54 protein-coding genes, 2 tRNA genes and 4 pseudogenes (1 of these 60 running past the window's edge) are annotated in these 57,671 nt (G+C 34.7%); 25 read left to right on the top strand and 35 right to left on the bottom strand.

The features are described from left to right. Nucleotides 1-574: pseudogene (locus NAAC61_RS06370) on the top strand (hypothetical protein); the annotation flags it as partial. Nucleotides 575-736: 162 nt separating this feature from the next. Here NAAC61_RS06370 and NAAC61_RS06375 read toward each other — a convergent pair. The 11 genes from NAAC61_RS06375 to NAAC61_RS06425 all read right to left on the bottom strand — a co-directional run bounded on the left by NAAC61_RS06375 (nucleotide 737) and on the right by NAAC61_RS06425 (nucleotide 12,855). Further along, a complete protein-coding gene (locus tag NAAC61_RS06375) occupies nucleotides 737-2,056 on the bottom strand; it encodes an MFS transporter (protein WP_202695534.1) in 1,320 nt (439 codons plus the stop codon). Nucleotides 2,057-2,104: 48 nt separating this feature from the next. Continuing rightward, nucleotides 2,105-3,334, bottom strand: a complete 1,230-nt coding sequence (locus NAAC61_RS06380; protein ID WP_202695535.1) for an MFS transporter — start codon at nucleotides 3,332-3,334, stop codon at nucleotides 2,105-2,107. A 66-nt stretch (nucleotides 3,335-3,400) separates the two neighbouring features. Beyond that, nucleotides 3,401-5,119, bottom strand: a complete 1,719-nt coding sequence (locus NAAC61_RS06385) for an ABC transporter ATP-binding protein (protein WP_202695536.1) — start codon at nucleotides 5,117-5,119, stop codon at nucleotides 3,401-3,403. A 190-nt stretch (nucleotides 5,120-5,309) separates the two neighbouring features. Continuing rightward, a complete protein-coding gene (locus tag NAAC61_RS06390) occupies nucleotides 5,310-5,894 on the bottom strand; it encodes a hypothetical protein (protein ID WP_202695537.1) in 585 nt (194 codons plus the stop codon). An 11-nt stretch (nucleotides 5,895-5,905) separates the two neighbouring features. Further along, nucleotides 5,906-7,885 (bottom strand): methyl-accepting chemotaxis protein, encoded by a 1,980-nt coding sequence (locus NAAC61_RS06395; protein ID WP_202695538.1) that lies wholly within the window; start codon nucleotides 7,883-7,885, stop codon nucleotides 5,906-5,908. 45 nt (nucleotides 7,886-7,930) lie between these two features. Next, nucleotides 7,931-9,274 (bottom strand): glycosyltransferase family 4 protein, encoded by a 1,344-nt coding sequence (locus NAAC61_RS06400; protein WP_202695539.1) that lies wholly within the window; start codon nucleotides 9,272-9,274, stop codon nucleotides 7,931-7,933. A gap of 27 nt (nucleotides 9,275-9,301) precedes the next feature. Then, on the bottom strand, nucleotides 9,302-9,592 hold the full coding sequence (locus NAAC61_RS06405; protein ID WP_202695540.1) for an NAD(P)/FAD-dependent oxidoreductase: 291 nt from the start codon (nucleotides 9,590-9,592) through the stop codon (nucleotides 9,302-9,304). 20 nt (nucleotides 9,593-9,612) lie between these two features. After that, nucleotides 9,613-10,002 (bottom strand): NAD(P)/FAD-dependent oxidoreductase, encoded by a 390-nt coding sequence (locus NAAC61_RS06410; protein WP_202695541.1) that lies wholly within the window; start codon nucleotides 10,000-10,002, stop codon nucleotides 9,613-9,615. A 36-nt stretch (nucleotides 10,003-10,038) separates the two neighbouring features. After that, nucleotides 10,039-10,887, bottom strand: coding sequence for a methyl-accepting chemotaxis protein (locus NAAC61_RS06415; protein ID WP_121514825.1), 849 nt, complete (start codon nucleotides 10,885-10,887; stop codon nucleotides 10,039-10,041). Continuing rightward, entirely contained in the window at nucleotides 10,884-11,657 is a 774-nt protein-coding gene (locus NAAC61_RS06420; RefSeq protein ID WP_012208528.1) for an MBL fold metallo-hydrolase, read from the bottom strand. The genes NAAC61_RS06415 and NAAC61_RS06420 overlap by 4 nt, the downstream gene beginning before the upstream one ends. A gap of 103 nt (nucleotides 11,658-11,760) precedes the next feature. Further along, nucleotides 11,761-12,855: a BMP family lipoprotein gene (locus NAAC61_RS06425; RefSeq protein ID WP_012208529.1), complete on the bottom strand. Its 1,095-nt coding sequence runs from the start codon at nucleotides 12,853-12,855 to the stop codon at nucleotides 11,761-11,763. A 145-nt stretch (nucleotides 12,856-13,000) separates the two neighbouring features. Between NAAC61_RS06425 and NAAC61_RS06430 the strand changes: the two genes are divergently transcribed. Next, nucleotides 13,001-13,072 (top strand) — tRNA-Arg (locus tag NAAC61_RS06430). 5 nt (nucleotides 13,073-13,077) lie between these two features. On the opposite strand, the gene NAAC61_RS06435 is transcribed toward NAAC61_RS06430, so the two are convergent. Genes NAAC61_RS06435 through NAAC61_RS06450 form a run of 4 tightly spaced genes read right to left on the bottom strand, consistent with a single transcriptional unit; the run spans nucleotide 13,078 to nucleotide 14,590 of the window. Further along, on the bottom strand, nucleotides 13,078-13,416 hold the full coding sequence (locus NAAC61_RS06435; protein ID WP_158245201.1) for a YraN family protein: 339 nt from the start codon (nucleotides 13,414-13,416) through the stop codon (nucleotides 13,078-13,080). A gap of 1 nt (nucleotide 13,417) precedes the next feature. Then, nucleotides 13,418-13,720: an Asp-tRNA(Asn)/Glu-tRNA(Gln) amidotransferase subunit GatC gene (gatC, locus tag NAAC61_RS06440; protein WP_103065277.1), complete on the bottom strand. Its 303-nt coding sequence runs from the start codon at nucleotides 13,718-13,720 to the stop codon at nucleotides 13,418-13,420. Between the two features lie 17 nt (nucleotides 13,721-13,737). After that, nucleotides 13,738-14,127 (bottom strand): hypothetical protein, encoded by a 390-nt coding sequence (locus NAAC61_RS06445; RefSeq protein ID WP_012208532.1) that lies wholly within the window; start codon nucleotides 14,125-14,127, stop codon nucleotides 13,738-13,740. 10 nt (nucleotides 14,128-14,137) lie between these two features. Further along, a complete protein-coding gene (locus NAAC61_RS06450; protein ID WP_012208533.1) occupies nucleotides 14,138-14,590 on the bottom strand; it encodes a hypothetical protein in 453 nt (150 codons plus the stop codon). A 194-nt stretch (nucleotides 14,591-14,784) separates the two neighbouring features. Here NAAC61_RS06450 and NAAC61_RS06455 point away from each other — a divergent pair, with 194 nt between their 5' ends. From NAAC61_RS06455 to NAAC61_RS06510, 12 genes and pseudogenes are all read left to right on the top strand, one after another. Next, the gene (locus tag NAAC61_RS06455) at nucleotides 14,785-15,492 is read left to right on the top strand and encodes a hypothetical protein (RefSeq protein WP_202695542.1); all 708 of its coding nucleotides are present in this window, start codon (nucleotides 14,785-14,787) and stop codon (nucleotides 15,490-15,492) included. A gap of 20 nt (nucleotides 15,493-15,512) precedes the next feature. Further along, nucleotides 15,513-16,169, top strand: coding sequence for an N-glycosylase/DNA lyase (locus tag NAAC61_RS06460; RefSeq protein WP_202695543.1), 657 nt, complete (start codon nucleotides 15,513-15,515; stop codon nucleotides 16,167-16,169). Between the two features lie 108 nt (nucleotides 16,170-16,277). After that, nucleotides 16,278-16,514 (top strand): FmdB family zinc ribbon protein, encoded by a 237-nt coding sequence (locus NAAC61_RS06465; RefSeq protein WP_041534044.1) that lies wholly within the window; start codon nucleotides 16,278-16,280, stop codon nucleotides 16,512-16,514. A gap of 39 nt (nucleotides 16,515-16,553) precedes the next feature. Further along, nucleotides 16,554-16,629, top strand: a tRNA-Lys gene (locus tag NAAC61_RS06470). 197 nt (nucleotides 16,630-16,826) lie between these two features. Continuing rightward, nucleotides 16,827-17,354 (top strand): translation initiation factor IF-3, encoded by a 528-nt coding sequence (gene infC / locus NAAC61_RS06475; protein ID WP_012208537.1) that lies wholly within the window; start codon nucleotides 16,827-16,829, stop codon nucleotides 17,352-17,354. 38 nt (nucleotides 17,355-17,392) lie between these two features. Beyond that, nucleotides 17,393-17,590 (top strand): 50S ribosomal protein L35, encoded by a 198-nt coding sequence (gene rpmI / locus NAAC61_RS06480; protein WP_041534045.1) that lies wholly within the window; start codon nucleotides 17,393-17,395, stop codon nucleotides 17,588-17,590. 45 nt (nucleotides 17,591-17,635) lie between these two features. Next, nucleotides 17,636-18,001 carry a 50S ribosomal protein L20 gene (gene rplT, locus NAAC61_RS06485; RefSeq protein ID WP_012208539.1) on the top strand — a complete coding sequence of 122 codons (366 nt, stop codon included), beginning with the start codon at nucleotides 17,636-17,638 and terminating at the stop codon, nucleotides 17,999-18,001. A gap of 190 nt (nucleotides 18,002-18,191) precedes the next feature. Continuing rightward, nucleotides 18,192-18,795, top strand: a pseudogene (gene cysC / locus NAAC61_RS06490) (adenylyl-sulfate kinase). A 108-nt stretch (nucleotides 18,796-18,903) separates the two neighbouring features. After that, nucleotides 18,904-20,057 (top strand): annotated as a pseudogene (gene sat / locus NAAC61_RS06495) (sulfate adenylyltransferase). A gap of 282 nt (nucleotides 20,058-20,339) precedes the next feature. Continuing rightward, nucleotides 20,340-20,609: a metal-sensing transcriptional repressor gene (locus NAAC61_RS06500; protein WP_012208542.1), complete on the top strand. Its 270-nt coding sequence runs from the start codon at nucleotides 20,340-20,342 to the stop codon at nucleotides 20,607-20,609. A gap of 17 nt (nucleotides 20,610-20,626) precedes the next feature. Next, nucleotides 20,627-22,846, top strand: coding sequence for a heavy metal translocating P-type ATPase (locus tag NAAC61_RS06505; RefSeq protein WP_202695544.1), 2,220 nt, complete (start codon nucleotides 20,627-20,629; stop codon nucleotides 22,844-22,846). 11 nt (nucleotides 22,847-22,857) lie between these two features. Next, entirely contained in the window at nucleotides 22,858-23,067 is a 210-nt protein-coding gene (locus NAAC61_RS06510) for a heavy-metal-associated domain-containing protein (protein ID WP_012208544.1), read from the top strand. A 99-nt stretch (nucleotides 23,068-23,166) separates the two neighbouring features. Here NAAC61_RS06510 and NAAC61_RS06515 read toward each other — a convergent pair whose 3' ends face one another. From NAAC61_RS06515 to NAAC61_RS06545, 7 genes are all read right to left on the bottom strand, one after another. Continuing rightward, nucleotides 23,167-23,646 (bottom strand): diacylglycerol/lipid kinase family protein, encoded by a 480-nt coding sequence (locus tag NAAC61_RS06515; RefSeq protein ID WP_237729805.1) that lies wholly within the window; start codon nucleotides 23,644-23,646, stop codon nucleotides 23,167-23,169. After that, nucleotides 23,534-24,112 carry a diacylglycerol kinase family protein gene (locus NAAC61_RS06520; RefSeq protein WP_202695546.1) on the bottom strand — a complete coding sequence of 193 codons (579 nt, stop codon included), beginning with the start codon at nucleotides 24,110-24,112 and terminating at the stop codon, nucleotides 23,534-23,536. Before NAAC61_RS06520 ends, NAAC61_RS06515 begins: the two co-directional genes overlap by 113 nt. Nucleotides 24,113-24,154: 42 nt before the next feature. Then, nucleotides 24,155-24,490, bottom strand: a complete 336-nt coding sequence (locus NAAC61_RS06525; RefSeq protein ID WP_199676829.1) for a hypothetical protein — start codon at nucleotides 24,488-24,490, stop codon at nucleotides 24,155-24,157. Nucleotides 24,491-24,714: 224 nt separating this feature from the next. Beyond that, nucleotides 24,715-24,918: a hypothetical protein gene (locus NAAC61_RS06530; RefSeq protein WP_041534047.1), complete on the bottom strand. Its 204-nt coding sequence runs from the start codon at nucleotides 24,916-24,918 to the stop codon at nucleotides 24,715-24,717. 149 nt (nucleotides 24,919-25,067) lie between these two features. Next, the gene (locus NAAC61_RS06535; protein ID WP_012208546.1) at nucleotides 25,068-25,907 is read right to left on the bottom strand and encodes a carbohydrate ABC transporter permease; all 840 of its coding nucleotides are present in this window, start codon (nucleotides 25,905-25,907) and stop codon (nucleotides 25,068-25,070) included. A 16-nt stretch (nucleotides 25,908-25,923) separates the two neighbouring features. After that, complete coding sequence (locus NAAC61_RS06540; protein WP_012208547.1) at nucleotides 25,924-26,796, bottom strand: carbohydrate ABC transporter permease; 873 nt, start codon at nucleotides 26,794-26,796, stop codon at nucleotides 25,924-25,926. Nucleotides 26,797-26,891: 95 nt separating this feature from the next. After that, entirely contained in the window at nucleotides 26,892-28,205 is a 1,314-nt protein-coding gene (locus NAAC61_RS06545) for an ABC transporter substrate-binding protein (RefSeq protein WP_012208548.1), read from the bottom strand. A gap of 218 nt (nucleotides 28,206-28,423) precedes the next feature. Here NAAC61_RS06545 and NAAC61_RS06550 point away from each other — a divergent pair, with 218 nt between their 5' ends. Continuing rightward, nucleotides 28,424-31,492, top strand: coding sequence for an alpha-mannosidase (locus tag NAAC61_RS06550; RefSeq protein ID WP_202695547.1), 3,069 nt, complete (start codon nucleotides 28,424-28,426; stop codon nucleotides 31,490-31,492). 37 nt (nucleotides 31,493-31,529) lie between these two features. Here NAAC61_RS06550 and NAAC61_RS06555 read toward each other — a convergent pair whose 3' ends face one another. From NAAC61_RS06555 to NAAC61_RS06580, 5 genes and pseudogenes are all read right to left on the bottom strand, one after another. Next, nucleotides 31,530-33,266 (bottom strand): NADH-dependent [FeFe] hydrogenase, group A6, encoded by a 1,737-nt coding sequence (locus NAAC61_RS06555; RefSeq protein WP_202695548.1) that lies wholly within the window; start codon nucleotides 33,264-33,266, stop codon nucleotides 31,530-31,532. A 108-nt stretch (nucleotides 33,267-33,374) separates the two neighbouring features. Next, nucleotides 33,375-35,180 (bottom strand): annotated as a pseudogene (locus NAAC61_RS11350) (NADH-ubiquinone oxidoreductase-F iron-sulfur binding region domain-containing protein). Between the two features lie 53 nt (nucleotides 35,181-35,233). Further along, nucleotides 35,234-35,743 (bottom strand): NADH-quinone oxidoreductase subunit NuoE family protein, encoded by a 510-nt coding sequence (locus tag NAAC61_RS06570; protein WP_012208553.1) that lies wholly within the window; start codon nucleotides 35,741-35,743, stop codon nucleotides 35,234-35,236. A gap of 157 nt (nucleotides 35,744-35,900) precedes the next feature. Then, entirely contained in the window at nucleotides 35,901-37,046 is a 1,146-nt protein-coding gene (locus NAAC61_RS06575) for a Gfo/Idh/MocA family protein (RefSeq protein ID WP_202695549.1), read from the bottom strand. Between the two features lie 31 nt (nucleotides 37,047-37,077). Then, nucleotides 37,078-38,172, bottom strand: coding sequence for a Gfo/Idh/MocA family protein (locus tag NAAC61_RS06580; protein WP_202695550.1), 1,095 nt, complete (start codon nucleotides 38,170-38,172; stop codon nucleotides 37,078-37,080). 153 nt (nucleotides 38,173-38,325) lie between these two features. On the opposite strand from NAAC61_RS06580, the gene NAAC61_RS06585 reads away from it, so the two are divergent. Then, entirely contained in the window at nucleotides 38,326-39,081 is a 756-nt protein-coding gene (locus NAAC61_RS06585; protein ID WP_202695551.1) for an SDR family NAD(P)-dependent oxidoreductase, read from the top strand. 271 nt (nucleotides 39,082-39,352) lie between these two features. Here NAAC61_RS06585 and NAAC61_RS06590 read toward each other — a convergent pair whose 3' ends face one another. Next, nucleotides 39,353-39,697: a thioredoxin family protein gene (locus NAAC61_RS06590; RefSeq protein WP_202695552.1), complete on the bottom strand. Its 345-nt coding sequence runs from the start codon at nucleotides 39,695-39,697 to the stop codon at nucleotides 39,353-39,355. Between the two features lie 198 nt (nucleotides 39,698-39,895). Further along, a complete protein-coding gene (locus tag NAAC61_RS06595) occupies nucleotides 39,896-40,909 on the bottom strand; it encodes a permease (protein ID WP_121514840.1) in 1,014 nt (337 codons plus the stop codon). Nucleotides 40,910-41,205: 296 nt separating this feature from the next. On the opposite strand from NAAC61_RS06595, the gene ackA reads away from it, so the two are divergent. After that, complete coding sequence (ackA, locus tag NAAC61_RS06600; protein WP_103065110.1) at nucleotides 41,206-42,411, top strand: acetate kinase; 1,206 nt, start codon at nucleotides 41,206-41,208, stop codon at nucleotides 42,409-42,411. Nucleotides 42,412-42,485: 74 nt separating this feature from the next. Here the strand turns inward: ackA and NAAC61_RS06605 are convergent, their stop codons facing one another. Then, nucleotides 42,486-43,778, bottom strand: coding sequence for an O-acetylhomoserine aminocarboxypropyltransferase/cysteine synthase family protein (locus NAAC61_RS06605; RefSeq protein ID WP_202695553.1), 1,293 nt, complete (start codon nucleotides 43,776-43,778; stop codon nucleotides 42,486-42,488). Nucleotides 43,779-44,130: 352 nt separating this feature from the next. Here NAAC61_RS06605 and lspA point away from each other — a divergent pair, with 352 nt between their 5' ends. The 5 genes from lspA to NAAC61_RS06630 are packed head-to-tail and all read left to right on the top strand — an operon-like array spanning nucleotide 44,131 to nucleotide 50,071. After that, nucleotides 44,131-44,580, top strand: a complete 450-nt coding sequence (gene lspA / locus NAAC61_RS06610; protein ID WP_202695554.1) for a signal peptidase II — start codon at nucleotides 44,131-44,133, stop codon at nucleotides 44,578-44,580. Beyond that, nucleotides 44,561-45,520 (top strand): RluA family pseudouridine synthase, encoded by a 960-nt coding sequence (locus NAAC61_RS06615; protein WP_202695555.1) that lies wholly within the window; start codon nucleotides 44,561-44,563, stop codon nucleotides 45,518-45,520. The genes lspA and NAAC61_RS06615 overlap by 20 nt, the downstream gene beginning before the upstream one ends. A 14-nt stretch (nucleotides 45,521-45,534) precedes the next feature. Then, entirely contained in the window at nucleotides 45,535-47,943 is a 2,409-nt protein-coding gene (gene dnaE / locus NAAC61_RS06620) for a DNA polymerase III subunit alpha (RefSeq protein WP_202695556.1), read from the top strand. A gap of 24 nt (nucleotides 47,944-47,967) precedes the next feature. Next, complete coding sequence (locus tag NAAC61_RS06625; RefSeq protein ID WP_103898415.1) at nucleotides 47,968-49,023, top strand: glycosyltransferase family 4 protein; 1,056 nt, start codon at nucleotides 47,968-47,970, stop codon at nucleotides 49,021-49,023. Continuing rightward, on the top strand, nucleotides 49,016-50,071 hold the full coding sequence (locus tag NAAC61_RS06630) for a lysylphosphatidylglycerol synthase transmembrane domain-containing protein (RefSeq protein ID WP_202695557.1): 1,056 nt from the start codon (nucleotides 49,016-49,018) through the stop codon (nucleotides 50,069-50,071). Before NAAC61_RS06625 ends, NAAC61_RS06630 begins: the two co-directional genes overlap by 8 nt. Here NAAC61_RS06630 and glpX read toward each other — a convergent pair whose 3' ends face one another. Then, nucleotides 50,072-51,100 carry a class II fructose-bisphosphatase gene (gene glpX / locus NAAC61_RS06635; protein ID WP_202695558.1) on the bottom strand — a complete coding sequence of 343 codons (1,029 nt, stop codon included), beginning with the start codon at nucleotides 51,098-51,100 and terminating at the stop codon, nucleotides 50,072-50,074. It abuts the gene before it with no gap. Between the two features lie 274 nt (nucleotides 51,101-51,374). On the opposite strand from glpX, the gene NAAC61_RS06640 reads away from it, so the two are divergent. The 3 genes from NAAC61_RS06640 to NAAC61_RS06650 are packed head-to-tail and all read left to right on the top strand — an operon-like array spanning nucleotide 51,375 to nucleotide 54,061. Beyond that, nucleotides 51,375-52,793 carry an aminopeptidase gene (locus NAAC61_RS06640; protein WP_121514847.1) on the top strand — a complete coding sequence of 473 codons (1,419 nt, stop codon included), beginning with the start codon at nucleotides 51,375-51,377 and terminating at the stop codon, nucleotides 52,791-52,793. Continuing rightward, the gene (locus NAAC61_RS06645) at nucleotides 52,790-53,353 is read left to right on the top strand and encodes a hypothetical protein (protein ID WP_012208569.1); all 564 of its coding nucleotides are present in this window, start codon (nucleotides 52,790-52,792) and stop codon (nucleotides 53,351-53,353) included. The genes NAAC61_RS06640 and NAAC61_RS06645 overlap by 4 nt, the downstream gene beginning before the upstream one ends. Nucleotides 53,354-53,356: 3 nt before the next feature. Beyond that, the gene (locus NAAC61_RS06650) at nucleotides 53,357-54,061 is read left to right on the top strand and encodes a hypothetical protein (RefSeq protein ID WP_202695559.1); all 705 of its coding nucleotides are present in this window, start codon (nucleotides 53,357-53,359) and stop codon (nucleotides 54,059-54,061) included. Between the two features lie 12 nt (nucleotides 54,062-54,073). Here NAAC61_RS06650 and atpC read toward each other — a convergent pair whose 3' ends face one another. The 4 genes in view from atpC to atpA are tightly spaced (at most 25 nt apart) and all read right to left on the bottom strand, a layout consistent with a single transcriptional unit that may run on beyond the window. Next, nucleotides 54,074-54,472: an ATP synthase F1 subunit epsilon gene (gene atpC / locus NAAC61_RS06655; protein ID WP_103065121.1), complete on the bottom strand. Its 399-nt coding sequence runs from the start codon at nucleotides 54,470-54,472 to the stop codon at nucleotides 54,074-54,076. Nucleotides 54,473-54,497: 25 nt separating this feature from the next. After that, complete coding sequence (atpD, locus tag NAAC61_RS06660; protein WP_121958952.1) at nucleotides 54,498-55,901, bottom strand: F0F1 ATP synthase subunit beta; 1,404 nt, start codon at nucleotides 55,899-55,901, stop codon at nucleotides 54,498-54,500. 11 nt (nucleotides 55,902-55,912) lie between these two features. Beyond that, nucleotides 55,913-56,740, bottom strand: coding sequence for an ATP synthase F1 subunit gamma (gene atpG / locus NAAC61_RS06665; RefSeq protein WP_012208573.1), 828 nt, complete (start codon nucleotides 56,738-56,740; stop codon nucleotides 55,913-55,915). A 15-nt stretch (nucleotides 56,741-56,755) separates the two neighbouring features. After that, on the bottom strand, nucleotides 56,756-57,671 hold the 3' portion of the coding sequence (gene atpA / locus NAAC61_RS06670; RefSeq protein ID WP_202695560.1) for a F0F1 ATP synthase subunit alpha. The gene runs 599 nt beyond the window's last position; the window shows 916 of its 1,515 coding nt (coding positions 600-1,515); the start codon falls outside the window, past its right edge; it ends in the stop codon at nucleotides 56,756-56,758.

Consider the following 57,671-nt stretch of genomic DNA (forward strand, 5'->3'; position numbering starts at 1 on the left):
GCAGTTAAGGGTAGAAAACCAACTTTCTGAATTTTTTACTTCGTATCTTGTTCATTATTATAAGCAAGAGGTTAAATTAGAAAAGGTGATTAAAGAGATAGAAAGTGGAAGTTTAATCAAAGAAAGATGTGATTATTACACAAGAGAGTTAATAAACTCAATATTTGAAGAAACTCCAAAGATAGATGTTGATTCATTACTTACAAACAACCAAAGACTAAAAACATTCACAAACAAAGATATAACTTTTAAAGAACATCCTTACTATTCAGCAAGGAAAATCCTTGTAAAAAGATTCATGAAAGACTTAAATAAAAAGAATTTAAAAGAGTTCATTGAAAATTACATTGGACTTGATACAAAACAAAAAAAGACAGTAGAAAAGTTCATAATGAATTACGGTAGGTACTATGATTTGAAGGATATCCCCAAAGAATTCACACCGAAAGTACCAAAAGAGATTGATCCATTCGTGAAAAAGTATACGTTGAAAAGGAAACCTTCTGCTATTTCTTTTTATGTTTTTGAAGGGGAAGAGAGAGAAGAGTTTGTGGAAATTTGCAATAATTTTTAATTGAAAAGACTCACATTAGATGTCCGTAAAAAAGATTGGTTATCTCATAGACATAAATACCTTCAAACCAATTCCTTATTTGAATGACAATTAATTAAGATATAACTTTCACTCCAGATTCATTAACCCCTATTTTCGGTAAAAAATTGGGCTCACTTTTTGTTAATCTAAAACTGCATCTGGATTATTTTCTTCTAGGTTCATTACTACTTTATTAAATAGCATTAAAACACAAACGACAATTAAAATCAAACCAGATAGAATGAACATAAGTCCTATCCCCCTGTTTTTCCCAACACCTATTAAAGAGCCAATCCAAGTATTCGATAATGTACCTCCATCGATAAGAAGTGGATTGAATACTTTTTCTGCCAAAACACCTGATAATACAATTGCAACTGGAGTTATAATTTTCAAAAGTCCATCTATCACAGCACCCACTCTCCCCAAAACTTTACCTTCAATTTTGACCTGCATTATCGTACCCAATGTCGCATTTGTGAATGGAACAGGCAACATAAATATGAAAAATCCCACACCAATTATATACCAAAGAGGCGATACACCCATCACACACAAACCTATACCTGATAGTATGAGGCTGATAAATATCGCCTTTACCCTATTTTTACTAGTTGGTATAGTACTTGCAACTAACCCTCCTAAAACTAATGCTACTCCTGATAAGGAGTTTACCATCCCATAAATTACTGAATTATAATTGCCCATTATTATTGGTCCAACAAGTACAAAACTTAAATTAGCTATAAAGTTTAACAGGGCAAATACTGCTATGAGTGAGAAAAAACCTTGTTTCCCTTTTAAATATGTAAGGGCATATTTAAAATCATTGATTATATTACCCATATTTACCCTTTTATCTTTGATAACAGGCTGTGGGATTTTTTGTGATACAACCGTTCCTATTGCTACGAAAAAGGTTATAAAATCGATTGTTAATAAACCTGATAAATCAATTAAAGGGTATAGGGCTCCTGCTACTACAGGTGCTATTATATTTTGAATGGATGGGATTAATTGCATCATTCCATTTGCCCTACCAAGGTTTTTCTTAGGAACAATTTCTGGAATAGAGGCAGTGAATGCAGGACCTTGAAACGTCCCAAATATTGCAGATATGAAGTTAATAGGAAAAATCATCCATAGTTTCATTTGCCCTGATACAAGCAGTATGATCATAAAGATTTTTAAAAGTGCGTCAAATGCGTCTGTGAATATAATTATATTTTTCCTGTTTCTCCTATCAGCGAATGTTCCTGCGATCGGTGCAAAAATTATCCCTGGTAAAACTCGCATTAAAACAGTCATAGTAAAAGTCATTGCACTTCCAGTTGTTTCTAGAACCCAGACAGATAACCCAAAAGTTGTCAACCCAGAGCCTAAAATAGAGACGAACTGCCCTATCCAAATTATCATAAATTTTTTCATAGATTTTTCTTGGTTTGACTTATTTTGATTCATCCCTTTTAACCTCCAGATAATATCTTATGAAAACAAGTATTAATCTAACTATTTTGATTTCTCGACATTCTGAATTCTTTCTTTCACTGCTCTTATTGCAGTACCGATTTTGATTAATAGCGTAATTGTAATAATGCTTCCTATAAAGGCTAACAACCAATTGTATCGAAAACCTATCTGATCTGCAATATATCCACTTACCAAAGGAATAGTGAATCCAAACAGGGATCCAGCAGCAGAAATAGCTGAAATATAAGATGCTCTCCTCTCGCTTGGAATGAGATCATGAACCCAAACTGAACTGGCACTCTTATCTATGCCCAATCCCAATTCGATTAAACTGGCTCCTAAGTAGAAAGCAACGATTGAAGTGTGAGAAGCAATAGTAATAGAACCTATTGCAATTAAACTTTGCCCCATTATTGATACTTTCACACCTTCAAAACGCTTTAGAAGTATGCCTGCTAAACTATTTCCGACTGCTAAAACTACAAGAAAAATGGCCATTGTGAAACCTAAGTATGCGGTAGACAATTTAAGCTCTTTGACCATATATAATTGCCATATCATTACAAAGGTCTGGAATGCGATTCTTCCTGTCATAGAGCGAATCAAAATTAATCTCATCGTGGTACTTTTAAAAATATCAATTGTGTTTCGAACAAGGGCTTTCCTAAATGAAATTGCCCTATCTCCGTAATTTTCATTTAAAATGAAAATAAGAATGATGGATGTTCCAAGTCCCATTATACCAGCAACCAATAAGGGAAAATCCGGACGACCAATTGCAAGAAGAGAGGATAATAAAGCCACAATGGCACCGAATATTAGTGAAATTGCATTTGCATTCGGAAACACTTTCGTTTTTAAATGCGATCGACCCTCTTTAGTAATTTCATCTACAAACCAAGCTCCTGGAGTACCACTAATCAACGATACGCCGACTGCCCACAATAAAATACTCAAGATAAAAGTGAATAGATTACCTGCTTGGAAAAATACCAGTAAACCGATGGACCATATAAAAAATCCTAACACTAACGATCTTTTCCGACCGTATTTATCTGCAATGTTTCCAGTTGGATAGTCAAATACACTTAACGCTATTGAAGAAATCGCTAATACCTGTCCGATTTGAAATGAAGTTAATCCCCTTATACCCATATGAGCAACATAGACAGTCCCAAATAATTTATCAATACCCTCATAAAGCATAATAATAAAATAATATTTCATTATTGTAGAGTCAAGTTTGATTGATTTACCAAAACGTCCCATAGGTTAGACCCTCCAGTTTTCATAAGATTATTGCCTGATGAATGAACTATAATTCCTTTTAAGTTTTTATCTGTCATTCTGAGCATCTTTCACATACTGTTTCTTAAATAACTCTCTGTAACTTTCATTCTTTTGGTATAATTCTATGTGTGAACCGGAATCCACTATAGTACCGTTTGCCATAAAATATATTTTATCTGCTTTTATTATTGTTGAAAGGCGATGAGAAACCAATATTATCGCCATATCTTTTTCCTTTTCCTTCAGCCTTTCAAATATTAATTCTTCGGTACGTGAATCCATTGCAGAAGTAGCTTCATCCAACAACAGCACCTTAGGGGGATGTAATAATGTTCGAGCTAAATTGACTCTTTGCTTTTGCCCACTGGATAAAAGCAAGCAGTTTTTATTAAGAGACTCTGAAAATTCTGTTAGTTGTGTGATTTCTAAAATCTTATTTATTATACTTTTTTCAACTTTTTCACCTAATAAGATATTCTCTTCTATACTTGCATTGAATATGAAAGGAGAACTTTCTACATATTTTATATTTCTTCTCAAATCTGAAAGATCATATTGTGAAAATTTTAATTTATTTAACAATATTTCTCCTCTTTGCGGTTTATATAATTCAGTTAACAGTAAAAGTAAAGTACTTTTCCCTGTTCCAGTTGATCCAACAATGGCTATCTTTTCACCTTTGCTGATTTTTAAATTTATATTCTTTAATATATAATTATTTTCCTCATATGAAAAGAAAACATCGTGGAAATCAATTGTAAATTCTTTTGGAAAGAGTATTCCTTTACGTACTTTTTCCTCTTCTTGGTTTAGTAAAGTTTCAATTCTATCTATTGATGGAAAAGCAGCAGGTGTGGTAGTGAAGAGAAAAGCAAGGTTCCATACTGGGACATATAGCCTTCCAACGAATGTGAAAAAGGCGATCAGCGTTGGAATATCTACTAAACCCCTCATTGATAAAATTGCACCTATACACAAAATAATAATAGGTAAACCTTCTTCAATATACATAGTTATACTATTATATAGTTTTTCATAAAAACTTTTGTTTTTCATAGAATTATGCCAGTTGCGGATCTTGTTTTGAAAAAGATGGTAAAAATAGGCGGTTTTTTCCAATAATCTTATGATAATTGCTGAATTTATCCCTTCTTCTATTGATTTTACAACATTATCGTTTGCCTCTCGTTCTAACAAAGACATACTTTCCATCTTTGGTTTGAACTGCTTTTGGCATAATAAGTATATGGGCAAGGAACAAACAAATATTATCGCTAAATAAGTATTTAATTTAAAAGCGACATAACATCCTACCGAAAACTCAGCTATTGCCTGAAAAACAGATGTGAAAAAAAGCGCTTCTTCTCCAACTATGTCAATATCAGAGGTGAATCGCGCCATCAATTCACCTGATGGCTTCCTTTTATGGTACGAAGCTGGTAATTTTAGAACTTTTAGGTATAATTTCTCACGCAAGCTCCCTTTCACTAATAGTTTCAAAATGTCTCCATGATAATCACTTAAAAACCAAATAAAACGTGTGAGGGAATAAATAACAAGAATCAGTAAAGCTGTAATTAGGGCACTTTTCATCCCTTGCCCATCGTTTATTGTTGTAATTTCTTGCATCAAGTTTTCTATTAAAAATGGAGTCACGGCTACTAGTGGTATAAAAGATAAAATTAGTATGAAATTTATAAATAACTCTTTTTTAAAACGAGAGACCTCTTCCCAAAGAAAATACAACGCGTTTTTATATTTCATTAAGTTCCTCCATTTGACGAGGAGAGCTTATAAAATTTGCGACAATTTTTAATTGAAAAACGCCCATTTAGGGCGTTTTTTTGAAAATTATTTCAATAACTTTTTTAGCTCTTCTTATGAGTTTAGCTCCCCTTCGCCCCTTAATTTATCAATCAATATCTGCACCATACATTGTAACCCACCAATTTTGTTATTTTATGTATCCTTCTTTTTTTAAGAAATACTGTGATAAATTTAGTATTCTTTTATCCTTCATTAGGTCTTTGAAAAATTGATCGTATTCTGGTTCGCTTTTGTACCATTTGTGTATTAAGTCTAAAAAACCGATATCTTCATCCTCTTGCTTTATATACAACCTTGCATAACCATATCTGTTCCATATATTTATCTGGACCATGTAATCATAAGATAAAGATTCTATGATTCCTTTTAGGGTTTCTCTGTCTTTTTGTATGGCTTCTTTTTCTTTTTCTAAAATTGAGAGAAGGAATAACAGGAATCCTTCTCCCAGTTCCTCGATGATTATTTCGTTTTTTTTAGATGTTTCTTCATCAAAATCAAAGAAATCCTCATCTTTTTGAAGTGCGTAACCAGGAACGATTTCAAAGGTTTTTAAGATTTTTAGTACTTCTACTATTTCCTTTTTGCCTTTCACTTCTTTTCTGAATCTAAGGATGTTTTCTCTTTCGTAAGTTTCAAATTTGAGTTTGTCTAAAACTTCAAGTTGGTTGTCGGTGAGTGCTTCTAAATAGTAACCTAAGTACAGTTTAATCAAGATTAATTCTCCTACAGTCTGAATATTTTCAACTGTTCCGAGAGCTCTTCTGATAAAGTAGAGAGTTCTTGAGAGTTCTTTTCGATTTTCTTTGAGTCTTCTTTTTGGTTGTTAATCGAATTGGTTACTTCATTCAAACTTTCGCTAATAGAAGTTACCGCTTGTGCTACTCTGTCCATGGCTGAGCTCATTTCTTCTGTGCTTGCGCTTTGTTCTTGCGAGGTTGCCGTTAAGTTGTCTATTCCGCTGTTTAAATTTTTTACCATGTTTAAAATTTGTTGGAATTTGTCGTTTATACCGTTCATTTGATCGTTGATACTTTGGATTATTCCAACGGTTTCGTTTGTGCTGTCATTTACGACGTTGGTACTGTTTTTAATACCTTCAATCATTCTTTCGATTTGTGAAGTTGAATTTTTGGAATCTTCCGCCAAACTTCTTATTTCATCTGCTACAACAGCGAATCCTTTCCCTGCTTCCCCTGCCCTTGCTGCCTCTATAGCAGCGTTTAAGGCTAGAAGGTTTGTTTGCTCTGTTATAGAATTTATCGTGTTAACGATCTTGCCGATGTTTTCAGACCTTTCTATTAGGGCTTTTACCACATTCTGCGTTTTTTTGGATTTATCTACAGCCTCTTTTATCGTTTTATCTATCGATTTTATAGACTGAAGTCCTTCGTTAGCTGCGTTTTCTGTTTCTGAAGCAGCAGTGTTGAGCTCTTGAGCTGATTTAGAAACATTTTGAGCGGCAGCAGATATTTCCTGAATTCCTGAGGTAACTTCTTCAACAGAGGCGGAAGTATCTTCAGCATTTTCACTGATTTCAGCAGCCTTTTCCGAAAGGGTTTCTGCCGATTGAGAACTATTTTTAGAAATGTTGAGTAATTCCATAGCAGAACTGTCGATCTTCAAAGAGTCTTCTCTTATTGAGTTTATAGAGTTCTTCCAGGCACCTATTGCTTGATTTAGTGAACCTGCCATTTGCCCAATTTCGTCCTTGGAGTTTATTTCAACGGAAGTTGATAAATTGCCTTCTCCTACCTCTGAAAGATACGTCTTCAGTTTGTTTATCGGTTTTATAATGTAGTAAATAACGAATAAAATACCTACTATTACTGCAACTACGGCTATTATTATGAAGAGTATAAGAGTGAACATCGTGGTAGATCTTACTTCACCGAATAAATTGTTAGTATCTACTTGGGTAATAACGGTCCAATTCGGATCACTAATTTTATTATACGCTAAGAATGTCGACCCATTTTGAACATACATGGAACCACTGTTTTGAGTTAAATTTTTAAAGTATTCTTCTTGTGAAATGTCTTGACCGATTGTATCACTTTCTGGATGAAAGATTATCTGACCTTTTTGGTTTATTACATAAATCGTTTCTCCAGTTCCTAACTCATTACCAATAATTTCATAAACCTTGGACATAGAAAGATCTATCCCCACCACTCCGACTATTTCATTTTTAACGTTTTTTACCGCCTTTGAAAGGGCAACTAAGGTATCACCCGTTACAACATCTACGTAAGGATCTGATACAATAACTTCTTGTGGCTTTTGAATAGCGTCTTTGTACCATGGCCTTATTCTCGGATCAAAATCGTTTGGTAGTTTTATTTCAGATTCTAGTGGTCTTAAAAAGATTTCTCCATTTTTTGAACTCACATAAACAGCTATGAATTCAGGGTATCCTTCAATGAAATTTTGCAGCTTTTGATACATTCTATCTCTTTCTTCTTGTGATTGCTCAAGCAAATTGATGACATCGGGATCAGCAGCGATTGAAGAAGTAACTTTTTTGAGATCATTCATGTACTGATTAATAAAATTGGCTGTTTGGGAATTGTTAACTTCGATTAATTGAGAAGTGTCTTCTCTTAAAATGTTGCCATAATTCAATGATGAATATGTGATAAAAAATGCCATAGGTACAACGGATACCAAGATGATTAAAACTGCCATTTTCCATTTGAGAGTCATATTTATTTCCCCCTGAATTTATTTTTTTATTTTGCCTTTAGAATTTTATAGCGCCCTTTCACCCCGCACCCCAACTTTTTCCACCAACAAGTTTTTTAACTTTTTCTCCAAAGTTTCATAGGAAAAATATTTTTTCCCAAGTTCAAAATTCTTCTGGACGATCTGTGAAGCCCTTTGGGGATCGAATAGAATTTGAAAAATTTTTTCTTTTGCTTTAATAATTTCGTTTTGGTTGACTCTGTACATACCCCTTTCATATTCAGCTTTACTACCAAGACTGACAACCTCAAAGCCTAAGGGAGCTATGTCTTTTTTGTAAACAGGATATTCGAACATCAACACAGGTGTTTTTGCGAATATCGCTTCCAAAAATTGATTACCAAACCCCTCTAAAATGCTTGGATAGGTTATAAAATCAGCTATTGCATAAAAATCCCATAGAGAGAAAATTTCTTCCTCTTCGTGTCTGATGTCATCGGAAATGGAAAAAGCTAATTTTAGTTCTACATCTTTTTGTGAGGCGTATTGTTTCAACACTTCTACATAATCGGATTCTTCCGATAAACCAGGTAAAACCAAAAATACATTAGTGTCTTGCGTTATCTTTTTACCGTTAAAAGTTGTTTTTCCAATATACTTTTTTAAATCCTTTTTTACTTCTGCTACTGTGTCGATTGCCAATTCAATAGCTTTCCTTCTGACGATTCTAGTTGCTTGTAAAAATATTAGATCGTTTTGAGAGATGCTTAGTTTGTCGTATATCTTTATGTTGTAATCGTCTATTTCCCACCGCTTTTGATTAAAATCAAATACGTTAGGTATGACGATACTATCCAACCCTTTTTTATTTTTTAACTCTTCTTGTGCTAACGAATTTATGACAACGTGAGTTATATCTTTTGGAGGAAAATATTCTTCCAAGATCTCTTTGATGTAATCGTTGGTCGGATTTTTGTAAAAATCTCTTTCCCAATAAAAATCATGGTGGTGACCTATCATTTTAATACCGTTGTCTTTACAAAACCTGTATATAGCCACAGCTGCTGCAGGATTATGGGCTAATGAAAAGATGTTATTCACAATCATTACATCCAAATCCATCATTTCATACAGTTGATTGTAAATATCTTCTATGTATCTATTCATCTCTTTTTTAAAATAATTCTCGTCCCACTCGTCTAAATTTACAAAAGATTTTTGTTTGAGTATGTTACTTCTTTTGTCCGTATATGCGATGTATGGGATTTTAAATCCGGGTGATGTTCCCATATCTCCGGCGATTAAATACGTTTTTAAATGCATATTTCTGAGAACTTGCTTCCATTTAACCATTTCTAAGGAAACACCGTCTGTTTCTCCTACTCTGTAGTGTACTAAACCAATCTCCATTGGATTGACTCCCCTCCATGCTACTTTTTATTCAGAAGAAGCGGAACTTCCTGCTAAGTATCCACTAGACCATGCCCATTGCAAATTGTATCCGCCGCTTTCTCCAGCTACATCCATAACCTCACCTGCAAAAAATAAATCAGGTATAATTGTAGACTCTAAAGTATAAGGGTCTATTTCAGTTGTATTAATTCCCCCTAAAGAAATCTGAGAATCCTTCCAATTTGTTGTACCTACAACTTCGAAGTTCCACTCTTTTAAGTTATCGGCTAGCATTTCTATATCTTTATCATTCAAACTGCTAACAGGTGCTTGCAAATCTTCAAACCCTATCTTGGCTAAAAAACTTGGAAGTTAAGTACAACTTCCACATTGTGCTTTTCTAATTCATATATGAAATTAGTAACGATATCTTTTGATTTTTCTGTGTAGGGGAAAAGTTTGGAATCCTTTTCTTTTATCATTATCCCTAATTCTTCAAAAACACTAAGTGTTTGCACGACACCAAAAATATCAAGTACTTTTTTTACAAAAGGCAAATTGTTGCTGTAGTAATGGGTTTCATTCATGTCCAAATTTGAGAAGTTCCCTCTCCCGTTACTGCTTGCCAAGAGTTTTTTAGCTAATTTGCCTTTTCTTTCAATTATTCTTACTTTTGCGCCGTTCCATGCTGCAACTGTTGCAGCCATTAATCCAGCAGCTCCTCCACCGATCACGGTAATCAGCATAACACATTTCCCTCTTTTAGAAGATTAGCTTGCTTTTTAAATTTCAATTTCTTTCAATTTATTTTGCATTTGCAATACAGTTTCTAAGACTTTTCCTAATGTATGTATATTGTTCACAAGTTCTTCTATATTTTCTTTTGAGGCGAGCAAGTTGTTGGTGTTTTCTTTAAGTTCTTCTTTTCCCGAAACCAAATTTTGAGTTAATTCATCCATGAAGGCTAAATTTCCATTTAACGTAACAAGAGCTGCTTCAATAGAATCGGTTATGGTTGAAAATATTGCTTCTAAGTTGTTTATTATTCCTTTGACTTCTAGTACCTGATTTGATAGGTTAACGATTCTTTCAGAAATTTTATTTGATGCGATGTTAGTTTCTGACGATAATTTTTTAATTTCTTCGGCTACTACTGCAAATCCTCTGCCGGCTTCTTTTGCTCTTGCGGCTTCTATCGAAGCGTTTATCGAAAGTATGTTAGTTTGTTTGGCAACGTTTTTTATAACATTTGTGAGTTCTTCTATTTCTTGAAAATTATCCATCAAATGCGATACACTTTCTAGTGATTTTTCTACATCTTTTCCTACTTCATCAAAATCCTTCCCAAATTTCTTTAATTTGGAGATGATTTCTTCATTATTAGCAGAAATCCTTTTTTTCTCTTCTTCTCCATTTTCTACTGTTTTTTCAATTACATTTGAAGTGCTCTCTATACTTTCTATGAGTTCAACAAGGGTTTCTCCAACTATATTAGTTGAATCGTTAACTCTCTCAAACCTCTCTCCCAATACTTCCTGGAGTTTTTCGATGAAAGAAACGAGAAGATTTTCATGGTACACACTTTTTGCTAATCCTTTTATGGTATCAGTATAATTCTCCTTTTCACTCATTTTGCCCCAACCCTATAGATGGTATCTATTAAATCTATTCCACATTCTAAAGATTCAAACCAATTTAAAAATTCTTTAAATTCAGGCTTTTTATATATTGCCCCATGCTGTGGCACCATCTGTTCAACATCCAACTTTTTAACTGTGTCAACCCATTTTTTGCAGACTTTGTTCGACGCCATATACCTCTTGTGAAATCCTTCTATGTATTTTATATGTTCTGAGAAATTTTCCACAAAAACCTTATCTTTCCCTTCAGGGAAAACAGATACACCTATATCCCCTGAAAAAAGTATTTTAGAAATCGGATCGTAGAGGTTGAAATTTCCCGTTGAATGTAAGAAATGTGCGGGAATTATTTGTAATTCAGCCCCATCTTTAAATTTTATCTTTCCTCCAGAATCTTCTATCAAAACCATCCTGGATTTTTCAAAAACTCCAAAGTGAGGTAAAAATCGCTCCCATAATTTAGATATATAAAACTTAGTTTCCAATATACTGTCCCACAAAGTTATTCCCGATGATACGTCGGGATCTTGATGGGAATAGAACACATGTTTGATCTTACCCAGGTCAAGAAATTCAACGACGCTTGCAAGAACGCGTGGAAATACATGTACTCCTCCTGGATCGAGTAATACACCTTCGTCATTGTGAACAATTAGATACTGATTAGTCGGAATACCTTCAACGCTTTTTCTTTCCGATCCTAAAAAAACGAATTTGTGTTTCCCATTGTCAAACAGGGTTATGATATTTTCGTTATCCATATTATTGTCCTCCTTCTAGAGCAATTTTAATGACTTTTGAAATTTCAAAAGAATATATATAGCGCCCCTTTGCTTCGCTCCCAGCCCCATCTATATGAGTTTATTAAAATGGAAAATTTATATTACTAACATCAAAAGAGCCTAATTCTGCCTCATTTTTGGGAATATTAACTTCTCCGTCTTTCACCAATTTTTCCAAAAAGACTAATTCTGCAACGACTTCATTTGGGACCATTCCTTTCGTATATTTCATGAGGGAGATACCCATACCTTCTTCTTCTATTCCTAGAACGTGATGACCGGAATTGAAATTTCTATCGTACAATGCAGACCTGATCCCTTCGAATGCAGCAACATCAACCTTTTTTCTTGAACTAGTTAAAACATATCCTGGAGCCATATAATCTTGGTCCATATCGTATCCGATTACGAAATATCCTCGTCCTTTTTCAAAGTATTTGTCGATAATTTGATTTAAAGGGGCATTATCAGGTAGGCCATAAAATGATGAACCCACTTCTTTGGCAGCGTCTATAACAGCTGCGGTAGTTACCCCTGTGAAGACAATATCCGCTCCATGATTGTAATGAGAAAGAGCAATTTGTTTAGTTTTGGAGGAATCCGTAAAACTACCAACGTAACCTGTAATTACCGTTACGTTTTCCCCTTTAATTTGATTAAAGGCTTCAACGCCTGCACGATACCCAATTTCGTACCTTTTAACAGGAGGAATTTCTAACCCGCCAATAAAACCCACTTCATTGGTTTTTGTCATGGAAGCCGCCAAATATCCAAGTAAAAATCCACCTTCTTCTTCTTTAAAAGTATAAAGAGCTAAATTAGAAGGAATTACCTGATTAGGAGATGGTTCTATATCTATTCCTATGAAAAATGTATCAGGATACTGCATGGCGAAATTGAATAAAACATCTGCCATCATAAATCCTACCCCTATTACTACATCTCCATTCTGGGCAGCATTTGTAAGATTCGGAACGTAATCAGTCTGTTCTTTTGATATGAGGATTTCTGCTTCAATACCTGGAAGTTGTTCGACAGCCATTTGGACACCAGCCCAGGTACCATCGTTGAAAGATTTATCCCCTAGTCCCCCTGCATCCGTCACCATTATAACCTTTAATCCAAACATGTTCACTACCATGATAACTGCTAACATAAGAACCAAAAGTTTTTTCATGCTTTTAACCCCCAATATAGTATTTTACTGTTTCTACCAACTTTAAAACTTGCTATTGTTCCTTTCAAGTAATTACAACCCTTAGTATCCTTCATCAATTGACAGCTGTCGAATTTTCTGCTATAATAGTTTTTGTCTTTAGTAAGCCCCTGTAGTTCAACGGATAGAACGGTGGATTCCTAATCCGCAAATGAAGGTTCGACTCCTTCCAGGGGCACTTTTTTATAGCCTTTGAGCTGGGTAATAATTTATTAATCCATCGTTGGTGATAGAAATTACATCAATTTGAACTTCATCAAATTCTAGGTGTTGATGAGTAGCTATGAAATAATTACCAACTTTCATTATTTTTTTTAATTTTTTAGAATTTACCCTGAAGGCAGGGTCACCAAAAGTTTCTTTCCCACCTTTTACTTCTACAAGATGCAGTATTTTGTTTTTTAAAGCTATTATGTCTATTTCACCATGTCTGTAGGAAAAATTCCTTGCAATTATTTGATAATCCCTATTCAAAAAGTACGCAACGGCTTTGTCTTCGTAGACTTTTCCTTTTGTATTCAAATTATTCTTCCTCGTTAACATGTATACCAGGAACTGCGAGAAAACCATCTTTATTTTCTGGAAAGTTGTTTATTATTTTTTTTCTGCTTTCAAAGCTTTCTACTTCGTCTTTTCTTAAAATGGAAGTCGAGAATTCGACTGGGGAGATCATTTCTTCAACCCCGTCAACGTCTATTTTGTCTAATATTTTTTGATACTCTAGTAAAGCGTTTAGATCTTTCTTTATCCTTTCTTCTTCACTTGGACTAAGTTCTATATTAGACAGTTTTTTTAACTTCTTTATTAATTCGGTATTTATTTCCATGAGTTAATGCTCCTTTCTTAATTCAAACCTAAAATGAGCTTTACTTTCCCACTTTCTATCTCAAGTTTCTCTATACTTACATTTTTGCTAATAGGGTTCTCGGGGATGTTGATAATAATGGTCTTGTCGTTTAATTTAACAAATTTTGGAAGTTCTTCTTCCTTAATCATTTTTGTGGGGAGATTATGAAAAAACTCATATCTTCCTGTTAACGCTTTTGGATATGTCTTTAATTTTAAATAGTATTTAAACATCAACACCTTGAATCTAATTTCGTTATCACTGAACTCTATATTTGATACGTGATCAAATATTCTTTTCAGAAAGTGAAATTTACTGTTTTCTAAAATTTTTATCAAAAATTCTTTGGCTGCCTCTTCATCTATTTCTATCAATATTTCTTTCATTACTCACCGCCTATTTTTTGAATTCAAGAAGTAATTCAAACTTTCCGTCTTGCAGAATGAATCTAGAAATTTTTAAAGATTTTAACATGGTATCAACAAAAGGATTTATTTTTACTTTATTAAAATCTATCAAAATCTCATAATCTTTGGAAGAAACCGCTTCGCTGAATTCTGAAAGTATATAAAATACACCTTCTAAAATCTTTCTGACACCTTCATCACCACTCAAGGACAAGCGCAACTTTCCGTTTTCTAAATCTTCTGGTTTTTCTAAAATCTTAATCAAAGATTCCACTTTTGAATCTTTCCCCAAAAAATTGACCTCCATTTGAAAACTTATTCCATCTTCCCTCAGCTTTACATTCAAATTTTTTAGGCCTTGCACTTGGGTATTTTCTTCGATAACTTTGTCTATTAAACCGTTTATAAATTCTTCATCAACCTCGATTCTTAAACTTCCCAATTTAATTCCTCCTTCTAACTTTTAATTTTTTTGTACCCTAGAAATCTTTATCACTCTTCACTTCGTTCAAGAGAGTTAAAACCTTTTTAAAATTATACCATAAAATTGATTTTGCCAATCAAAAATATGTGATACAATTAGTTGGTTTAAGATTTTAAAAATACTAATTTAATTATAAAAGGGGTGAAATTGATATGGTAACTCCAGATTTTATCAATACCGAAGCTTTCACAAATCTTTATTTATTGTTAGTTAATTCAGTCTATATTTTGTTGCCTTTATCCCTAATACTTTTACTCTTTTCAAAGATTTCTTTCAAAGTTACTATTTTTCTTTTGGGTGTATATGCATCCTATTCCATAGTGATACCTTATCTGCTCAAAGTCCCCTTAATTAATAATTTTGTTCTAACGTTTGGTGATTACAGCTTTTTTATTTATTTGATATTCAGTTTGATCTTTGGATTTGTATTTTATCATTTAGTTAATGTAGCCTTTGTGGTTGGTGGTTTCCTTTTGGGCGGACTAGTTGGTTACTCAATAGGAACTTTTATAATTTCTTCCAATGGAGAGTGGATGAATAATCTACCTTTTTCCATTTCTTACATTCCTTGGATAATTTTTGCTATCTTAGGCGTGATTATTGCCATCATCTTTTCAAAGAATTATCAGTCTATTATTTCGATCATCTCTGTGATATTTGGTAGTTTTATATTATCTTTTTACACCATCTATTTATTGGAAAAACACACATCTATTACCATCGGAAATAATTCTTTGCTAAATGGATGGGAACAGCTAAGCCAGCCAGAGTTTTTTGGAATCTTTATTTCTCTTATAATTTATATGATCTTAGGTTTCTACTTAATTGTAAGATCCAACAGAAAAAAAGCTAATAATTGACACAATTTTGGAGGAATAAGATGATCCATTCTAACATAACAAATTCTTTAGATATTTTGGTCAATAAAATAGAAGATGTGAAACTTACAATTAAGGATGAAGTTGAAAGAAGGTTTGAAGAGTTTAGGGATATTGGAAAAAATGGCGATGAATTGGACTTATTCAGTGAGTTATCTTTTTGTGTATTAACGGCAAATTGGAGGGCAAAGGGTGGCATAAAAGCGCAAAAATTAATCACAAAAGAGGGATTCGCTCAATATAACGAAGAGCAATTAATATTAAAATTAAGAGAAGTTGGACATAGGTTCCCAAACACCAGATCAAAATATATAGTCGAAAATAGATGGATAATTGGAAGTTTGAAAAACTTACTTCAAAAAGATATTTCACAAAGCAGAAGGTTTTTAGTTGAAAATATAAAAGGTATTGGCTGGAAAGAAGCCAGCCATTTTTTAAGAAACGTTGGAAAAGAAGACATCGCTATATTAGATAAGCATATATTGAAAATCATGAAGAATTATAATCTCGTGAAAGAAGTCCCCAAACCTTCTTGGACGGAGAAAAAGTACACCGAGCTTGAAAAAGAACTCAGAGTCTTATCAAAGATGGTTGAAGAACCTTTAGGAAAATTAGATCTTTATCTATGGTACATGGAAACGGGCCAAATTGACAAATAAAAAAACTATTAACATATATAACATATTAAATTTCACATAAATTTGATAGGCTACTTTTTGGTTATTTGTGATTTTTTATCAAAAAATACAAAAGGGGGAAAGATAAAATTGCCTCTATATAGATACAAGTGCAAAAATTGTGGTTATGAGTTCACTATTTTGCATTCTATGAATGAAACACCTGAAGTTAAATGTGAACTATGTGGTTCAAAAGCTGAAAAGATAATTGGTAATGTTGGTATTTCTTTCAAAGGTGAAGGTTTCTATATTACCGACTCAAGAAAATCCAAATCAAAATCTTCTTCATCTACGTCAAGTAAGGAATCAGATCAAGTCGCTTCTTGACAAACAAATTGAGTTAAGGTATAATTAAAAAGTGGTATAGGGCCATTAGCTCAGCTGGTAGAGCGACTGACTCTTAATCAGTAGGTCGTGGGTTCGAAACCCGCATGGCCCACCAGAATTTAATAATATATAAAAGGTAAAGAGGAAGTCGCCCGCAGTTAACTTCCCACCCCGGGGAATAATCAAAAACCGTCAGGGGTACGCATGTTGAAAAAAATGACTCTTTGATTAGGAAAAGAGAGTTATTTGTGTTTAAGAAGAAATGGGTGACGATCCGTCACCCATTTTTTATATGTTAAATAAGGAAGGTGATTGTGTATAAGCGATAAAGTCGCTAAAAATAATGAGATCAAAGCTAGAAAAGTTCTGGTAATAGATCAAGAGGGGAACAAACTCGGAGAGATGCCGACAAAAGAAGCGTTAAAATTAGCCGAACAATCAGGAGTAGACTTGGTTTTAGTAGCCCCTGAAGCTAAACCTCCAGTTGCCAGAATGATGGATTATGGTAAATATATCTACGAAAAAGAGAAAAAGGAAAAATTAGCTAAGAAAAAGCAAAAAAAACAAGTTCTTAAAGAGATGAAATTTAGACTCAGAATCGATGATCATGATTTCAACACCAAATTGAAAAAGATAAGGGAATTTTTAGAAGATGGCTATAAAGTAAGAGCAGTAATTATGTTCTTAGGTAGAGATATACTTTTTAAAGAAAAAGGTAAGGAAATACTTGACAAAGTGGTATCTCAAACGTCGGATATAGCAAAAGTTTCCAGAGGGGCAAAATTATTGGGTAAAGATATGGATATTATTTTAGAGCCAATCAATGAGGAGAAAAAATAAGTAATCTACATATACTCTAAAAATTGGGAGGAATCAAGATGCCTAAATTAAAGACAAAAGGTTCTGCGAAAAAAAGGTTCAAGGTCACAAAAAACGGAAAAATTCTTCGACATAGAAGTAACGTAGGACATAATACGGGTTTCAAAAATAGCAGTCATATGAGAAGGCTAAAAAAAGAGGTAGAAGTACCGAAGGAAATAGTAGATAAAGTTGAAAAATCACTTGGTCTAAAATGATGATTTGAAATCAAACTTAATTTAAGTTAAAGGAGTGTATAGGAGATGAGAATTAAAAGATCTGTTACTTCTCACAAAAAAAAGAAAAAATATATAAAAGCGGCAAAAGGCTACTCGGGAGCAGTAGGTAGACGTTATTCATTGGCAAAACAACAATACTACAAATCTGGAAAATATTCTTATGCAGGTAGAAAAAACAAAAAAAGAGACTACAGAAATCTTTGGATAACAAGAATCAACGCCGCTGCAAGAGCACAAGGATTGAAGTATAATGAGTTAATTCATGGTTTAAAATTGGCTAATGTTGACATAAACAGAAAAATGCTTTCTGAACTTGCCGTAAACGATCCAGATGGATTCAACGAATACGTGAATATTGCTAAGCAATCTCTAGCTGAAAGCGTACAATAACTACAAAAGGGCGAATATACTCGCCCTTATTTTTTTATCTACAGTCACTTTTGCTTTCCTTTTTAACCTAATCCCCGCATATGTTCTAATACCTTAACTTGACTGAGCCCTCTGATTAGAGTATAATCTTCTTGGCAGAGTACTTTTGTTAAGATTTATATTATGGATAAGGCTTTTGGGAGGTATAAAAGTGGAGAGAAAAAAGAGTGAAAATGTAGTATGGCATGCTGGAAAGGTAAAAAAAGAAGACAGAGAAAAACTTTTAGGACAAAAGGGAGTAATCCTTTGGTTTACGGGGTTATCTGGATCTGGAAAATCGACTATAGCACATGATTTGGAAGAAAGATTGTTGAAAATGGGAAAGTTGTCGTATGTTTTGGATGGAGACAACATTAGACACGGTTTAAATGGTGATTTAGGATTCTCCCAGAAGATAGGGAGGAAAATATTAGAAGGATAGGAGAAGTTGCAAAGTTATTCTCAGATCTTGGGATAATTACAATGACAGCCTTCATTTCCCCATACAAAAAAGATAGGCAGAGGGTAAGAGAGCTAGTAAAAGACGGGGAATTCATAGAGATATACGTAAAATGCCCACTTGATGAATTAAAAAACAGAGACCCAAAGGTATGTACGAAAAGGCAATAAAGGGAGAAATAAAAAATTTCACAGGGGTTTCAGCTCCTTACGAAGAGCCTGAGAATCCTGAGTTAATTTTGAACACCGATGTAGAAAGCATAGAAGAATCGGTTGAAAAAGTCATTGAATATTTAAAAAACAACAATATTATCTGATTGCAGCCTTGTGCAAAAATTAAAGTACCTTTTATCCTTAAGGGTGGGGAGCGGGGTGAAAGGGCGCTAAAACAGTTTTATGAATAAAACCTATGGAGGTCTAAAAAAATGATTGAGCCACACGGTGGAAAATTGGTCAACAAAATAGCTACTGAAGAAGAAAAAAAAGAATGGTTAAAAAGGTCGAAAGAGTTAAAAAGTATAAGTGTAACTTATTTTGATCTATCTGAGTTAGAAAACATTGCAACTGGTTTATTCAGCCTTTAGAAGGGTTTATGACAAAAGAAGATTACGATTCTGTTTTAAACAGCATGAGATTATCTAACGGAACGGTATGGTCTATTCCAATAATTCTATCGGTAAAAAAAGAGATTGCGGACGAATTAAAAGTGGGAGAAGATGTATTGATAAAGAACCAAGAAGATTCAAAAGAGTATGCTATACTACATCTTCAAGAAAAGTTTGAAAGAAGAAAAGAAGAAGAGGCGTTGAAGGTTTACAAAACCCAAGACGAAACCCATCCTGGGGTGAAGTTTTTATACGAGCAAGGAGAAATAGCATTAGGTGGGGAGATTACCTTACTCAACAGGATAGAGCACGAAAACTTTCAAGAGTTCAGATTCGACCCAAAAGATACAAGAAAGATATTCTCTGAAAAAGGTTGGAAAACGATAGTAGCCTTTCAAACGAGAAATCCCATACACAGGGCACACGAGTATTTACAAAAAACAGCGCTTGAAATCGTCGATGGTTTGTTCTTAAACCCGTTGGTGGGAAAAACAAAAGATGAAGACATTCCTTCTGATGTGAGGATGAAATCCTACGAAGTTATACTGGACAAGTACTACCCAAAAGAAAGGGTATTTTTAGGGGTATTTCCTGTTAACATGAGATACGCTGGACCAAAAGAAGCGATCTTTCATGCTATATGTAGAAAGAACTATGGATGCACACATTTTATTGTAGGAAGAGACCATGCAGGTGTTGGAGATTACTACGGAACTTACGAAGCTCAAGAGATATTTGACCAGTTTAAACCCGAAGAGATAGGGATAGTACCACTAAAATTTGAACATGCATTTTATTGCACCAAATGTGAAAGCATGGCTACAGCAAAAACATGTCCACACGGAAAAGAAGACCATGTATTCCTCAGTGGGACAAAGGTAAGGGAAATGCTTTCAAAAGGAGAAAAACCACCAAAAGAGTTCACAAGAGCCGAAGTTGCAGAAATACTAATGGAATACTATATGAACAAATGATTTAGTTAATTTTTAGATAAAACATTGGATTGTTGGAAAATATACAAGGCGTCTGCATAAGGCGCCTTTTTTATTTTACAAAACAATACTTAGGCTTTTTACCAAAAAATCAATTTTGTGGGATTATATGACTAACTTCAGAGTTACTTACTCGCAAGTTACTAACTCGTGAGTAAGTAACTAGGTTTACTGTTTTGACAATCCATATTAATTTGATCGTAACAAAAATAGTTTATAATTTTTTTATCCTCCCTGGTGGGATGGATAAAAGGAGGCGATTTTATGAAACATGAAAAGGCTCTTAGAAAACTTAAAACAGCGCGTGGACAGATTGATGCAGCTATAAAAATGATTGAAGAAGAAAGATACTGTATTGATATATCTAAGCAACTGTTAGCCACAATTTCTCTTTTAAAAAATGCACACTCTGAAATATTGAAAAAACATATAGAAACATGCGTGAAAGACGCAACGTCTTCTAAAGATCCCGAAGAAATCAATGTAAAATTAGAAGAACTTGAAGAGGTTTTTGATTATCTCAAAAAAACTTAGAAAAGGTGGTGTACTATATGAGTGAAGTCAAAGAAAAACCGATAGAATCTACAAATTCTCAAGAAAAATTTGCCGAAAATAATAAAGTATCTTTTAGCGTTCAAGGGATGACTTGTGCTACATGTGTAAAAAACGTAGAACGGGCGCTTAAAAAATTAGATGGGGTAAAATATGTCTCAGTCAATTTAGCCACAGAAAAAGCTATAGTAATATCACAAGAAGCAATACCGATGAACGAAATCAAAAAGGCTGTAGCAGATGTTGGATACAAGGTCTCTGAGGAAATGCCCACCGAGGATCTGATAGAAAAAAGATTCAAAGAATCACGCAAAGATATGTATATTTCATTAGCCATTACTATACCTCTTATGGTTGTTATGATTTTAAGTATGAGCGGGGTACATGTTCCTTTTATGCTATTGATTGAGTTAATCGGTGGCGCAGCCACAATTTTCATTCCAGGTAGAAAAACTTTAAAAAGTGCCTGGATCGCTTTATCTCATCTTCACACAAATATGGATACATTAGTTTCTCTTGGAGCTATCTCCGCTTGGGCAACAACAATTTTAGCAATTGTAGGATTGAATATTCTTTCTTTTGGTACTATCGCATCTATGCTAATTACACTGAATCTGGTGGGTAGATACATCGAAGCAAGGATGAAACATAGTGCTTCAAGAGAAATAAAACTCCTTCTATCCATGAAAGTCGACAAAGCTAATGTTATTACTGATGACGGAGTGGTTGAATTACCCATAGAGACCGTCAAAATAGGTGATTTAATACTGGTGAGACAAGGTGAAAAAATACCTTTAGATGGTACTATCGTAGAAGGGCAAGCTTCCATAAACGAGTCTATGATAAGCGGTGAACCATTACCCCTATTAAAAAGCGAGAAGGATCCCGTAGTAAGTGGAACGATAGTTGAATCAGGTCTCTTAAAAATAAAAGTAGAAAAAGTCGGAGAAGACACATTCCTAAATCAAATGATCAAACTTGTAGAAGAAGCTTCATCCTCTAAAGTACCTATTCAAGCTCTGGCTGACAGAATAACTTTGTATTTTATCCCGACGGTTTTTTCGTTAGCTGTCTTAAGTGGTATGATTTGGTTTTTCCAATATGAAACATTCCAACCTTTTTTGATTAACGCTTCAAAAGTCATTCCTTGGGTTCTTACAGATGCTGGTCCGCTATCTACGGCAATTTTCTCGTTTGTTGCCACACTTGTTATAGCGTGCCCATGTGCACTTGGCTTAGCAACACCTATGGCTCTTGTGGCTGCCAGTTCTGTATCTGCCAAAAAAGGATTGATAATAAAAAATGGAGAAGCCATCCAAACGGCTAAAGATATAGACACAATTCTCATGGACAAAACTGGAACCTTAACTAAAGGGCAACCTTCAGTTATTGAACACAATTTAGATGATGAAACATTTTTGATCATTTCAGAAATAGAGAAAAATTCTACTCACCCATTGGCTAAAGCCATAGTCGAATACGCACATGAGCATATTAAAAATCAGAACGTTGAAATTGAAGAAATAGAGGAAATAACAGGCAAAGGAATCGTTGGGACATACAAAAACAATGAATACTATATAGGTAAACCACGTGATCCAAAACCATATCAAGCATTTATGGAAAACGCAGAGACGGTAATAGAGGTAAGTAAAAATGAAAAAATTGTTGGCTACATAAGAATCGCAGACGAGATTAAAAGTGATGCAGTAGAAGCTATAAAACAATTAAAAGAAATGGGAATGGAACCCATAATGGTAACAGGCGACAACGAAAACACCGCCAGAGCCGTTGCTAAAAAGGTTGGAATTGATAAGGTATTTGCAAATATATCACCCCAAAATAAAGTAGAAATAGTCAGAAAATATCAGATAGAAGGGAAAAAGGTAGGCATGATAGGCGATGGAATAAACGATGCCGCAGCATTAAAATCATCTGATATGGGTATTGCAATAGGTAACGGAACAGATTTGGCAATAGAATCTGCGGATGTAATAATAAGTCAAGGCGAAATTTCAAAAGTTATAGATGCCATAAATATATCAGAAATAACCTTTAAAAAAATCAAACAAAACTTATTCTGGGCTTTCTTCTACAACATTATCGCGATACCTTTGGCAATGATCGGCATCCTTCACCCAGCAATAGCAGAGGTCGCTATGTTATTTAGTTCCATAAACGTGATTTACAATTCAAGCAGAATCACAAAAAAACTATAGGAGGTTAAACAATGAAATATGTATTTGATGTTCCAGATATGTCTTGTGAACATTGCAAGATGAATATTGAAAGGCAATTAAAATCTTCAGGTATTGTGCAAAATTTCAACGTTGATTTAGAAAACAAAAAAGTAGAAGTTGAAACATTGCAAGAACCAGAAAAAATAGAAAACTTACTGGATGAAATAGGTTATCCCCCAAAATTGGTAAGCCAGGAATAATTTTTCAAAAAGCAGGAGCACTTGTTGCTCCTGTTTATATTATTAATTGATTAAATTTTTTTCTTTTACTTTCATATTTATTAGCAACAGGCAGATCCATTAATGTTCTATTGATAGCCCACTTAAAACCTTAAGTCTTTGAGGGAGAGTTTCAAAATACAAAGGAGAATGGCCCAAAGATTCACCATCCGTTTCTAAATACAGCTTTTCTTTGGATGTAATTTCTACCGATTTTCCTCTAAAGGTTTTTACAGCTTCATGGTTTATAAATGAGCCATCATATATTTTCCTTAGATTTGCTAAAATTGTACCAACAGATATCTTATCAATGACGGTTACATCGAAAAGTCCATCATCGTATTTTGCCTTCGGTGTAAACATCATTCCTCCCCCACTGTATCTACAAATCCCAACATTCAAGGTTAAAGCTTGATTTGCATACACCTTTTCTCCATCAATTTTGATTTCAACATAAGGATCCTTGAAGGAAATTAAAGTGCTTAATAAATTTAAAGAATAAGAAAGCTTGCCAAACAATCTTTTTTTTACTTTTATTAGCCTTATAGGTGACTTCTGCATCAAAACCCATCCCTGCAACATTCACAAAATATCTTGTTTTTTCAACACCTGTTTGAATATAACTAACCTTACCAACATCTTGTAATATGAAATTGTCTTTACGTAAATTGCTTACCGCCTCTTCATAATTAGCAGGTATACCGACGCTTTTTCCCCAATCGTTACCAGAGCCAGAACCTATAGAACCAACTGATATTTCGATTGGATCGATAATATCCTGCGACATTATTGCGTTAACTATTTCGTTTACCGTTCCATCTCCACCAACAGAAACTAATTTTTTATACCCTTTTTTGATCCCTTCCATTGCCAAATTAAAACCATCGTAAGGCTTCTGGGTAAATAAATAATCAAAGGATATCTTTTTATTTTCCAAAATAGGATAGATATTTTTTGTCCATACTTTTAGGGCTTTACCCCCACCTGCTACCGGATTAACTATGAACAGTATTTTATCTTGTTCCACAAGGGTAGATCTCCTTTTTCATTTTAATATCTAACCAATTTACTATATTTGACCAACTGATTCAAGAAAATCGATTAAAAATCCTTTTATTATGGAAGAAGAATAAGACAATACACTCAACGTTTCTTCCTTAAGTTTTGACAATTTTCCTTCTTCATCCATCTTTCTAATTTGTTCAATAGTTACATAATCATTTAAACTTTCCCCAAACTGAGATTTGATCTCTGAATGAATCATAGAAAACTTACTAAGAGAATAGCCCGTCATTTCTTGAACGTAGTCTTCGTAATTATCAAAAAAGGCAGGTTTTGCCCCCAAAATAACTTCTTTCGCGGAATTATCAGAATAATACAAAAGATATACTAAATAATCGTCCATAAAATAGTGTGCATTGTTAAGTTTCCTTGATATGTCCTTGTTAAAAGCTGCTCCTATGATTTCAAAAAATGAACCGGGGGCATTGTGATAAGGTTGTGAAAGATCTTCGATATAATGAAGCGCACGAGCTAAAAATCTATAACCCCAATATTCGTCATTTTTTTCAAAAGCTTGTTTGGATAATTCTACAAAGTAGAGAAATGATTTGTCGCCTTCGAAAACCTTTAAAAATCCAATTCGGTTAAACTAAGATATTCTAAATTGTATTGCCTTTCTTCCTCGTATGAATATTCTGTAATAAAAACCTTTTTATCAATATTCGGTAAATCTTGAATTATATAATAAGTCATCGCCTCATGCCCACTCCAAGGGAACAGTGTAGTAGACATAAAAACAATAAAAAGTAAATACAATATGGATTTTTTCATGGACAAAATCACCTTTTTATAAAATCCTTCAATTCCTTTAATTCTTTTAAAATTTTACCATAAAATGATCTTAACAAGAAAGCAAATCAAAAAAACCCCATTTGGGGTTTTGTTGGTTAAATAATTATTTAATTTTGTTAAAACCTACTTCATTCTTTAAGCCCACTATTTACCAAACTTTTTACAAACAAATCTTGAAGTAGAAAAAATATTATAAGGGTAGGTAAAGCAACTAACAGTGTCCCTGCCATTATCACTCCCCAATTGTTACTGGACTCTCCTGAGATCATCATCTTTACGCCAACCTGTACCGTCCTCATGTCATCTTGCATGGTAACTATCAAAGGCCAAAGATACATATTCCATGCATAAACAAAATTAATAATAGCCGCCCCAGCGATTATTGGCCCAGACAAAGGTACAAGCACCTTGAAAAAATATTGCATAGCTGAAGCACCATCTATTTTTGCTGCATCCTCTAAAGAGCGAGGAATCGTCATAAAATGTTGCCTAAATAGGAATGTATTGGTTGCTGAAGCGGTAAAAGGTATTATCAACGCCCAGTAGGTGTTAACCCAACCCAGATTTGACATCAGCATAAACAAAGGTAAAATCATAACCGTTTCTGCTGGCAAAAATAAAGTTACAAATAGTGTGGAAAACAATATGTTCTTTCCTTTAAATTGAAAAGAAGAAAAAGCATAAGCAGCCAATGTTCCTGTTATTAACTTTCCTAATGTTGTAAATGAAGCAACAAGCAAAGAATTGAACAACATTCTGCCCATTGGAACAAGTTGTATAGCTGTAATGTAATTTTTAAAATTGATACTTGAAGGAAAAAACTTAGGTGGATAAGAGAAAACCTCCGTTGGTTCCATAAAACTCATGGAAATTGCAAGTATGAAAGGTAAAAACATGAAAAAAGATACAATTATTAAACCTAGCTCTACAAAAACATAATTAACTTTTTCTCTGGTCGATTTCCTCATTATTGCTTGACTCCCTTCATTGATAATGAACCCTTTTCTCACCAAATCTAAAATAAAGAAAGGTGATAATTGACATAATAATAAATAAGATAACACTCTCAGCAGCTGCTAAACTTGTTTTTTGGAAAAAGAATGCGTCTTGATATAGTTTGTAAATTAAGGTTGTTGTGCTTCCTAAGGGTCCACCTCTTGTCATAATGTCAATGATCCCAAACGACTCAAACATTCCATTGGTGATGTTCATAATAACTAAGTAAAATGTAATGGGAGAAAGTATAGGAAATTTTATTTTCCACATCCTTTGCCATACGTTCGCTCCATCAATAAGAGAACTCTCTATTATTGATTCCGATATGGACTGTAACCCTGCAAGGTAGAAAATAATTGAAAAAGGCAGCATCTTCCAAACACTGGCAACTATAACTGAAATTAACGCATATGGCACTTGATTTAACCAATTAATACTTTCTCCTGTGATTCTTGACAGAATATAATTCACATGCCCTGCAACCGGATTCAACATAAAGGTCCACAGCGCACCTCCAATAGTAAAGGAAATAACATAAGGAACAAAAATTAAAGTTCTATAAATTTTCATCCCAAAGACCTTATTATCTAATAATTGTGCGATCAGGTAGCCTAAAATAATGACTATTATTACCGTTGTAACTATATATATGATTGTGATCTTTAATGCATCCCAATATGCCTCATTCTCAAAAAGCTTAATGTAGTTATCTAAACCTGCAAATATTCTCTTATCGCCAAATGGTGATATTTTGTAAAAACTCATTAGAAAGGAGTTAATTGCAGGCCAATATATAAAAAGGGCAATAATTATTAGTGTCGGTGCAAGCAAAAGATAAGGTGTATATTTTCCCCACTTCATATTTTATTTCCTCCCAAAAAACCAAGGAAGAAAATTCTTCCTTGGATTAATAACATTTGCAAGTATAGACTTATCTTAGAGATTCATTTGATAGATTATTGATAGAATTCGTTATATTCTTGGATTAATTCTGTTACTCTACTTTCAGCCCAGCTCAGTGCCTCTTCAGGTGTCATTTGTCCATCAACCATTCTTTCATACGCTATTTCTATAGTCTCTCGTGTTTCAGGGAACACTCCAATAACTGCTCCAGCGGAGTTGAAATCTCTTTTAGCTAGCAATAGTTGCAATAAGGAAGTGAAGTAATTTGGGTTCTCAGCATAGAACTCTTCATAGTGCAGCCTTTGAATGGCATCTTTTCTAACTGGGAAATATCCGGTACCTTGGTGCCATCTTATCTGTTGATCTTCACGATTGACAAACTTCAAAAATTCCCAGGCAGCTTTGGTTTCTTCGTCTGTATGGCCATCTATCAACCATAAACTTGCTCCTCCAATAACTGGTCCTCCACTGACACTTATATCTGGAACAGGTAAAAAGGCTGTACCTAACTCGTAGCCGTTACTTTCTAACCCTTCTTGAAAAACCTTTACATCAGATGTAGAAAAGAAATTCATAGCTGCTCTGCCTGAAACGAAATTTTGTCCGGCAGCATTCCAATCTTCCCTAGCTGTATTAAGAATTAAACCTTCTTTGTTCAATTGGTCAAACAGTTCAAATATTTTTAAACCTGCTTCACTATTAAAAACAGCCTCTGTCGCTCTAGCGGTTCTTCCGTTATCGTTGTTAACAAGTGGCGCATCAGCGGCAGCCATAAGTTGTTCAATTATCCATGAATGGGTAGGCCAAGTTAATCCGTATTGCACTGTATTTCCTCTTGAGTCTTTCTTTGTTAAAATTCTGGAGTATTCCAGTAGTTCTTCGTAAGTTTGAGGAGGTCTATTTGGATCTAAGCCTGCTTCTTCAAAGAGCGTTTTGTTGTAATACAACAAAGCGGTAGATGAATTGAAAGGCATGGAGTACAACTTCCCATCAACTTTGTAATAATTTAATATCGGTTCCAACAAAACCCCTACATCATAAGAATCATCTTGATCAAGTAAATCTTGGACAGGAACTATGACACCGCTGTCTATCATCAATCTTGTACCTATTTCGTAAATCTGTACTATGTGAGGTGCATTCCCGGATTGTACCCCTGCAATAAGCTTATTCAACGTCTCAGGATAACTTCCTGAATATTGCGCATTTACTTTTATATCCGGATAAGCTTCTTCAAAATCACTCACAATATCTTCAATCAAAGCTATCCTGTCTCCACTCATTGCATGCCAAAACTCTATGGTTACAGGGAAAGACAAAACGCTTAACAAAGAAACCATAAATAAAAACATAACCGTCCTTTTCACAAAACTCACCTCCAATAAATTTTTGAAACTATTTAAAGACTTTACTCAGCATCTTCTTGTATTTCAATAGTACTTTATTTTTATTTGTGAAATATAAGGAAATATAAAGTTTTATTAAAACTAAATATTTCCAAAGTTCTTTTCTTGTTTTTTACTATCTTATCTATTAAGTTGTGTTATCATTAATTGGATTGCTATCTAGGAGGTCGAAATAAAACATGTTAGAAGACATAACCAAGAAAAAGTTAGAGAACGGATTAAGAGAAGTTAAAAAATCACAAACACTTAGTATTCTCCAAATCCCGCAAATGGAATACTTTGAAGACAAAGAAAGAAGATTCAAGCCTGAATTCAACAATTCAATAAACTGGAAAAAGATAGAAAAAGAGGAAAAGTGGGGAGGGTACGATAAGGTATTTTGGTTTAGAAAAAATATCGAGCTGCCTGAGAATATTGGTGAAGAAAGGCTTTTTTTGAGGGTTTCTTTGGAAAAAGTTGGTGATTTAGACGTTATTCCTGACTATCCAGAGTCTTTACTCTTTGTAAATGGTCAATTCGTTCAAGGAATAGACAAATACCATAAAGAGGCTATAATATCGCCAAAGATTGTACAAGAAAATGTATTGAGGATATACTTAAGGTCATGGACTGGCTTGAGAGGGGAATTAAATTATACGTTTTCAGGTTTGGAACTTTACAAAATAGAAAAATATTCACAAAAGTATTATTTCCTAGCAAAGAATATTCTTGACACAATCGATCAACTCAACGAAAATGATATTGTGAGAGTAAAATTGCTCAATATTTTAAACGAGTCTTACAAAAGAATAAATTTTACAAAACCTCGATCCAAAGAATATTATGAATCAATAAAAGACAGTTATAATTTTTTGCAAGAAGAATTGAAAAAATTAAGAAATTTTAAAATGGATTCTCCAAAAGTTATTTTGACAGGCCATTCTCATATAGATATGGCATGGCTTTGGACTGTTTTACACACAAGAGAAAAAGCACAAAGAACCTTTTCGACGGTTCTCAACCTAATGAAAGAGTATCCAGAATATATATTTATGCACTCTTCTCCGGCATTGTATAAGTTCTTAAAAAACGATTACCCTGAGTTGTATGAAAAAGTAAAGGAAAAAATAATAGAAGGCAGATGGGAAGCAACTGGTGGTATGTGGATAGAATCTGATTCCAATATTTCTCCAGGTGAGTTTTTGATAAGACAGATACTATTTGGAAAAAGGTTCTTAAAAGAAGAGTTAGGGGTTGATTCTAATGTTGTATGGTTGCCAGATGCATTTGGTTACACATACGCCCTTCCTCAGATAATAAAGAAAAGTGGAATGAAGTACTTCGCTACAACCAAAATAAGCTGGAATGAGATCAACAAATTCCCTTACGATACTTTTTGGTGGAAAGGCATCGATGGGACAAAAATCCTTTCCCATTTTATTACGACTCCAGATAAGAACAATTATTTTTATACCTACAACGGCATGGTGGGACCTTTCACGATAAAAGGGATATGGGATAACTACAAACAAAAAGATATAAACGACGAATTACTTCTTGTCTTCGGTTGGGGAGATGGGGGCGGAGGCCCAACATATGAAATGTTAGAAAATTATCAAGCAATAAAAGAAATCCCAGGTTTACCACAAGTGGAGATGGGAAGAGTAGAAGACTATTTTGCGAAATTGGAAGAAAGAATAAGAGATAAAAATGTCCCAGTTTGGGATGATGAGCTGTACTTCGAATTACATCGAGGTACGTATACTTCACAAGCTTTTGTGAAAAGGGAAAACAGAAAATCAGAAGTATTGTACCATAACGCAGAGTTATTAAATTCTATGTCTTTGAAATTATTAGAAGATTTCGAATATCCTAAAAATTCTCTAAATGAAGGATGGGAACTTTTATTATTAAATCAATTCCACGATATTTTACCAGGTTCCTCAATAAGAGAGGTTTATGAAGATGCAAGAAGAGATTTTGAAAAGATAAAGGGGATAGCTAACAAAGAGATCGAAAGAGCTATTTCTATGATTTCAAAGGAAATAAAAAGTGAAGAAGACAGTTTGGTATTATTCAATACCACCCCTTTTGAAAGAGACGAGATTTTAGAGTTAGAAAACGGTAAAAAAACTTTGGTTAGAGGAATCCCCCCTTTTGGCTATAAAAGTATTAAAATATCCAATTTGGAGCAGAAGCAAATTGATGAAAAAATGATCGTAAAAGAAGATTACATTGAAAACAGATACTATATAATCGAATTCAATGAAAAAGGGCAGCTTAAAAGATTATACGATAAAGAAAATAAAAGGGAAGTACTGGAAGAGGGGAAATTGGGAAACGTGCTACAAACCTTCGAAGATAAACCTTACTTTTTTGACGCATGGGATATTTCTCCTTATTTCAACGAAAAGATGAAAGAGGTTACTGATTTAATCGAAGTAAAAGTAGAGGAAGAGACTCCTTTAAAAGGTGTTTTAAAATTCTCATGGAGGTTTTATGACTCAACTATCGAACAAAGAGTCATTGTGTACAACCACATAAGAAGAATCGATTTTGATACACATGTTGACTGGAAAGAGAAACAAGTTTTATTAAAAACAGCTTTTCCTGTTAATATAAGAAGCACGAAAGCCACCTACAACATACAATTTGGAAACATAGAAAGAAGTACAACCAACAACACAAGTTGGGATATAGCAAAATTTGAAGTCCCAGCACAAAAATGGGCAGATCTTTCAGAAGCAAACTATGGAGTTTCCATACTAAATGATTGTAAACATGGGTACGATATAAAAGAAAACGTTATGAGACTCACTCTTCTAAGATCCCCAATCGAACCCGATGAAACGGCTGATAGAACGGATCACACATTCATTTATTCTCTTCTACCACACGCTGGAACATGGAGAGATTCACAAGTAATACAAGAAGCCTACAAATTGAATTATTCTGTAATAGTTAAAAAGATAAGAAAAAACGAAGAAGGAAACCTCCCTGACAATTTCTCTTTTATCAAGGTCAACGATTTTGATGTGGTAATTGAAACCATAAAAAAAGCGGAAGATGATGACTCTATACTAATTAGACTTTTCGAAGATAAAGGCAGCAGAAAAGAGAAAGTGGAAATTGAACTTTTTAGAAGTATAAGAAAAGCCATTGAATGTAATTTAATTGAAGAAGAGGAAAAAGAAATTGCATTTAAAGATAATAAAATCGTATTTAACATAACCCCTTACGAAATAAAAACCTTTAAAGTGTGGTTTTAATTCAAGCTAAAGGCGGATTTTCTCCGCCTTTAGTTTTTTAAAGCCATTCTCTTTGCACATAATGCGTATGCAACAATTGATGTGATTTTTCACTTCCTGGCTTTTCCAAATACTCGTTGTATAGTCTAACAATTGATGGATTTTCATGGGACTTTCGAATTATCTTTGATTTGTCAACGACATTTAATGCCTCGATTCTCTTTTTAATCACGTTGAAATCACCATGATGGTACGGTTGACCACCGCCTCCAACACAACCTCCTGGACAAGCCATAATTTCGATTAAATGTAAGTCTATTTTTCCCGATTGAACGTCTTCCAAGAGTTTTCGTGCGTTACCTAAGCCATAAGCAACTCCAACTCTTAATTTTTTCCCATTAATTTCAACTTCTGCAACTCTTATAGACTCATATCCATGAAGTTGCTCAAATTCTACTTCTTTAAGTTCATTCCCGGTTATCCATTCATAAGCGGTTCTTAAAGCTGCCTCTGCAACTCCTCCCGTTCTTCCAAAGATGGCTGCAGCACCGGTAGATTCTCCTAAAGAACTATCGTACTCCCTTTCTGGGACAGCTTTGAAATTAATTCCTGCTTCTTTGATCATTTTCGCCAGTTCTCTGGTGGTCAATACATAATCAACATCCCTGTATTCAGGTGATGCATTTATTTCTTCTCTAGCTGCTTCGTACTTTTTGGCTAGACAGGGCATTATGGATACAACGGTTATCTTTTTGGGATCAATATCATTTTTTTGTGCATAATAACTCTTTGCAATCGCTCCAAACATCTGTTGAGGAGACTTCGCAGAAGAAGGCATCTCAAGCAAGTCAGGGAATTGATGTTCGATGAATTTAACCCATCCTGGACAACAAGAAGTCAACATAGGTAAAAAACCACCATTTTCTAACCTTTCTTTGAACTCTGTAGCTTCCTCCATTATGGTTAAATCTGCTCCAAAATTGGTATCGAAAACCTTATCAAAACCCATTAGTTTTAAAGCTCCAACCAACTTCCCGGTAGAGATAGTTCCAGGCTCGTAACCAAATTCTTCCGCTAAAGCGACCCTCACCGCAGGAGCGGTTTGAACTACAACGTGCTTCTCTTCATTTTCCAACTCTTTCCATACTTCGTCTATGTAAGATCTTTCAACTAGAGCCCCCGTAGGACAGACTGCCACGCATTGACCGCAGAAGGTACAGGCAGTTTCTTCTAAAGGCATATCAAAAGAAGGCTTAACGACAGCACCAAAACCTCTGTCTATAGCCGAAAGAACCCCAACGGTTTGAAATTCGTTACACATGGTTTCGCATCTTCTACACATAATACATTTGTTCGGATCCCTAATTATTGCAGCAGATATATCAAGATCGTAATTAGATGTTTTGCCAAAATAAGGATTGTTCACAATGTTTAGTTCAGAGGCGATTTTTTGTAGTTCACACTCACCATTTTTCGGACATTTTAGACAATCTTGTGGATGATCTGATAACAATAACTGAACAGCGGTTCTTCGAGCTTCTACCGCCATCCTGGAATGTGTCTTTATTCTCATTCCTTCAAATACCGGCGTTGTACAAGCCGGGGCTAAAGTTCTTCTACCTTCTATTTCAACCATACATACTCTACATGAAGAAGGCTTATTTTCTATATTTATATCCTTTAAGTTCATATAACAAAGTGTTGGTATGTAACCGCCAAATTTTTGAACAGCCGTTAAAACGGTATCTTTTTCAGAAGCTAAAAATTCACCGTCATTTATATATACTTTTGGCATTTAGAATTTTTCCCTCCTAACCAAAAATTTTTTCCCTCTTGAAAACCTAATTTAGCGCCCCTTCAACCCGCTCCGTACTCATTAAAATGAAGGAGTTTTATATTTTATTTATACTATTTTTATAGCGTTAAACCTGCATGTTGTGTAACAAGACCCACATTTTATACACTTTTCTTGATCTATTGTATGAGGTTTTCTCAATTCACCTTGTATCGCTTCAGTAGGACATACCCTTGCACAGGCGGTACAACCTGTACAATTTTCTGGAATTATTTCGTACCTTATTAAATTCTTACATACGCCAGCTCGACAGTTTCTGTCCAATATATGTTCTTTATATTCATCCTCAAAATACCTATAAGTAGAGAGTATCGGATTTGGGGCAGTTTGTCCTAAACCACATAAAGAACCGTTCTTTACGACATTAGCCAAAGTTAACATATGATCGAGATCTTCCAATTGGGCATTCCCAGAAGTTATTTTTTCCAGTATCTCTAAAAGTCTAACGTTTCCCACACGGCATGTAGTGCACTTACCGCAGGATTCATCGACGGTAAATTGAAGATAGAATTTCGCAACATCCACCATACAAGTATCTTCATCCATGACAATCATTCCACCAGAACCCATCATCGAGCCTAGTGCTTGAAGACTATCGTAATCTATGGGGGTATCTAAGTATTCAGCGGGAATACATCCTCCCGAAGGCCTCCAGTTTGAACAGCTTTGAACTTTTTATCCCCCTTGATCCCTCCACCTATATCGAAGATTATCTCTCTCAATGTGGTTCCCATTGGAACTTCAACGAGACCAACCTTTTTAACGTCTCCTGCAAGCGCAAATACTTTCGTACCTGGAGAATTTTCTGTTCCGAATTGTTTGAACCAGTCGGCTCCATTGAGTATTATAGGTGCTATATTTGCAAGTGTTTCAACGTTGTTTATCACGGTTGGTTTTTTCCATAAACCACTATTGGCAGGAAAAGGCGGTTTGTTGGTTGGTTCACCACGAAGACCTTCTATCGAATGGATCAAAGCGGTCTCTTCACCACAGACAAAAGCCCCGGCTCCCAGTCTGATCTCTATATCAAAAGAAAAATTACTGCCTAAAATATTTTCTCCCAGCAATCCATAATCTTTAGCTTGTGAAATAGCAACTTTTAACCTAGCAACAGCCAATGGATATTCTGCTCTTATGTAAATAATCCCTTTTTGGGCACCAATTGCGTATCCAGCGATAGCCATACCTTCTAACACAGAATGAGGATCACCCTCTAGCACTGATCTATCCATAAATGCCCCTGGATCGCCTTCATCAGCATTACATATTACGTATTTTTCGTCTCCTTTAGCTTGCATAGCGAATTTCCATTTCAAACCGGTTGGAAACCCACCACCGCCTCTGCCTCTCAAATTTGAATCTAAAACCGTTTGAATTACCTCTTCTCTTTTTGAGTTAAGCGCTTTTGCTAGGGCTAAATAACCGTTATTTTTTAAATAATCTTCTATGTTTTCGGGGTCGATATTTCCAGCGTTTCTTAAAACGATTCTTACTTGTTCCGGCATCGTTTTACCTCCCTCAAATTGCTTTTTTGTGGGTTTCTTCTATCAACAATGCTTCTGCGATTTTTCCTTCTACAAAATGTGTTTTTACAAGATCTTTTACTTTCGATTTCGTAACGTTGCCATACAATACTGGCTCTTTACCTGGTTCGTTAACTTCTACTGTTGGCTCGGCATAGCAATATCCTAAACATCCTGTTTTAATAACTTCAATATTTTCTATTTTTTCTTCCTCTATCTCTTTTAGAAGCTCATCGTACGTCTCATCAGCTCCAGCTGAGATTCCACAGGTACCTAAAGCAACTTTTAATACAATTTTATTCTTATTTTCTTTTTCTTTGAGTTCATTTATCAGCGATTCTAATTGCTCTAAACTATTTAATTTAGGCATAGAAAAACCTCCTATCAACTATTTTTCTCTTTGGCTCTATAATCTCTAATTATTCTTCTTACATCGTTTATTTTAAGTCTCCCATATACTTTTTCCCCTATTTTTACGACAGGTGCCAAACCACAAGCACCTAAACACCTAACCGGATGAATAGAAAATAATCCGTCCTCGGTTACTTCTTCTTCTTCAACATTTAAAATCTTTTTGAATTCGTCTAAGATTTCGTTCGCTCCTCCCACGTAACAAGCTGTTCCTAAGCATACACTTATAGGATACTTACCTTTAGGTTTTGTGGAGAAAAAATTGTAGAAAGTCACAACACCATAAACTTGAGAAGAAGGAATTTTCAGTTTTTTTGCCACTAATTTTTGCACTTCATTTGGGATATATCCTAGATTTTCTTGAACTTTATGCAAAACTTCAATAAGCAAGCTCCTTCTTTCTTCTTCGGTTTTGTCCGTCAAATCGAGTGAATTAAGATAAGTTTCAATGTCTTTTAATTTGCTTTCAAGAAGTTCTTCCATTCATTTTCCTCCTCGTATAATTAGGTTTTATGAGGAATAAAAGTTAAAAAATTCACTAATAATATACCTGATTGATTATACCATTTTTTATAGATTAGTAATTTAATAAAATATAAACCAGTTATTACTTTTTTCAAAAATTCGAAACAAAATAATCTTAAAATTCTACCCAACTAGCACCTCTTTTTGTACTTTCTACACATTTTTCTATAAATCGCATTCCCTCTACTCCGTCTTCTACAGTGGGGAAATCTAAGTCTCTTTGTTCTAAAAGTTCTCCTTTTTTCTTTTTTGTAATTGCGCTAATAAACTTATCGTATACCCTTGCAAAGGCTTCAACGTAACCTTCCTGATGCCCACCAGGAGTCACATAATCAGTTTTAATAAAATCATCAACGCTTTCGCTTCCCCTCGATAAAGTTATAAAAGGATGGTTAACTTTTGAAATCTTCAAGTAATTTGCGTGTTCTTGTGACCATTCTATAGATCCTTTTGTTCCATATATACCAATATCCAAAGTATTTTCGTGGCCCATAGCAATTTGAGATGTCCAGTATATGCCTTCTGCCCCATTATCATAATTTATTAGTATAGATGCATTATCGTCTAGCCTATCTGGCTCAACAAACTTGTCCATTCTGGCATTTAAGGACTTTATCTTCAAACCTGTTAGGAAAGAAACTACGCTTTCCACGTGTACCCCTATATCAGCAACGCAATTAGACACACCCGAAACTTTTGGATCCGATCTCCACTCGTGGCGAGAATTTTTACCGGCAAACGGCACCTTTGCCATCCACTCACTTAGGTATCGACCATTGATAAACCTAACCTCACCTATTTCCCCTCTTTTAATTAACTCTCTTGCGTATCTTAACATTGAATAACCTGTAAAGGTGTAAGCAACCGCAAAAAGTAGGTTGTTTTTTCTTGCTAACTGTTTTAGCTCTTCAGCTTCTTTTAGAGTTATGGTTAACGGCTTTTCACACATCACATTTATTCCAGATTCTAAAAATTTTTTTGCCACTTCATAATGTGAACTGTTGGGTGTGACAATGGATACAAAATCTATTTTATCGGGCCTTTTAGCTTCCTCCTCAGCCATTTCTTCATAATTTTTATACAATCTTTTCTCATCTATTTTTAACTCTTTGCCTGTTGCCAAAGTGTTTTTGAAATTTCTTGAAAAACTTCCACAGACTAATTCTGCCTTCCCGTGTAGATTTACAGCCTTTCTGTGAACTATACCTATTTGAGAGTCTTTACTTCCACCTACCATTCCATAAGTCAATCTTTTGAACATATTTTACCCCTCCTCTTATTTGAGTTTGGTTTTAAAACTTTACCCAAACGCTTCCATTTTTCGAACTTTCTACACATTTTTCAATAAACCTCATCCCTCTTAATCCCGCGTTTACACTTTGAAAATGGGCATTATCGTTGGTTATAATTTCTCCGTTCTTTTTATTTATTAAATCGGTGATAAACATGGAATAAGTATTTTTGAAACCTATGCTCGTTCCAGGAATTTCATCCACATTTTGAACTATCTCTTCTTTGTGGTCTTCATACAAAATTGTTAATTTGTTTGCTTGATTAAAATTCCATTTCAACGTACCTTCCGAACCATACACAGAGACGCTAAAATTGTTGTTCTCTCCCACAGCAATTTGAGACATGAAAAGTAATCCTTTACTTTTATCTTTGAAATTTACCATCACGGTGGAATTATCTTCCAATTTTCTTGATTCACCAAAAGTATCAAGGCGTGCACACAAATTATCGATCTCTTTTCCAGTAAGATATGAAACCATGTTCTCCACATGACTACCTATGTCGGCTGTAGTATTAGCCAAACCACTTTGGTTTGGATCCAACCTCCATTGGGCTTGCTTGTTTTCATCTTCGATCTTTTTTGCAAGCCATCCTTGAATATATTGTACATTAATGAATCTTATTTCGCCCAACTCACCTTTTTCTATTTTGTTTCTTGCTATCGAAATAACCGGATATCCCACGTACGAATACGTCACACACAACAAAAGATCATTATCATCTGCTAACTGTTTTAGTACTTCAGCTTCTTTCACTGTTGTTGTTAGCGGTTTATCGCAGACAACATTTATACCTTTTTCTAAGAAAGTTTTAGCTATTTCATAATGGGAAGCATTCGGAGTAGCAACAACGACAAAATCAATTTTATTTTTCTTTTTACTCTCCTCTTCGGCCATTTCTAAGTAGTTTTCGTACAATCTATCTTTCTTTATGTCCCACTTTTTGCCTGTTTTTAATGTTTTTTTATAATCTCGTGAAAAACATCCACTAACTATGCTTGCCCTTCCATCTGATAATATTGCGTTTCTATGTGCTTCGCCTATCATAGAATCTATGGATCCACCAACCATTCCGTAGGTTATTTTTTTTGACATAATACACCTCCATAAAAAGATTTCTTTTTATTATTTTAACATAAATGCTTTTTCTTTTAAAAAAATATGGTATAATTTAGATACGATTAATTTAGTCGTTTTTATTTATCGTAAATTGTGAAAATATTCACATCAAAAGGAGGGATTCATATTATGGCAGGAAGATTAGAAGGAAAAGTTGCTATTATTACAGGAGCCGCAAGAGGAATGGGAAGAGCTGAAGCTGAACTCTTCGCAAAAGAGGGAGCAAAGGTCGTTGTTGCAGATATTTTAGAGAAGGAAGCAAAAGAGGCAGCAGATAAAATCAACAAAGATGGATATGAAGCAATGGCTGTAAAACTTGATGTTACAAAAGCTGACGAATGGAAAAAAGTTGTCGATCAGGTAACAGAGAAATGGGGTAAGGTTGATGTTTTAGTAAACAACGCAGGTATTTTAAGTATGAAAGGAGTAGAGGACGCACCAGAAGAAGAATGGGATCGCGTAATGAACATTAACGCAAAGAGCCAATTTTTGGGTATAAAATACATGTTACCAGCAATGAAGAAAGCGGGTAAAGGCTCTATAATTAACATTTCTTCCATTTATGGGCTCATAGGTAGTGGAGCTGCTGTAGCGTACCATGCTTCAAAGGGTGCCTCAAGATTGTTAACAAAAACAGTTGCTGCTGAACTTGCTAAATACAACATCAGGGTAAATTCTATACATCCTGGTGTAATAAGGACTCCAATGACTGACGAACTGTTAAAAGATGAAAAATCAGCTAAAGAACTTCTTGGAACTACCGTACTAGGTAGGCCTGCTGAACCAGAAGAAGTTGCCAACGGAGCATTGTTCTTAGCTTCCGATGAATCCTCGTTCATGACAGGTTCAGAATTGGTTATTGATGGAGGATATACTGCATTATAATGATGAACTATTTTATCAAAACATCCGCTTCACGCGGATGTTTTTTTATATGTACCAGGCATATGGGTGCACATAGAAAGGTCTGCTCACAACAGATCTTTTATATCTTGAGGTGGAAAACCGAACCAAAGCCTGGATCTGTCTTTTAAATCTTAAAAATTTATTCAATATTCAAAAACCGCTAAATAATATGTGTGCTACGAAAGATTTTTTGTGTAACAACCATGCTAACGAAATCTGTGACACGGGTTGCTAATTTCATTCATCTTTTTCATGACCTAACTTTTTGAAGAAGCTCCACTACCTCTTCTGTTTTTAAAACTTTACCATAAGAAACCACTTTCCCATCTACAACAAGAGCAGGGGTTGTCATGACACCATAAGCTGCAATTTCTGAAAAATCTGTTACATGGTCAATCGCTGTATCCATACCAAGCTGCTGCAGAGCCTCTTTTGTTGCCGCTTCAAGTTGATTGCATTTTGGACATCCGCTTCCAAGTATTTTAACACTAGCACCCCCAGCTTTAGCATGTACTCCCTTCGCAATGCTTCCTGTATCACGGTTTTCTCCGTAATAGGATGTTGTTTCTTCTTTTTTCTTTTCAAATAGTGACATTTTTATTACACCCCTTTTTATTCAGTTTTTGTTGTTCAATTGATGGCAACTATTTGGAATCTATTCCGACGTATAACTAGATTATAGACACAATTGAGCCTTGTGCGGTACAACAACTTCTGATGTAAATGCCATACTCCATACAGATCGTACAAACAATAGCTGGACACTAAGTCTTTTACTGATATTTTCTTACTACTATATGATGAAGCCTTGAATAGCGTTAAAAAAGTAACCTACAAAAATAATACCCATGGTACAGATTGCGATAAATAGTGCCAATAGCTCCGGTTTGACAGCTTTGCGTAACATAACCATAGATGGTATAGACAGAGTTGTGACCGCCATCATAAACGAAAGAACGGTGCCTAGGTCAGCTCCTTTAGATAATAGAGCTTCTGCAATTGGGATTACACCAAAGATATCGGCATACATTGGTATGCCGACAAGTGTGGCTAAAACAACTCCAAACGGATTTTTACTACCGAGAACGGAGTTAATCCATTCTCCGGGAATCCAGTTGTGAATAATGGCGCCAATGCCCACACCAATCAAGATATATGGAAACACCTTTTTAAAGGTGGACAGCATTTGGTCCCTAGAGTAGACCAGTCTATCCTTTCTTGTCAGGTCGGGTGCTTCTATATCTACATTTCCAGCTATCATAATAAAGCTTTCAACGTACTTCCCCATTCGTAATTTTTCTATAACCGTACCACCTATTACTGCGATAATCAATCCGAGTATTACATACACGACTGCAACTTTTGCTCCAAAAATACTCATAAGTAGAAACAGCGACCCTAGGTCGACCATAGGGGAAGAGATAAGGAACGAGAAAGTTACTCCAACTGGAAGGCCTGCAGATGTAAAACCAATAAACAAAGGAATGGATGAACAAGAACAAAAAGGCGTTACCGTGCCTAGTAAAGCCGCGACAGAGTTAGCACCGAGACCTTGAAATCGGCCTAATATTTTCTTGCTGCGTTCTGGTGGAAAAAAGCTCTGAATGTAACTGATAAAGAAAATCAGTAAACACAGCAGTATGATTATCTTAATGACATCATAGACGAAAAACTCGATGCTACCACCTATGCGGGTAGATGTATCCACTCCTAGACTTGAAAGGATCTTTCCAATCAAGGTATCAAGCCATTTCATGCCAAGAAGCTGATATTGAGTAAAATCCCAAATCTCTTTTAATATTTGCATTCTAGGAAAACCTCACATATGATAATAACATATCAAAAATATTTGATATGATATTATTATATGAATAAAATCAAAATTTGTCAATATGTTGTGATTATAATCTTCAACTAGGCACTCATAACTCAGCTGTTGCCCAATGTCCCGAAAGAGACTTTTTTTACATCTGGGATTATAAGTCACTGCTTTCAAAAGAGATTATTGCTACTTATTATTCTTGAATACTTTTTATTTGAAATTTCTTCTATATTGTTGTATAATTTAACGGTTAAAAAATCGTTTGCGTGAGGAGGAAAAACATGAAAGTTTTAGTAATCAACTCAGGTAGTTCTTCGATTAAATATCAACTTCTTGAAATGGATACAGAAAAAGTTTTAGCCAAAGGATTGGTCGAAAGAATAGGTATAGAAGGGTCCAGAATTATCCACAGAAAAAACGAAGAAAAATATGTTATAGAGAAGGTTATAAAAAATCATGAAGAAGGTTTAAAAGAAGTTTTAGATCTCTTGACTTCTGAAGATTACAAGGTTATTTCATCTCTAAAGGAAATAGATGCAGTTGGACATAGAGTGGTGCACGGGGGTGAAAGATTTTCTTCTTCTGTTATTATTGACAAAGAGTCTTTGGATGCAATTGAAATGATGTCTTTTTTGGCGCCGTTGCACAATCCTGCAAACGTCATGGGAATAAAAGCAGCGATGGACCTTTTACCCAATGTGCCACAAGTTGGGGTATTTGATACTTCTTTCCACCAAACTATGCCAAATACTTCTTTCTTGTATGCAATTCCTTATGAGTACTACGAAAAATACAAGATTCGACGTTATGGGTTCCATGGTACGAGTCATAAATATGTTTCAAGAAGGGCAGCCGAAATATTGGGAAAAGATATAAAAACACTTAAAATCATAACCTCACACATTGGAAATGGGGCATCCATTGCCGCTGTAAAAAATGGTGAATCTTTCGACACTTCAATGGGATTCACTCCTTTAGAGGGTTTAGTTATGGGAACAAGAAGTGGGGATATAGATCCTGCCATTGTTTCATTTCTGGCTCAAGAAGAGGGATTAACAGCAAAAGAAGTTATAGGAATATTGAATAATAAAAGTGGAGTCTATGGAATAACGAAAGGTTTCTCAAGTGATATGAGGGATATTGAAGATAAAGCATTAGAAGGAGATAAAGTTTGTCGTCTTGCACTTGACATTTATGAGTACAGGATAGCCAAATATATTGGAGCTTACGCTGCAGCGATGAACGGTGTAGATGTTATAGTGTTTACCGCCGGTGTAGGAGAGAATTCTCCGGTAACAAGGGAAGAAATATGTGAAAAGTATTTAACTTACCTTGGTGTAAAGATAGATAAAGAGAAAAACAATTTTAAAGGCTTAGAAAGGGTCATAAGTACTCCCGATTCTAAGGTAACCGTGTTGGTAGTTCCAACAAACGAAGAACTTATGATAGCAAGAGAAACAAAAGAATTGGTTTCAACCAAAAATTAAATTCTAAAATTTTGTATAAAGATACTAAAACTGTAGAGCAACTAATAAGTTAGCCCTACAGTTTTGTTTTAAGGTTAATAATTCTTAGTTGCTTTAGTTAGAGCTGAATCTATATCCTCAATCAAATCATTAATATCTTCTATTCCAACGGATAGTCTAATCATATCAGGACTTACCCCAGAAGCCAACTGTTCTTCTTCACTCAATTGCCCGTGAGTGGTACTAGCAGGATGAACGGCGAGTGATCGAACATCGCCAACATTTGCAACATGGGAAAATATTCTTAAACTTTCGATAAATCTTTTCCCAGCTTCTACTCCACCTTTTACTCCGAAGGAAAGCATCCCTCCATAACCATGTTTTAGATATTTAACCGCATTTTTATGAGCCTTATGATTTTTCAGTCCTGGATAATTTACCCAGCTCACTCTCGAATCTTCGGATAGGAATTCTGCAATTTTCATTGCGTTTGAGGAATGCCTTTCCATTCTTAAACTCAATGTTTCAATGCCCTGCAATATCAAAAAAGAATTGAAAGGACTTATCGAAGCCCCTAGATCTCTTAACCATTGGGAGCGGGCTTTTGAGATATAGGCAGCATTTCCAAATTTTTTATAAAAGCTTATCCCATGAAAAGCAGGATCTTCTTCAGTTAACATATTAAATTTACCGTTGTTCCAGTCGAAATTTCCACTATCAACAATAATTCCACCAATTGAATTACCGTGCCCGTTCAAATATTTGGTTAAAGAGTGAACAACGATATCAGCGCCAAATTCAAAAGGTCTGCACAAGTACGGTGTCGCAAAGGTGTTATCTACGATCAAAGGTATACCATTCTCATGAGCTATCTTAGAAATCTGCTCAAAATCAGGTACAGAAAGTTCGGGATTACCAATGGTTTCCACATAAACCGCCTTTGTCCGATTATTTATCTTATTTTTCAAGCTATCCACATCGTCAATGTCAAAGAAGTGGGTTTTTATGCCAAATCTACTCAAAGAATTCTTAAATAATGTGAATGTTCCACCATACAAAGAGCTTGCTGTAAGTATTTCATCCCCTTCTTCCATAATGTTTAAGACTGCTATCGCTTCTGCAGCTTGCCCCGATGAAGTGGCTAAAGCGCCCACACCACCTTCCAAAGCAGCAACCCTTTTCTCCAACACATCGGTCGTCGGGTTCATTATACGTGTATATATGTTCCCAGTTTCTTCCATGTTGAAAAGCCTAAGGGCATGAGCTGAATCTTCAAAGGTATAAGATGAAGTCTGGTAAATTGGTACTACGTTAGCCCCGGTGGTTGGATCTTTTTCAAAACCCGCATGAACCATTAAAGTATCGAAGTTGTGAATTCTTTCTTCCATATCTTTCCTCCTCATTTGTTTAAAATTACAGCCTTTAGGAACTCTAAAACCTGTGTTAGCGCCCCTTCGCCCCGCTCCCCACCCAGAAGGATGAAAAACTTTCAGCACCTTTGCCCTGCTACCCGCCCTCTAAGGATGAAGGAGTTTCAGCACTTTGGCCCCGCAGCCCGCGCATGTGGAAAAGACTTTTGTGCTCTTTACCCCGTAGCCCACCTATAAGAATGAAAGTGATTGAGTACCTTCGTCTAACAGTCCGGTTGATAAGATTTTTAACGGTAAAGTGACAATTTTTACCTCTAAAGTGTTATAATCAATATCAGCTATAATAAAGTGAAAAGGAAGGATTGAACAAATGAATTGGGTTATACCTATTATTATCTTTTTTGACCAATTAACTAAAAAACTTTCAGAAACGTTTCTTCTGGGAAAAAAAATTAAAATTGGATTTTTCCAATTGACTTACGTTGAAAACACAGGCATAGCTTTTGGACTTTTTAAAGATATGGCTTTGTTTCATGGAATCTTCTCTACACTAATAGTAATTTTTCTTTTTATCTTAAAAGAAAAATATAAAGAAAAATATAAGTTTTTTACTACGTCTTTTGACTTGGGTATCGCTTTTATTATAGGAGGAGCTTTAGGTAATATCTTTGATAGAATCAGGTTAGGATACGTTGTAGATATGATATATTGGCCAAACTTTTCTATATTCAACGTAGCTGATATATTCGTGACGTTTGGTGGTGTGATTTTATTATACCATTTTTTTAAAAGGAGCAAATATGGAAAAAAGAATGTATAAAGTTGAAAGGGAAGATGAACAAAAAAGGCTTGATATATACATTGTCGAAAAAATTCCCATTGAAATTTCTAGAAATCTCGTTCAAAACGCAATAACCAAAGGACAAATTACCGTCAATGGAACTCAAAAGAAACCTCATTACAAAGTTAAACAAGGCGACGAAATTCAAATAGATTTTTATGAAATGGTAAAAGAAACCAAAGAAGAGAAAATTTTACCAGAAAATATACCATTAAATATACTATATGAAGATGAAGAGTTAATCGTTATCAACAAACCTGCTGGATTGATAGTACATCCAACACCAAATATCAAAACCGGTACTTTGGTGAACGCCCTGCTGCACCATGTAAAGGATCTTGACAAAACTATGCAGGATCCAAACAGATTAGGTATTGTTCATAGGTTGGACAAAGAAACCTCCGGTGTGTTGGTCGTAGCAAAAAATGTTTATTCTCATAACTTACTTTCAAAAGAATTTAAAGAAAGAAAGACAATGAAATACTATTTAGCCCTAATAGAAGGAACGCTGAAAGAAAAGGAAGGAAAAATAATTTTACCTTTGGGGAGGCATCCTGTTTTACGGCATAAAAGGGCTGTTGTGTACAACGGAAGAGAAGCGATAACCGAATACAAAGTTTTAAAAGAATTTGGAGATCTTGCCACATTGGTTTGGATACGGTTGAAAACAGGAAGGACACATCAAATCAGAGTGCATTTCAAATACATCGGTAATCCTGTAATTGGAGATTCTTTGTATGGAAAAAATAAAGTCGAAAAAGATCTTCAAATATCAGTAGATAGACAGATGCTTCATGCTTTGAAATTAGGCTTTTATCATCCAAAAAGTAACGAATGGATGGAATTTTTGGCCCCCTTACCCGAAGATTTTAAAAGTCTTTTGATCACTTTAACAAACCTAAAAAGGCAAAATTCTTGATGGAGGCTCTGCCATTGAAGATCTTAGGACCTGTGGTAACTTCAAAAAGCATTGGCAAATCATATCTTCAGCTAAGGGACCTTTTCTCCATAGCAAAAAGATATGAGTACAATTCCATAGTTCTATCAGAACCGCACCCAAGATCATGGGTGAGTTTTATCGTTTATGCCCAAAAGTATAGAATTAAGCCAATAATCCTGTATGAAACGGCAAATGGCAAGTACTTATTGCAAACAAACAACGATATTAGATCAGCTATAATGCACTACAACGGATTAGGAAACAACTTAAGATTAAAAAAAATCGATTTGGATCTTCCCTATGTGAAGTATCCAACTGACTTTTTAAAAGATATTTTTAAAGATGAAGAATCTCTTTGCATCAAAGATAGTTTAAAATATCAAAATGAACTATCTATTTTCTCAAATATAGAAACTTATTACAATATAGGAAACTATAGATTTGATGAATACAAAGTTACCGACTATAATCTAACAGATACTATTTCACAAAAAGACCTAACTTTCGAAGAAAAAAGACGGCTATCTTACGAGCTGAACATAATAAAAAAGTTAAAAGTAGAAAATTATATTTTAACGGTTAAAAAAATCGTTGACACCGCTAAAAAAAATGGCATCTCGGTCGGACCTGGAAGAGGCTCAGCAGTAGGTTCCTTTTTAGTTTATAAATTAGGAATAACTAAGGTGAATCCTATTGAATACGGTCTCCTCTTCGAAAGATTTCTAAACGAATACAGGCATGAATTACCCGATATAGACCTGGATATCGACGCGGAGAAAAGGGTTGATCTAATAAAGGCATTGCAAAAAGAATTTGGAGAAAACAAGATCTCTCAAATCAGGACCTACTCAACCATGAAAATTAAATCTGCTTTAAAAAAGGCAGAAGAATTACTTGGATACAATTTAGAAGCCAAAATAAACACCCCAATAAGAAGCAAAGAGAACATCGATAAATTCAAATCTTTATCACAAAAAGAGAAAACCTTTTTTTATGCCGCTTATTATCTTGAAGGAATAGAAGTTGCAGAGTCAGTACATGCAGCGGGTTTAATAATTTCCCAAAATGACCTTAGAACCTTTTCTCCTGTGGAAAAAAAGGAAGTACCTATAATAGAATGGGAAATGTCTGATTTAAAATATTTAGGAGTGGAAAAGTTCGACATTTTAGCTTTGGACACGTTGACCTTCTTAAAAAGATTACAGATAAAAGAAAAGTACCGGGAGCTTAACGATTCAAAAACTTTCCATTACCTATCTAAAGGTTTGACAAAAGGCATCTTCCAATTGGACTCAAAATTAGGGCAAAAATTAGCCCAAAGAATAAAACCTAAAAATTTTGAAGAGCTTGTTTTACTTTTAGCCATCAACAGGCCCGGACCCCTTGAATCTGGGATGATAGATCAATACGTTAATGATGACTCCCCAGAATATTTGAAAAAAATCTTCCCCGAGACAAAGGGAGTTTTAGTTTACCAAGAACAGATAATGAAAATCGCTCAAATCTTAGGAGAATTTTCTCCACAAGAATCAGATTTATTGAGAAAAGCAGTATCTAAAAAAGAGAAAGACAAAATTACAACCTTCAAAAACAAATTTGTTACCAACGCCTCAAAAAAGATAGACGAAAAAGAAGCAACTTTATTGTTTTCTCAGATAGAAAACTTTGCTCAGTATGCCTTTAATAAATCTCATGCGGTTGCATACGCTCACATTACTTACTGGCTTTCAGAAAAAAAATTTAAAGATCCTTCACATTTCTTCTTAGAATATGTTAAAATAAAAGGCATCGATGTTGATATAATAAATGAAGCATCAGTTTTAGGTGTGAAAATAAAGTTACCCGACATTAGATATCCATTTGGTTTAGCAAGTGAAACAGATCTAATACTACCTTTGTATATAATTAAAGGAATAGGTAAAAATGTTTCTCAGATATTTGAAGAAGCGAAACTCTTAAGCTTAGAAAATTTTTTTAATTTCATAATAAACAAAAATATCAACAGAAATATTGTGGAATTAATAATCAAATCAGGCGCATTAGATTATTTTAACAACAACCGTAAAAATCTACTAAGAGAAACCACTCAGCGAGTGAAGGGAAAAGTTCAGCAATTAGAAGATATAAAAAGTACGTTATTTGGAGAGAGAGAACAAAAATCAACTAAAAAGGTTGAAACAACCTTACAAGATTTAGCCCAGTACGAAATAGAAAGTATAGGATTTCCATTGAGTTTAATGTCTCAAAAAGGGTTATCTAACACGTTGATAGATAAATATCTTTATAGAAAAAAGGTATACCTTGATAGTTATGTCTTCAGAGATTTTATAGTCGATAACTCTGCTATGATCTATTCAAAAGTTTATAACAAAAACCTAAAAAGACTTATTAAATTCATTTAAATTCCAATTTTGAGAAGGGAAAATATGAAAATCGATATTCTATCAATAGCTGAGAAATACCCTGGTCAGGGGGTGTATTCTGCCACATCGGATCACAAATACATCTTAAAAAAATACAGTGATTACACTATATATGAGAACAAAATTTTAGGAAATTACGATGTTTTACATATTCATACTCTCAATATAAAAAGCTTCTTTTCGTTGTTAAAGAATAAGAAAAATTCTTTTTGTGTCATTTCCGCTCATATAGTTCCTAATTCGTTGAAAGGGAGTATAAAATTCAACAAGCTATGGTTACCTTTTTTCAATAGGTATTTAAAATATTTCTATAACTCTTCTGATTGCATTTTAGCAGTCAGTGAAGAGACCAAAAATGAATTGATTAAGGATCTCAAGATAAATCCTAATAAAATTGTGATCTTTAGAAACTTTGTTATAAAAGAATTGTTTCTCACAAAACCCGAGGAAAAAGACACTCAAAAATCTTATTTAAGAAAAAAATATGGGTATAATGACGATGATTTCATAATTTTGGGTGCCGGACAGATTCAACCTAGAAAAGGTATAACAGATTTCGTGGAAACCGCTAAAAGATTAAAGAACATGAAGTTCATTTGGGCTGGGGGAATGCCCTTTAAACAGTTCACCGAAGGTTACGAAGAAATGAACAAGTTGATAAAAAAAGCTCCTAATAATGTCAATTTCGCCGGGACTATAAATAGAGAAAAAATGATCGATTATTATTCTTTATCCGATATTTTCTTTTCCCCTTCCTTTCATGAAACCTTTGGTTTAGTCGTAATTGAAGCAGCTGGAAGTGGTTTACCTTTAGTACTGAGAGATTTACCAGTTTACAAACAAATATTTTCTCCATACTATTTATCTGGTAATTTAGTGGAAGATTTTGTTGAGACAATCAAAAAGCTTAATATTAACAAAGAGTTATACGCTGAATACGAGAAAAAGTCTTACATCTTATTTGAAAATTATAGCGATGAAAAAGCCTTTATAAAATTAAAAAATATCTATGAAGAAGGTATAAAGCAAAAAATCCATACAGGAGGAAAAAATGTCTGAGGATAAAGGCAAAGACAATGAAAGCGCACTTAGTAGAAAAAAAATAATCATTAATCTAATCGTTGTTTTAATTATTGGTTTAGTCATCAACATTGTGATCTCTTTTTTTGCTGATTTCCAAGAAACCTTCGCCACCCTTAAAACAATCAATCTACTCTTTATTGTGAAGGTTTTTGTAGTTTTTTCTATGGCTTATTTGATCGATTTAATAAGATTGTACATAGTCACGTTAAGTTTTCACAAAAAAATAAAGTTTAAAGATGCCCTATATAATACCATTTCATACTATTTTATGTCAAATATTACCCCGATGGCTAGTGGTGGGCAACCATATCAAATATACCATCTTACAAAATTAGGAATAGAATCCACTTTAGCTACAAATATAGTGTTGTCAAGGCTTGTAGAAAATCTACTGTTCTCTTCTGCCGTTATCTTAATTTTCATAAGAAGAGTAATGAATATTTTAAGCAGAATAGGAACTGGGAAATATATACTTATTATTGGTATTATAGCCGCTTTAGGGTTCTCTGCTTTGTTAATTTTACTATTTTTAAACCCAAAATTGATATATAAGTTGTTTAATTTTTTACTGAAGATATTCCCATTAAAAAACAAATCGAAATTCGAACAAAGATTACAAAAATTAGAAAATTGGTTGGAAGAGCTAAAGTTAAGTATCAAAACGCTATGGATCGAAAAGGCACATATAGTTACAATAGACTTTATACTTGGAGGTTTCATCGTTTTTTTTCATTCTTTAGGTTTGCACATTACACTAGCATCAATTACGTCAGGAAGTTACAGCATTCTTGAAGTATTCATACTTTTTATAATAATGAACTTTGTCGTCTATTACATACCTACCCCAGGGTCCTCAGGTGGGGTAGAAGCATTGTATGGTATCGTTCTTGCCAGTTTCATGCCTGGAAGATTCGTTTCTACTACTGTACTGTTGTGGAGATTTGCAACTTATTATTTACAAATAGCCTTTGAAGGGGTAATCTTACTTATGACAAGGACAAAAGAAAAAGGAGTCTCAACATAATTAATTAATATACTCATTCCTCAAATCGATTAATCTTTTATCCTCTTCCAAAGATTTCAACCTTATAGTTTTATTTTTTAAATTATGCATAGACTCTATTTTTCTTACGGTTGCACTCTTACTTCTCATCGTAAGTGTATGAGTGTAAGCAAAACCTTTTACAAATTTCACGCCTTTTAAAAGATCTCCATCGGTTATACCCGTAGCAGAAAATATTACATCTTCCCCACCAACTATTTCATCGGTATAAAAGATCTTTTCAAGGTCCCAACCTTCTTCCTTGATCGATTGCTCTTCAATTCTATCCCTTGCCCACAATTTCATTTGAATTTCTCCACCAAGCGTTTTTAAAGCAGCAGCCGAGAGTATCCCTTCAAGAGTTCCTCCAACACCAACATAGATATCCACCCCACTATCGGGAACGGCGGTGGCTATGGCAGCTGTAATATCTCCATCACTTATTAATTTTATTCTTGAACCAGCTTCTTTAATCTCTTCTATAATCTCTTCATGCCTTTGCCTATTCAAAATAACAAAAGTTAGTTCCGTAGGTGCAATTCCCAAAACCTCACTTGCAATTTTTATATTCTCTTTCATAGGTTTTCTCAAATCCAATTTACCTTTTAATTCACGACCTACAGCAAGCTTATAAGAATAAAAAGTCGGCAGTAATTTAATGCTTCCCGACACCGTGGCGGCAACCGCACTTATGGCATTTGGCAAGCCGAAAGCAGCCAATTTCACTCCGTCTATAGCATCAACAGCTAAATCCATTTCGAAAGTTTCATCTTGCCAACTACCAACTTTTTCACCGACGTACAGCATATTTGAATTTTCTTTATCGTATTTACTCATTACTATATTCCCTTTAAAGTCTATGTAATCAAACATACCTCTCATAGCATCGATAGAACTATGCTTAATCATTTCCAGATTACCACAACCCAAGTATAAACTACTCATCAAAGCCGATGCTTCTGTAACCCTTACAAAATCCATAGTCAACTCTGGATAAATTTTCTTTTCCATAAAAACGCCCCCTTATAAAATTTTTTTAATTGTCTTTAAAATGTCTAACTCTGTGTTAGCGTTTCTATTATAATATTTTTATACTTTTTAAACAAATAATAAAATTGAAGAAAATTTAAGTTTAAACATCGTAATCAATTCTATTTCGAAATATTTCTTCCTAATCATTTATAAACGGATTATTTGAGTATTCATAAATCAGAACTGCATGAAAAATTATTTAACTGTGCTTATTTTCAAAAAAATATGGTAAAATTTTATTGGAGGTGATCTAATGGACCTAACAGAGTTAGAAAAAAGTTTAACTTTTCAAAAGAAAAGTGTATGGAGCAAAAGAAGCAAAGAAGATATCGATAGGTATACTTCACAGTACAAGGATTTTATCAACTTTTCTAAAACTGAAAGAAAGGCAGCTACATACTCAGTGGAGCTCCTTGAAAAAAACGGTTTCAAACCTCTTTCTCATTACGTGAACTCTGGAAAGATAGAGAAAGGTGATAAAGTTTACTTTGTAAACAGAGACAAAGCGGTATTTGCGTTCAAGTACAACAATCCTTTGAAGGATGGTATCAACATAGTAGGTGCACACATAGATTCACCAAGGTTTGATTTGAAACCCGAGCCAATAGTGGAAGATGAGAATATTGCAATGGCAAAGACTCATTATTATGGTGGAGTGAAGAAGTATCACTGGTTCAACATACCTCTTGAATTACATGGCGTAGTAATAAAAAGCGATGGAAGTAAAATAGAGGTTTCCATAGGACAAGACGAAAACGATCCCGTATTTGTAATATCAGATTTACTGCCACATCTCGATAGAGATTTGGCTAATAAAAAGGTTTCGGAAGCATTTGAAGCCGAGAAAATGAATGTATTAGTTGGTACTACTGCTATTTCCTACGATGAAACCGATAAGATTAAAAATCCAGTTAAGTTAAATATCTTGAAGATTTTGAACGATAAATATGGAATCGTAGAAGAAGACTTAGTTAGTGCTGAATTGGAAATCGTTCCTGCACTTCCTGCTAGAGATGTAGGATTGGATAAAAGCCTTTTAGCTTCCTACGGACACGACGATAGGGTCTGTGCCTACACAGGATTGACCGCTTTAATCGATGCTCAAACATCTGTAAAAAACCCGGCAGTTTTACTAGTCGATAAAGAAGAAATAGGTAGCGATGGAAATACAGGAGCAAAAAATCATTTCTGGATCTACGTTTTGAAGAAAATTGCTGCTTTAGCAAAAGAAGAAGAACTAATTCAAAACATAGAAGAAATTCTCACCAATTCTACTTTGCTTTCAGCCGATGTGTCAGCTGCTGTTGATCCAAATTACAAAGAAGCTCACGATTTATCCAACGCTCCACAACTTGGTTACGGTATAACTCTTATGAAATACACAGGTTCAGGTGGCAAAGGCAGAACAAACGATGCAAATGCTGAATTAGTAGGAAAAGTTAGAAATCTTTTCAATCAAGAAGGCATATCTTGGCAAATGGGAGAATTGGGAAAAGTAGATAGAGGCGGAGGAGGAACCATAGCCCTTTTCTTTTCTGAAAAAGGTTTAGACGTTTTGGATGCCGGCGTGCCGCTTTTGGGGATGCACTCTCCGTATGAAGTGGCATCAAAAGCGGATATATACGAAACTTATTTGGCATATAAAACTTTTTACGAAAAGTTTGGAAAATGAGAATTTTTGTAGGAAACTCAGCAAATGCAATGGAATTTTTTGATTTTGATTTAATATTATCCACCTCAGGTTGGTCTTTAAACGACCAATCTGAGGTTATTGCTATCAATAACAAAGAGTATGTAGAATGTTATATAAACAGGAACAAAACATACTTAAACAAGGATAATAGGTTCATCACAGAAAAAGATGTTTTATTATCTTTTGGGTTTACCAACGATGCTCTAAATTTTGAATTTTATTTCTTGAATCTTTTGTATCAAGTGGATTTAATCGTTCTATCTTTGAACTTCTCTGAAAATTTAGAAAGAAAAGTACTCCTGCATATTCAGTCTAATTTGAGAATTGTAAAAATACCGGCGATAATTATCAACACGTCGAAAAACGAATCTACGGTGTCCTACATCGTTCCCAATTACAAAAACGAATTCGTGATCAAAAACGCTATTTATTTCACACTTGATTTTAAAAAGAGTAAAAATTATATGTACTCTTTTGGAAAGTATTTATCGGATTTGAAAGAAACAATTCACACCTATGATGTCAAGGTGTTGAGGTAAAAAATGAGATCACAACATCTGTTCTTAAAGTTACGTTATAATTTTCTTAAAAAAGAATTATTTGAGTCTTTAAAAATGATTGAAGAACCCAAAAGTTATAATAAGAACAGCTTAGGTATATACGTAATAAAAAAATTGAAACCAAAAAGCATAATAAAACAGCTTGCTGAAGGTATTAACCAAGGTTTTTATATCTTTTTTTTCTCCTCTAACAAAAACATCCACTACCGCAAATTACACTTGATTTCTGAAATTGTCAATATTTATGGAATTCATTTGATTCTATTTCTAAAAAACGATATTCTCAAACTTTTCAACAATCAAGTTATCTTCATAAACCAGGAAAGAAGTTTAACTCATAGATTATTCTCAATAAACTCTTATAAAATCTCTTTTATCCTTCCAGAAGAAATGATAAATCCCGCTGTTATAACAACTTTGAAGATTCAAGAAGTTGACTTAGTATTCAGCAAAAGTCCTGTGGCTGGCAACAATCAAGACTTAGCTAATAATTTGCTTGCATATGTTCTAACAGATCAAAAAATATTTTCCCCTTCTATTCTAGAGGAAGATAGAACCTCATTGAAAGAAAGGGAAAAAATTTGGCTCAACTTAAGTTATTTAAAGGCTATCAAAGATAATTATTTAGAAAAAAATTACAACGATTTGCAGAGGATAAAAACAAAAATAGACCTAATTCAAAGATAATTAAAAAGCCATTTACTTTCTCTTTGAAATATTGACCCTCAGAAGATTCTTCTCAATTCTTGTTTGTAATTTTATTTTTTTAAATTGATCTTCCGTTGCCTTAATCTGTTCTTGGGCACTTTCCATAGCTTTCCTTGCGGCTTCAACATCTATATCTTCCGATCTTTCAGCAGCGGTGGTAACAATGGTCATTTCCTCCCCCGTCATCTCCAAAATACCACCATGGATGGCGAAACTCTCAACTGAGTTATCTGCTTTTTTTATTGATACAGGGGCGATTCTCAAAGAAGTCACTATTGGCAACCTTTGAGTTAAGGTTCCCATAGACCCCTCTTTTGTTTTAAATTCTACATACTGAACGTCTTCTTCATACTTTACCCCTTCTGGGGTAACAACTTTGAATTTAAATATTTATACCACCTGCCTTACAAACACTTCATTCATTCATTTTTTTCGCTTTCTCTACGGCTTCTTCTATCGTACCCACCATGTAAAAGGCGCTTTCAGGTAAATCATCATGCTTCCCTTCAAGTATTTCTTTAAAGCCTTTGATAGTATCTTCTACATTAACATACTTACCCGAATAATTTGTAAACCTTTCTGCAACAAAGAAAGGCTGAGTTAAGAATCTTTGAATTCTTCTGGCTCTATTCACTATCTGTCTATCTTCTTCTGATAATTCTTCTATACCCAAAATCGCTATTATATCTTGTAAATCTTCATACCTTTGCAAAACTTCTTTGACTTCTCTTGCAACCGAGTAATGATCTTGGCCAACTACATTGGGATCCAACATCTTTGATGTGGAATCTAATGGATCAACTGCGGGATAAAGTCCCAATTCTGACTGTCTCCTTGAAAGGTTTATATTTGCGTCCAAATGGGCAAAAGTAGTGGCAGGTGCGGGATCCGTGAAATCGTCCGCAGGAACATAAATAGCCTGAACAGAGGTAATAGATCCATCTTTTGTGGATGTTATTCTCTCTTGCAACTGTCCCATATCCGATGCCAATGTTGGCTGGTATCCTACAGCAGAGGGCATTCTTCCTAATAAAGCCGACACCTCTGATCCTGCTTGTACAAACCTAAATATATTATCTATGAAAAGTAAGACGTCTTTTTTTTGCCTATCTCTAAAGTATTCTGAGATAGTTAACGCGGTTAGAGGAACTCTGAACCTCGCCCCAGGGGGTTCATTCATCTGACCAAACACCAACGCCGTGCTATCAATAACCCCTGTCTCTTGCATTTCCAGCCAAAGGTCGTTACCTTCCCTGGTTCTTTCACCTACACCTGCAAATACAGAGATCCCTTGGTGTTCTTTAGCTATATTTCTTATAAGTTCCATAACAAGAACGGTCTTACCTACTCCAGCTCCACCGAAGAATCCTATTTTCCCGCCTCTGGGGAATGGAGCCAAAAGATCTATACATTTAATACCCGTCTCTAAAATCTCAATCGATGTATCTTGTTCATTTAACGATGGAGGGTCCCTGTGGATTGGCCAGTATTCTTCCCCTTCAACCTCTCCTTTTTCATCGATAGGTTTCCCCAAAAGGTTGACCATCCTTCCCAACGTGGTATCTCCAACGGGAACTTTTATTGGCTCTAGCGTGTTGATAACCTCTTGACCTCTTCTTATACCATCGGTAGAATCCATCGCAACACATCTAGCTGTATCGTCTCCGATTAATTGCTCAACTTCAAGTATTAATTCTTCACCTGAGTACTCGTTTTTTACTTTTAGAGCATCGTAAACGTTAGGTAGCTGGCCTTCGGGAAATTTCACATCGACGACAGGTCCAATAACAGATATTATTTTACCCTTTTGATCTTGCATCGAATTACCTCCTATTGCATATTCGCCCCATTAACAATCTCTATCAATTCTTGGGTAATAGAGGCTTGTCTTTGCTTGTTGTATTCAAGGTTCAACTCTTCTATTAAATCATGCGCGTTATCTGTGGCGTTTTTCATTGCGTTCTGGCGAGCATGAAGTTCACTCAACTTGGTTTCAAATAAAAATAGATACATTTTAGAGAGAAGATACTGATATGCAGCATCTTCAAACACTTTCTCTTCCTCGGGTTCGTATTCGTATCTGGCATCTATTTCAAATTTATCTTTTGTTATTGGAAGTAGATCATAAGTTTTCGGTAACTGTATCAAGGCATTTTTTAACTCTCCATGCACAACCTTCACCTTGCTAATGCCTTTATTTTCCATAATTTGAAAAATAATGTCCAGCAAATACTCCGCATGATCAACCTTTGGAATGTCGAATAAATTTATCTCTTTTTCCAAGACTGTTTCACTCTTTAAACCTGAATAGCCCTTTGCACCCAATGCAAAGTATCCTTTAAAATCTTCCAGCTTAGATTTCACCCTTAAAGCTTCTTTAACTAGATCAGATGGAAAAGAGCCAGCTAAACCCATGTCTGGGGTGATCACAAAGATTAAAGAACCTTCACTATTTTGAGTGTATAAGCTTTCTTCAACAAAGGGAACTTTTTTTAGAATTCTTTCTGCGTAATTAGAATAATCTTTTACGTCTTTCCATCGCTTCTGTATTTTGTTGAGCCTAGCTGTAGCAACCATCTGCATGGCTCTTGTTATTTGCATAGTAGATTCTGTAGAGGCGATCCTTCTTTTAATGGCTCTTAAATTACCACGACTCATTTAAAATCACCCCAATCATCTAAACACATTCAAAAATTTTGAGATTGCTTCATTCAGCTCTTTCTTTATCTCATCTGCTATGTCTTTGCTCTCTCTTATCTTATTTAAGGTATCCCTATAATTTTCTTTAAGATAAGCTAAAAATTGTCTTTCAAAATCACTTATTCTATCTGTAGGGATCTGATCCAAATAACCTTCATTGGCAGCGTAAATAACGGCAACTTGTTCTTCCATCTCCATTGGTGAATACTGTGGTTGCTTCATCAATTCAGTGAGCTTTTCTCCTTTTGTTAGCTGTTTCTTTGTTGCCTCATCAAGATCAGCAGCAAACTGAGTGAAGGATTCTAACTCTCTGTACTGTGCTAAGTCTAATTTTAAAGATCCAGCTACCCTTTTCATCGCCTTCGTCTGGGCATCTCCACCGACCCTTGAAACAGATAAACCTATGTTAACAGCAGGTCTTATCCCTGCGTTAAACAACCCTGTTTCTAAATAGATCTGGCCATCCGTTATTGAAATAACGTTGGTAGGAATATATGCAGAAATATCGTTCGCCTGTGTCTCGATTATTGGTAAAGCTGTCAAAGATCCATTTCCATAGTTTTCGTTCAACCTAGACGCCCTTTCCAACAATCTAGAATGCAAATAAAAAATATCACCAGGATACGCTTCCCTTCCAGGTGGTCTTCTAAGTAACAGCGATATTTCTCTGTAAGCAGCGGCATGTTTGGTTAAATCGTCGTATATTACCAACGCATCCTTACCGTTAAACATAAAATATTCTCCAATTGCAGCACCAGCGTAAGGGGCTATATACTGTAAAGAGGCAGGATCTGAAGCATCTGCCGCAACCACTACAGTATAATCCATTGCACCATACTTTTCTAAATTATCGATCGTTCTTGCCAAAGACGAGGACTTTTGTCCAATC

The sequence above is a fragment of the Petrotoga sp. 8T1HF07.NaAc.6.1 genome, from assembly GCF_016772115.1.
In the GTDB taxonomy this organism is placed as follows: domain Bacteria; phylum Thermotogota; class Thermotogae; order Petrotogales; family Petrotogaceae; genus Petrotoga; species Petrotoga mobilis.

Coding starts and splice junctions, on each gene's coding strand:
- NAAC61_RS06505 (WP_202695544.1), top strand. CDS start 20,627: ATGAGTGAAGTCAAAGAAAAACCGATAGAATCTACAAATTCTCAAGAA.
- NAAC61_RS06515 (WP_237729805.1), bottom strand. CDS start 23,646: ATGCAGAAGTCACCTATAAGGCTAATAAAAGTAAAAAAAAGATTGTTT.
- NAAC61_RS06625 (WP_103898415.1), top strand. CDS start 47,968: ATGAAAATCGATATTCTATCAATAGCTGAGAAATACCCTGGTCAGGGG.
- glpX (WP_202695558.1), bottom strand. CDS start 51,100: ATGGAAAAGAAAATTTATCCAGAGTTGACTATGGATTTTGTAAGGGTT.
- NAAC61_RS06575 (WP_202695549.1), bottom strand. CDS start 37,046: ATGTTCAAAAGATTGACTTATGGAATGGTAGGTGGAAGTAAAGACTCT.
- NAAC61_RS06460 (WP_202695543.1), top strand. CDS start 15,513: ATGATCCATTCTAACATAACAAATTCTTTAGATATTTTGGTCAATAAA.
- NAAC61_RS06380 (WP_202695535.1), bottom strand. CDS start 3,334: ATGGGACGTTTTGGTAAATCAATCAAACTTGACTCTACAATAATGAAA.
- NAAC61_RS06525 (WP_199676829.1), bottom strand. CDS start 24,490: ATGGACGATTATTTAGTATATCTTTTGTATTATTCTGATAATTCCGCG.
- gatC (WP_103065277.1), bottom strand. CDS start 13,720: ATGGAAATAAATACCGAATTAATAAAGAAGTTAAAAAAACTGTCTAAT.
- ackA (WP_103065110.1), top strand. CDS start 41,206: ATGAAAGTTTTAGTAATCAACTCAGGTAGTTCTTCGATTAAATATCAA.
- NAAC61_RS06605 (WP_202695553.1), bottom strand. CDS start 43,778: ATGGAAGAAAGAATTCACAACTTCGATACTTTAATGGTTCATGCGGGT.
- NAAC61_RS06400 (WP_202695539.1), bottom strand. CDS start 9,274: ATGGAGATTGGTTTAGTACACTACAGAGTAGGAGAAACAGACGGTGTT.
- NAAC61_RS06410 (WP_202695541.1), bottom strand. CDS start 10,002: ATGCTGATTACCGTGATCGGTGGAGGAGCTGCTGGATTAATGGCTGCA.
- NAAC61_RS06455 (WP_202695542.1), top strand. CDS start 14,785: ATGGTAACTCCAGATTTTATCAATACCGAAGCTTTCACAAATCTTTAT.
- lspA (WP_202695554.1), top strand. CDS start 44,131: ATGAATTGGGTTATACCTATTATTATCTTTTTTGACCAATTAACTAAA.
- NAAC61_RS06590 (WP_202695552.1), bottom strand. CDS start 39,697: ATGTCACTATTTGAAAAGAAAAAAGAAGAAACAACATCCTATTACGGA.
- rplT (WP_012208539.1), top strand. CDS start 17,636: ATGAGAATTAAAAGATCTGTTACTTCTCACAAAAAAAAGAAAAAATAT.
- NAAC61_RS06580 (WP_202695550.1), bottom strand. CDS start 38,172: ATGTCAAAAAAAATAACCTACGGAATGGTTGGTGGATCCATAGATTCT.
- NAAC61_RS06375 (WP_202695534.1), bottom strand. CDS start 2,056: ATGAATCAAAATAAGTCAAACCAAGAAAAATCTATGAAAAAATTTATG.
- NAAC61_RS06425 (WP_012208529.1), bottom strand. CDS start 12,855: ATGAAAAAACTTTTGGTTCTTATGTTAGCAGTTATCATGGTAGTGAAC.
- NAAC61_RS06615 (WP_202695555.1), top strand. CDS start 44,561: ATGGAAAAAAGAATGTATAAAGTTGAAAGGGAAGATGAACAAAAAAGG.
- NAAC61_RS06555 (WP_202695548.1), bottom strand. CDS start 33,266: ATGCCAAAAGTATATATAAATGACGGTGAATTTTTAGCTTCTGAAAAA.
- NAAC61_RS06385 (WP_202695536.1), bottom strand. CDS start 5,119: ATGAAATATAAAAACGCGTTGTATTTTCTTTGGGAAGAGGTCTCTCGT.
- NAAC61_RS06415 (WP_121514825.1), bottom strand. CDS start 10,887: ATGAGTGAAAAGGAGAATTATACTGATACCATAAAAGGATTAGCAAAA.
- NAAC61_RS06530 (WP_041534047.1), bottom strand. CDS start 24,918: ATGAAAAAATCCATATTGTATTTACTTTTTATTGTTTTTATGTCTACT.
- atpG (WP_012208573.1), bottom strand. CDS start 56,740: ATGAGTCGTGGTAATTTAAGAGCCATTAAAAGAAGGATCGCCTCTACA.
- NAAC61_RS06395 (WP_202695538.1), bottom strand. CDS start 7,885: ATGACTCTCAAATGGAAAATGGCAGTTTTAATCATCTTGGTATCCGTT.
- NAAC61_RS06640 (WP_121514847.1), top strand. CDS start 51,375: ATGGACCTAACAGAGTTAGAAAAAAGTTTAACTTTTCAAAAGAAAAGT.
- NAAC61_RS06535 (WP_012208546.1), bottom strand. CDS start 25,907: ATGAGGAAATCGACCAGAGAAAAAGTTAATTATGTTTTTGTAGAGCTA.
- NAAC61_RS06510 (WP_012208544.1), top strand. CDS start 22,858: ATGAAATATGTATTTGATGTTCCAGATATGTCTTGTGAACATTGCAAG.
- atpD (WP_121958952.1), bottom strand. CDS start 55,901: ATGCAAGATCAAAAGGGTAAAATAATATCTGTTATTGGACCTGTCGTC.
- NAAC61_RS06445 (WP_012208532.1), bottom strand. CDS start 14,127: ATGAAAGAAATATTGATAGAAATAGATGAAGAGGCAGCCAAAGAATTT.
- NAAC61_RS06645 (WP_012208569.1), top strand. CDS start 52,790: ATGAGAATTTTTGTAGGAAACTCAGCAAATGCAATGGAATTTTTTGAT.
- NAAC61_RS06550 (WP_202695547.1), top strand. CDS start 28,424: ATGTTAGAAGACATAACCAAGAAAAAGTTAGAGAACGGATTAAGAGAA.
- NAAC61_RS06570 (WP_012208553.1), bottom strand. CDS start 35,743: ATGGAAGAACTTCTTGAAAGCAAATTAAAAGACATTGAAACTTATCTT.
- NAAC61_RS06630 (WP_202695557.1), top strand. CDS start 49,016: ATGTCTGAGGATAAAGGCAAAGACAATGAAAGCGCACTTAGTAGAAAA.
- NAAC61_RS06420 (WP_012208528.1), bottom strand. CDS start 11,657: ATGGATAACGAAAATATCATAACCCTGTTTGACAATGGGAAACACAAA.
- NAAC61_RS06585 (WP_202695551.1), top strand. CDS start 38,326: ATGGCAGGAAGATTAGAAGGAAAAGTTGCTATTATTACAGGAGCCGCA.
- rpmI (WP_041534045.1), top strand. CDS start 17,393: ATGCCTAAATTAAAGACAAAAGGTTCTGCGAAAAAAAGGTTCAAGGTC.
- NAAC61_RS06500 (WP_012208542.1), top strand. CDS start 20,340: ATGAAACATGAAAAGGCTCTTAGAAAACTTAAAACAGCGCGTGGACAG.
- NAAC61_RS06595 (WP_121514840.1), bottom strand. CDS start 40,909: ATGCAAATATTAAAAGAGATTTGGGATTTTACTCAATATCAGCTTCTT.
- NAAC61_RS06540 (WP_012208547.1), bottom strand. CDS start 26,796: ATGAAGTGGGGAAAATATACACCTTATCTTTTGCTTGCACCGACACTA.
- NAAC61_RS06650 (WP_202695559.1), top strand. CDS start 53,357: ATGAGATCACAACATCTGTTCTTAAAGTTACGTTATAATTTTCTTAAA.